43 protein-coding genes, 13 tRNA genes and 4 riboswitches (1 of these 60 cut by a window edge) are annotated in these 46,676 nt (G+C 42.5%); of the genes, 16 read left to right on the forward strand and 40 right to left on the reverse strand.

Annotation, left to right across the window (positions count from 1 at the left end):
- Positions 1 to 75 carry the 5' portion of a tetraprenyl-beta-curcumene synthase family protein gene (locus FGG79_RS12440; RefSeq protein WP_138778751.1) on the reverse strand. Its footprint begins 999 nt before the window's first position, so the window shows 75 of its 1,074 coding nt (coding positions 1-75); the start codon lies at positions 73 to 75; its stop codon lies beyond the left edge, outside the window.
- A 14-nt stretch (positions 76 to 89) separates the two neighbouring features.
- Positions 90 to 893 (reverse strand): alpha/beta hydrolase, encoded by an 804-nt coding sequence (locus tag FGG79_RS12445; RefSeq protein WP_138778753.1) that lies wholly within the window; start codon positions 891 to 893, stop codon positions 90 to 92.
- 84 nt (positions 894 to 977) lie between these two features.
- On the opposite strand from FGG79_RS12445, the gene FGG79_RS12450 reads away from it, so the two are divergent.
- Positions 978 to 1,493, forward strand: coding sequence for a gamma carbonic anhydrase (locus FGG79_RS12450; protein WP_138778755.1), 516 nt, complete (start codon positions 978 to 980; stop codon positions 1,491 to 1,493).
- A 292-nt stretch (positions 1,494 to 1,785) separates the two neighbouring features.
- On the opposite strand, the gene metK is transcribed toward FGG79_RS12450, so the two are convergent.
- Entirely contained in the window at positions 1,786 to 2,988 is a 1,203-nt protein-coding gene (gene metK / locus FGG79_RS12455; protein ID WP_138778757.1) for a methionine adenosyltransferase, read from the reverse strand.
- 214 nt (positions 2,989 to 3,202) lie between these two features.
- A riboswitch (SAM riboswitch) is annotated at positions 3,203 to 3,348 on the reverse strand.
- A gap of 324 nt (positions 3,349 to 3,672) precedes the next feature.
- Between metK and pckA the strand changes: the two genes are divergently transcribed.
- A complete protein-coding gene (gene pckA, locus FGG79_RS12460) occupies positions 3,673 to 5,262 on the forward strand; it encodes a phosphoenolpyruvate carboxykinase (ATP) (protein ID WP_138778759.1) in 1,590 nt (529 codons plus the stop codon).
- A gap of 89 nt (positions 5,263 to 5,351) precedes the next feature.
- Here pckA and FGG79_RS12465 read toward each other — a convergent pair whose 3' ends face one another.
- Complete coding sequence (locus FGG79_RS12465; protein WP_138778761.1) at positions 5,352 to 5,501, reverse strand: lmo0937 family membrane protein; 150 nt, start codon at positions 5,499 to 5,501, stop codon at positions 5,352 to 5,354.
- Between the two features lie 173 nt (positions 5,502 to 5,674).
- Between FGG79_RS12465 and FGG79_RS12470 the strand changes: the two genes are divergently transcribed.
- Positions 5,675 to 6,463, forward strand: a complete 789-nt coding sequence (locus FGG79_RS12470; protein WP_138778763.1) for a GNAT family N-acetyltransferase — start codon at positions 5,675 to 5,677, stop codon at positions 6,461 to 6,463.
- A gap of 361 nt (positions 6,464 to 6,824) precedes the next feature.
- On the opposite strand, the gene FGG79_RS12480 is transcribed toward FGG79_RS12470, so the two are convergent.
- The 4 genes from FGG79_RS12480 to thiC all read right to left on the reverse strand — a co-directional run bounded on the left by FGG79_RS12480 (position 6,825) and on the right by thiC (position 12,660).
- Positions 6,825 to 7,364, reverse strand: a complete 540-nt coding sequence (locus tag FGG79_RS12480) for a biotin transporter BioY (protein WP_138778891.1) — start codon at positions 7,362 to 7,364, stop codon at positions 6,825 to 6,827.
- A gap of 125 nt (positions 7,365 to 7,489) precedes the next feature.
- Entirely contained in the window at positions 7,490 to 7,675 is a 186-nt protein-coding gene (locus tag FGG79_RS12485) for a hypothetical protein (RefSeq protein WP_138778765.1), read from the reverse strand.
- A 111-nt stretch (positions 7,676 to 7,786) separates the two neighbouring features.
- Entirely contained in the window at positions 7,787 to 10,090 is a 2,304-nt protein-coding gene (metE, locus tag FGG79_RS12490; protein ID WP_138778767.1) for a 5-methyltetrahydropteroyltriglutamate--homocysteine S-methyltransferase, read from the reverse strand.
- Between the two features lie 180 nt (positions 10,091 to 10,270).
- Positions 10,271 to 10,455: riboswitch (cobalamin riboswitch) on the reverse strand.
- A gap of 71 nt (positions 10,456 to 10,526) precedes the next feature.
- Positions 10,527 to 10,637, reverse strand: a riboswitch (SAM riboswitch).
- Positions 10,638 to 10,902: 265 nt separating this feature from the next.
- Positions 10,903 to 12,660 carry a phosphomethylpyrimidine synthase ThiC gene (gene thiC, locus FGG79_RS12500; RefSeq protein WP_138778771.1) on the reverse strand — a complete coding sequence of 586 codons (1,758 nt, stop codon included), beginning with the start codon at positions 12,658 to 12,660 and terminating at the stop codon, positions 10,903 to 10,905.
- 147 nt (positions 12,661 to 12,807) lie between these two features.
- Positions 12,808 to 12,925: riboswitch (TPP riboswitch) on the reverse strand.
- A 170-nt stretch (positions 12,926 to 13,095) separates the two neighbouring features.
- Between thiC and FGG79_RS12505 the strand changes: the two genes are divergently transcribed.
- A complete protein-coding gene (locus FGG79_RS12505) occupies positions 13,096 to 13,428 on the forward strand; it encodes a hypothetical protein (protein WP_138778773.1) in 333 nt (110 codons plus the stop codon).
- 46 nt (positions 13,429 to 13,474) lie between these two features.
- Here FGG79_RS12505 and FGG79_RS12510 read toward each other — a convergent pair whose 3' ends face one another.
- Together FGG79_RS12510 and FGG79_RS12515 are read right to left on the reverse strand one after the other, a co-directional pair.
- A complete protein-coding gene (locus tag FGG79_RS12510) occupies positions 13,475 to 13,717 on the reverse strand; it encodes a DUF2584 domain-containing protein (protein WP_138778775.1) in 243 nt (80 codons plus the stop codon).
- Positions 13,718 to 13,757: 40 nt separating this feature from the next.
- A complete protein-coding gene (locus FGG79_RS12515; protein ID WP_138778777.1) occupies positions 13,758 to 14,540 on the reverse strand; it encodes an alpha/beta hydrolase family protein in 783 nt (260 codons plus the stop codon).
- A 209-nt stretch (positions 14,541 to 14,749) separates the two neighbouring features.
- Here FGG79_RS12515 and FGG79_RS12520 point away from each other — a divergent pair, with 209 nt between their 5' ends.
- From FGG79_RS12520 to FGG79_RS12530, 3 genes are all read left to right on the forward strand, one after another.
- A complete protein-coding gene (locus FGG79_RS12520) occupies positions 14,750 to 15,751 on the forward strand; it encodes an ABC transporter substrate-binding protein (protein WP_481747276.1) in 1,002 nt (333 codons plus the stop codon).
- 68 nt (positions 15,752 to 15,819) lie between these two features.
- The gene (locus tag FGG79_RS12525) at positions 15,820 to 16,596 is read left to right on the forward strand and encodes an ABC transporter ATP-binding protein (RefSeq protein ID WP_138778779.1); all 777 of its coding nucleotides are present in this window, start codon (positions 15,820 to 15,822) and stop codon (positions 16,594 to 16,596) included.
- Entirely contained in the window at positions 16,577 to 17,377 is an 801-nt protein-coding gene (locus tag FGG79_RS12530) for an ABC transporter permease (protein ID WP_138778781.1), read from the forward strand. Before FGG79_RS12525 ends, FGG79_RS12530 begins: the two co-directional genes overlap by 20 nt.
- On the opposite strand, the gene ytkD is transcribed toward FGG79_RS12530, so the two are convergent.
- The 3 genes from ytkD to FGG79_RS12545 form a co-directional block, all read right to left on the reverse strand.
- Positions 17,367 to 17,840, reverse strand: a complete 474-nt coding sequence (gene ytkD / locus FGG79_RS12535; protein WP_138778783.1) for an RNA deprotection pyrophosphohydrolase — start codon at positions 17,838 to 17,840, stop codon at positions 17,367 to 17,369. The genes FGG79_RS12530 and ytkD overlap by 11 nt on opposite strands.
- Positions 17,841 to 17,934: 94 nt before the next feature.
- Positions 17,935 to 18,276, reverse strand: coding sequence for a hydrolase (locus FGG79_RS12540; protein ID WP_138778785.1), 342 nt, complete (start codon positions 18,274 to 18,276; stop codon positions 17,935 to 17,937).
- Positions 18,277 to 18,329: 53 nt separating this feature from the next.
- Positions 18,330 to 18,722, reverse strand: coding sequence for a phage holin family protein (locus FGG79_RS12545; protein WP_138778787.1), 393 nt, complete (start codon positions 18,720 to 18,722; stop codon positions 18,330 to 18,332).
- 188 nt (positions 18,723 to 18,910) lie between these two features.
- Here FGG79_RS12545 and FGG79_RS12550 point away from each other — a divergent pair, with 188 nt between their 5' ends.
- On the forward strand, positions 18,911 to 19,156 hold the full coding sequence (locus tag FGG79_RS12550) for a DUF6154 family protein (protein ID WP_138778789.1): 246 nt from the start codon (positions 18,911 to 18,913) through the stop codon (positions 19,154 to 19,156).
- Positions 19,157 to 19,257: 101 nt separating this feature from the next.
- Here FGG79_RS12550 and FGG79_RS12555 read toward each other — a convergent pair whose 3' ends face one another.
- Positions 19,258 to 19,440: a polyribonucleotide nucleotidyltransferase gene (locus FGG79_RS12555; RefSeq protein ID WP_138778791.1), complete on the reverse strand. Its 183-nt coding sequence runs from the start codon at positions 19,438 to 19,440 to the stop codon at positions 19,258 to 19,260.
- A 191-nt stretch (positions 19,441 to 19,631) separates the two neighbouring features.
- On the opposite strand from FGG79_RS12555, the gene ytzI reads away from it, so the two are divergent.
- Positions 19,632 to 19,808: a YtzI protein gene (gene ytzI, locus FGG79_RS12560; protein WP_138778793.1), complete on the forward strand. Its 177-nt coding sequence runs from the start codon at positions 19,632 to 19,634 to the stop codon at positions 19,806 to 19,808.
- A 44-nt stretch (positions 19,809 to 19,852) separates the two neighbouring features.
- On the opposite strand, the gene FGG79_RS12565 is transcribed toward ytzI, so the two are convergent.
- A complete protein-coding gene (locus FGG79_RS12565) occupies positions 19,853 to 20,326 on the reverse strand; it encodes an S-ribosylhomocysteine lyase (protein WP_138778795.1) in 474 nt (157 codons plus the stop codon).
- Between the two features lie 230 nt (positions 20,327 to 20,556).
- On the opposite strand from FGG79_RS12565, the gene yidD reads away from it, so the two are divergent.
- The 5 genes from yidD (at position 20,557) to FGG79_RS12590 (ending at position 25,635) form a co-directional block, all read left to right on the forward strand.
- Complete coding sequence (yidD, locus tag FGG79_RS12570; RefSeq protein WP_138778797.1) at positions 20,557 to 20,787, forward strand: membrane protein insertion efficiency factor YidD; 231 nt, start codon at positions 20,557 to 20,559, stop codon at positions 20,785 to 20,787.
- Between the two features lie 227 nt (positions 20,788 to 21,014).
- Complete coding sequence (locus tag FGG79_RS12575; RefSeq protein ID WP_138778799.1) at positions 21,015 to 21,950, forward strand: metal ABC transporter solute-binding protein, Zn/Mn family; 936 nt, start codon at positions 21,015 to 21,017, stop codon at positions 21,948 to 21,950.
- Positions 21,951 to 22,373: 423 nt separating this feature from the next.
- The gene (locus tag FGG79_RS12580) at positions 22,374 to 23,732 is read left to right on the forward strand and encodes a cytochrome ubiquinol oxidase subunit I (RefSeq protein WP_138778801.1); all 1,359 of its coding nucleotides are present in this window, start codon (positions 22,374 to 22,376) and stop codon (positions 23,730 to 23,732) included.
- A gap of 24 nt (positions 23,733 to 23,756) precedes the next feature.
- A complete protein-coding gene (locus FGG79_RS12585) occupies positions 23,757 to 24,788 on the forward strand; it encodes a cytochrome d ubiquinol oxidase subunit II (RefSeq protein ID WP_138778803.1) in 1,032 nt (343 codons plus the stop codon).
- 124 nt (positions 24,789 to 24,912) lie between these two features.
- Positions 24,913 to 25,635: a 3-ketoacyl-ACP reductase gene (locus FGG79_RS12590; protein ID WP_138778805.1), complete on the forward strand. Its 723-nt coding sequence runs from the start codon at positions 24,913 to 24,915 to the stop codon at positions 25,633 to 25,635.
- A gap of 56 nt (positions 25,636 to 25,691) precedes the next feature.
- On the opposite strand, the gene FGG79_RS12595 is transcribed toward FGG79_RS12590, so the two are convergent.
- The 7 genes from FGG79_RS12595 to FGG79_RS12625 form a co-directional block, all read right to left on the reverse strand.
- The gene (locus tag FGG79_RS12595) at positions 25,692 to 26,063 is read right to left on the reverse strand and encodes a VOC family protein (protein ID WP_138778807.1); all 372 of its coding nucleotides are present in this window, start codon (positions 26,061 to 26,063) and stop codon (positions 25,692 to 25,694) included.
- 153 nt (positions 26,064 to 26,216) lie between these two features.
- Positions 26,217 to 27,323: an o-succinylbenzoate synthase gene (gene menC, locus FGG79_RS12600; protein ID WP_138778895.1), complete on the reverse strand. Its 1,107-nt coding sequence runs from the start codon at positions 27,321 to 27,323 to the stop codon at positions 26,217 to 26,219.
- The gene (locus tag FGG79_RS12605; protein WP_138778809.1) at positions 27,313 to 28,803 is read right to left on the reverse strand and encodes an o-succinylbenzoate--CoA ligase; all 1,491 of its coding nucleotides are present in this window, start codon (positions 28,801 to 28,803) and stop codon (positions 27,313 to 27,315) included. Before FGG79_RS12605 ends, menC begins: the two co-directional genes overlap by 11 nt.
- A 334-nt stretch (positions 28,804 to 29,137) precedes the next feature.
- Positions 29,138 to 29,956, reverse strand: coding sequence for a 1,4-dihydroxy-2-naphthoyl-CoA synthase (menB, locus tag FGG79_RS12610; RefSeq protein ID WP_138778811.1), 819 nt, complete (start codon positions 29,954 to 29,956; stop codon positions 29,138 to 29,140).
- Between the two features lie 14 nt (positions 29,957 to 29,970).
- On the reverse strand, positions 29,971 to 30,780 hold the full coding sequence (gene menH / locus FGG79_RS12615) for a 2-succinyl-6-hydroxy-2,4-cyclohexadiene-1-carboxylate synthase (RefSeq protein ID WP_138778813.1): 810 nt from the start codon (positions 30,778 to 30,780) through the stop codon (positions 29,971 to 29,973).
- The gene (gene menD / locus FGG79_RS12620) at positions 30,761 to 32,515 is read right to left on the reverse strand and encodes a 2-succinyl-5-enolpyruvyl-6-hydroxy-3-cyclohexene-1-carboxylic-acid synthase (RefSeq protein WP_138778815.1); all 1,755 of its coding nucleotides are present in this window, start codon (positions 32,513 to 32,515) and stop codon (positions 30,761 to 30,763) included. Before menD ends, menH begins: the two co-directional genes overlap by 20 nt.
- Positions 32,508 to 33,914 carry an isochorismate synthase gene (locus FGG79_RS12625; protein ID WP_240794264.1) on the reverse strand — a complete coding sequence of 469 codons (1,407 nt, stop codon included), beginning with the start codon at positions 33,912 to 33,914 and terminating at the stop codon, positions 32,508 to 32,510. The genes menD and FGG79_RS12625 overlap by 8 nt, the downstream gene beginning before the upstream one ends.
- Positions 33,915 to 34,217: 303 nt before the next feature.
- On the opposite strand from FGG79_RS12625, the gene FGG79_RS12630 reads away from it, so the two are divergent.
- Positions 34,218 to 35,141 (forward strand): 1,4-dihydroxy-2-naphthoate polyprenyltransferase, encoded by a 924-nt coding sequence (locus FGG79_RS12630; protein ID WP_138778817.1) that lies wholly within the window; start codon positions 34,218 to 34,220, stop codon positions 35,139 to 35,141.
- A 120-nt stretch (positions 35,142 to 35,261) separates the two neighbouring features.
- Positions 35,262 to 36,017, forward strand: coding sequence for a TraR/DksA C4-type zinc finger protein (locus tag FGG79_RS12635; protein ID WP_138778900.1), 756 nt, complete (start codon positions 35,262 to 35,264; stop codon positions 36,015 to 36,017).
- A 38-nt stretch (positions 36,018 to 36,055) separates the two neighbouring features.
- On the opposite strand, the gene FGG79_RS12640 is transcribed toward FGG79_RS12635, so the two are convergent.
- From FGG79_RS12640 to FGG79_RS12725, 18 genes are all read right to left on the reverse strand, one after another.
- Positions 36,056 to 38,461 carry a glycogen/starch/alpha-glucan phosphorylase gene (locus FGG79_RS12640; RefSeq protein ID WP_138778819.1) on the reverse strand — a complete coding sequence of 802 codons (2,406 nt, stop codon included), beginning with the start codon at positions 38,459 to 38,461 and terminating at the stop codon, positions 36,056 to 36,058.
- Entirely contained in the window at positions 38,451 to 39,896 is a 1,446-nt protein-coding gene (glgA, locus tag FGG79_RS12645) for a glycogen synthase GlgA (protein WP_138778821.1), read from the reverse strand. Before glgA ends, FGG79_RS12640 begins: the two co-directional genes overlap by 11 nt.
- Complete coding sequence (locus FGG79_RS12650) at positions 39,893 to 40,921, reverse strand: GlgC family sugar phosphate nucleotidyltransferase (protein WP_138778823.1); 1,029 nt, start codon at positions 40,919 to 40,921, stop codon at positions 39,893 to 39,895. The genes glgA and FGG79_RS12650 overlap by 4 nt, the downstream gene beginning before the upstream one ends.
- A gap of 38 nt (positions 40,922 to 40,959) precedes the next feature.
- Entirely contained in the window at positions 40,960 to 42,117 is a 1,158-nt protein-coding gene (locus tag FGG79_RS12655) for a glucose-1-phosphate adenylyltransferase (protein WP_138778825.1), read from the reverse strand.
- Positions 42,118 to 42,133: 16 nt separating this feature from the next.
- Positions 42,134 to 43,993 carry a 1,4-alpha-glucan branching enzyme gene (gene glgB, locus FGG79_RS12660; protein ID WP_346764060.1) on the reverse strand — a complete coding sequence of 620 codons (1,860 nt, stop codon included), beginning with the start codon at positions 43,991 to 43,993 and terminating at the stop codon, positions 42,134 to 42,136.
- A 936-nt stretch (positions 43,994 to 44,929) separates the two neighbouring features.
- Positions 44,930 to 45,001: transfer RNA gene (locus tag FGG79_RS12665), tRNA-Glu, on the reverse strand.
- 4 nt (positions 45,002 to 45,005) lie between these two features.
- Positions 45,006 to 45,096: transfer RNA gene (locus FGG79_RS12670), tRNA-Ser, on the reverse strand.
- Positions 45,097 to 45,101: 5 nt separating this feature from the next.
- A tRNA-Asn gene (locus FGG79_RS12675) sits at positions 45,102 to 45,176 on the reverse strand.
- A 10-nt stretch (positions 45,177 to 45,186) separates the two neighbouring features.
- Positions 45,187 to 45,263, reverse strand: a tRNA-Ile gene (locus FGG79_RS12680).
- Positions 45,264 to 45,277: 14 nt separating this feature from the next.
- Positions 45,278 to 45,351 (reverse strand) — tRNA-Gly (locus FGG79_RS12685).
- 17 nt (positions 45,352 to 45,368) lie between these two features.
- Positions 45,369 to 45,444 (reverse strand) — tRNA-His (locus FGG79_RS12690).
- A gap of 25 nt (positions 45,445 to 45,469) precedes the next feature.
- A tRNA-Phe gene (locus FGG79_RS12695) sits at positions 45,470 to 45,545 on the reverse strand.
- 164 nt (positions 45,546 to 45,709) lie between these two features.
- Positions 45,710 to 45,786, reverse strand: a tRNA-Asp gene (locus tag FGG79_RS12700).
- Positions 45,787 to 45,930: 144 nt separating this feature from the next.
- Positions 45,931 to 46,004, reverse strand: a tRNA-Met gene (locus FGG79_RS12705).
- Positions 46,005 to 46,183: 179 nt separating this feature from the next.
- A tRNA-Ser gene (locus FGG79_RS12710) sits at positions 46,184 to 46,276 on the reverse strand.
- Between the two features lie 17 nt (positions 46,277 to 46,293).
- Positions 46,294 to 46,370 (reverse strand) — tRNA-Ile (locus tag FGG79_RS12715).
- A 4-nt stretch (positions 46,371 to 46,374) separates the two neighbouring features.
- Positions 46,375 to 46,451, reverse strand: a tRNA-Met gene (locus FGG79_RS12720).
- A 100-nt stretch (positions 46,452 to 46,551) separates the two neighbouring features.
- Positions 46,552 to 46,627, reverse strand: a tRNA-Ala gene (locus FGG79_RS12725).
- Positions 46,628 to 46,676: the final 49 nt, after the last annotated feature.

A 46,676-nucleotide genomic window follows, 5' to 3' on the forward strand; every position in this document is an offset into this window, starting at 1 on the left:
TTCTTTGTGCACAACCGGAAAAACAGTGCGGTACACTTTGGTCATTAATGAAAAGGGATCATTTGGAATCGGCATCTCTATCACCTCTTTTACAAAATATATCCTAGCGCTTTCAATCGACTTTCTATGAATGTCTTGGAATACTCAAAGATTTCTTCTCTTTCCGGTTCATTATAAATTTCATGATAGCATTTTGGCCATTCTTTGTAATGCATTTCAGATAAGGACAGCTCATTAAACCATTTTTTTACAGCTTTTTTATCCACGATCTTATCGTCGCCAGCCTGCATGACAAGAAGTGGCACGTCAGGCATTTTTTCAAGATTTATAAACGCTAATTTAATCGCATGGGCAAGCTCTCTGTACCAGCGAACGGACACCTTGGTTATATAAAGGGAGTCATTACTATCAATTTCACGTACATCGGCATTCCTTGTTGCCATATCGATCGTTAATCCTGATGGAAACTTCACCATGGGAGCAATCTTATTTAATCCGTGGGACAGAAGCTCGATCGGTTTGGCCGGCGTTGTAACCAGACCTAAACATGGTGAGGATAATATCACACCCGCCAAGTTTATATGGGATTCCTGAAGCAAACGAACTGCAATAAGTCCACCCATACTGTGCCCGATCACAAACACAGGCAATTCGAACTGATAGGCTGCCTGTACCCAATCCTTCACTTCTACGATGTATTCGTCAAAGGAGTCAATATGTCCTCTTTGACTCCGGGAAGTCATCCCTTGGCCAGGTAAGTCTCCCATGATGACATGAAAGCCCGCCGCACGCCACATTTCAATGAGCCAGCCGTACCGGCCATGATGCTCCATTGCTCCATGAATGATGACGATGACTGCCCTTGCCTCTTGATCTGATTCCCATTTCCACATGGCAAATCCTCCTTTGTAGTTCTCTATATGAATGAAATCTGCTACCATTATTATAATAAATAATATTGAAAGGGGTAGTAAAAAATGCTTTATCCGTATTACGATAAAAAACCAGTCATCGCAGAGTCCGCTTTTATCGCCGATCATGTGACCATCTCAGGTGACGTGGAGATTGGTGAAGAGTCCAGTATTTGGTTTAACACTGTCATCAGAGGAGATGTCGCTCCGACTAAAATCGGCAATAAGGTTAATATACAGGATAATTCTGTTCTTCATCAGAGTCCAAATAACCCTCTTATCCTTGAAGATGAGGTGACTGTCGGTCACAGTGTAATTCTACATAGCTGCAAGATCAGGAAAAAGGCATTGATCGGTATGGGTTCAATCATCTTGGACAATGCTGAAATTGGCGAAGGAGCTTTTATCGGAGCTGGAAGCCTTGTTCCTCAAGGAAAGGTCATTCCTCCAAATACACTGGCCTTTGGTCGACCAGCAAAAGTGGTAAGAGAACTAAACGAACATGATATTAGTGAAATGAAGCGCATTTCCAGAGAATACGCAGAAAAAGGACAATATTATAAAAGCATCAAACCATTTTAACTTCCTATACTTGGGATACCCTATCCTTCATTAGATTACTCATGGAATATTTTTAGATATGCGTTGTGAAGAGGGAGAAGGGGTCCCGTTTTTTGATTCATCTGCCGTTTGGAATATTTTTCTGCCGCTTTCAGAATTTATCTGCCGAAAATAAATTTTATCTGCCAAAATGCCTATATATCTGCCATTCGACACAAATCAACAATTTCCGCGACACGCACACCCAACGCACACCCACCATCACCAAAAAAAGACCAACACTCCCAAAAGTGTCGGTCTCTCCTATCTTCTCTTATTCGCCTAGTGCTTCCGTTTTTAATGCTTCTGCTTTGTTTGTACGCTCCCAAGGAAGATCGATGTCGTTTCGGCCAAAGTGTCCGTAAGCAGCTGTTTGCTTGTAGATGGGACGACGAAGGTCTAACATTTTGATGATTCCTGCAGGGCGAAGGTCAAAGTTGTTGCTGACAACGTCGATTAGTACGTCCTCTGATACTTTACCTGTACCAAATGTATCAACAGAGATAGATACCGGCTTAGCAACTCCGATCGCATACGCTAATTGAACTTCACATTTATCAGCAAGTCCTGCTGCTACAATGTTCTTCGCTACATAGCGTGCTGCATAAGCTGCTGAACGGTCCACTTTCGTTGCATCTTTACCAGAGAATGCTCCACCACCGTGTCTGGCATAACCGCCGTATGTGTCGACGATAATCTTACGGCCAGTAAGGCCGGCATCCCCTTGTGGTCCACCGATAACGAAGCGGCCAGTCGGGTTAATGAAATATTTTGTTTGGTCATCAATCAGTTCATTCGGAACAACAGGATCGATGACATATTCCTTTAAGTTACGTTGGATTTGCTCAAGCGTCACTTCAGGGTGATGCTGAGTAGAGATAACGATCGTGTCGATACGGACAGGCTTATCGTTTTCATCATATTCAACGGTTACTTGCGTTTTCCCGTCCGGACGCAGGTAAGGAAGGATTTCTTCTTTACGTACTTCTGTTAAACGACGAGAAATTTTGTGTGCAAGAGAAATCGGAAGAGGCATAAGCTCTTTCGTTTCATTACAAGCAAAACCAAACATCAATCCTTGGTCACCTGCACCGATTGCATCGATTTCTTCATCTGTCATTTGACCTTCACGAGCTTCAAGCGCCTGGTCAACACCTTGCGCGATATCAGCAGACTGCTCATCAATGGACGTTAAGACAGCACATGTTTCAGCATCAAAGCCATATTTTGCACGAGTGTACCCGATTTCACGGATCGTTTCACGAACGATTTTCGGAATATCGACATACGTATTCGTTGTAATTTCACCAGCAACAAGAACAAGACCCGTTGTAACAGACGTTTCACACGCTACACGCGCATTCGGATCATTGGTAAGAATTGCATCAAGAATTGAATCAGAGATTTGGTCACAAATTTTATCTGGATGTCCTTCGGTTACGGACTCAGATGTAAACAGACGACGTTTAGTTGACATCAAGGTTCCTCCTTAAGCGTAGTTGTCAGATACTCATCTGACAAAACAATAAACAGATACGGTACTCATTTCCCTAAGTAGTATGAAGTAAACATGAATTTTTTATAAGAAACTCATGATTTATGTGCGTTTGGTCCACTATAAAACAGAAAAAACCCTTCCCCATTCGTAATGCATTAGAGGAAAGGTTTCAGATCATAGCCGCGCCTTTTCTCTCTTATCGTTCAAGGTTCAAAGACCTTGCCTCAGTTTAGCACCTTCGCCTAATCAGATCTGTTTCAAACAGAAAAGATCCATTCACTATTTAGCAGGTTGCTGGGTTTCATAGGGTCTGCTCCCTCCACCAGCTCAGGATAAGAGTATCCGTTCAAGGAACAATGATAACGTTTAGGACAATGGGTGTCAACTTTTTTTCCACTGACAGGTTTACCCATTCCAAAGCGCCTTCTTCTAGATTCCTACCCTTATTTTTGAGTACAATATCCTATTTAGCTCATGAGGCTAAACATTGGGACGGACTTTTCATATATATAAGAAGAAACAGGCTTTATTTTGAATAAAAATGTGACAAAATGAAGACACAATATAAAATTGAATAAATAGTATAGACTAATGATTCAATTGTGTTATACTATTTTTGTGAAGCAAACGAGATCATTAAATTTATATAAAGGAAGGGTTCGAATGAATTCAGTGAGCATGTCTAATGAATTAACGGAATTACTTAACGGTCAAAACATTCAGGAACAATTATCTGTTTCTCAACTAGTTGAAAAGGTCCTTCAACGAAATGAAGGCGTTTTAACATCATCAGGGGCAGTCAGAGCAGAAACTGGTAAATACACAGGACGCTCTCCTAAGGATAAATTTATTGTGGAAGAACCATCAACGAAGGATAAAATTGAGTGGGGTTCTGTCAATCAACCAATCTCTTCAGAATCATTCGATAAACTATATACGAAAGTACTTAATTACTTAAAAGAAAAAGAAGAAGTATTCTCATTTAAAGGGTTTGCTGGAGCAGATCCGAAACATAGACTACCGATTCAAGTAATCAATGAATTCGCTTGGCACAACCTTTTCGCTCATCAACTCTTCATCCGACCTACTGAAGGAGAGCTAAAGGATCATCTATCTGAATTCACTGTCGTTTCTGCCCCTAACTTCAAGGCAGATCCAGAAGTAGACGGAACTCACTCTGAGACATTTATCATTGTATCATTTGAAAGAAGAATTGTGTTAATCGGTGGTACTGAGTACGCAGGAGAAATGAAGAAGTCGATCTTCTCTGTTATGAACTACGTGCTTCCTGAATCCGATATCCTTTCTATGCACTGCTCTTCAAATGTTGGCCGTGAAGGTGATGTGGCATTATTCTTCGGATTATCAGGTACTGGTAAGACGACCTTGTCGGCAGATCCTAATCGCCGCTTAATCGGTGACGATGAGCATGGATGGTCTCCGAATGGTGTCTTCAATATCGAAGGCGGCTGCTATGCGAAATGTATCGGTCTAACCCGTGAAAAGGAACCACAGATCTTCGATGCAATCCGTTTCGGTTCTGTCCTTGAAAATGTTGTTCTGGAGGATCAGTCCCGCATCCCGGATTACGAGGATAACTCCTTAACTGAAAATACTCGTGCTGCTTATCCGCTTCAAGCGATGGAAAACATCGTTGAGCCAAGTATTGCAGGACATCCAAATACCATTGTTTTCTTAACGGCAGATGCGTTCGGAGTATTACCTCCAATCAGCAAGCTCTCTAAAGAACAAGCAATGTACCACTTCTTAAGTGGATATACGTCGAAGCTTGCAGGTACGGAGCGTGGAATCACTTCACCACAAGCTACATTCTCAACTTGTTTCGGCTCTCCTTTCCTGCCACTTCCAGCAACTCGCTATGCTGAGATGCTCGGCAAGAAAATCGATGAGCACAATGCACAAGTCTTCCTCGTAAACACTGGCTGGACTGGTGGCGAATACGGTGTAGGCAATCGCATGAAATTACCTTATACCCGTGCTATGATTCAAGCCGCACTTGAAGGCGAATTGACGAATGTTGAAACGGTGAAGGACGACATCTTTGGATTGAACATCCCTGTTCATGTCCCAGGTGTTCCTGACGAAGTCCTTCAGCCTAAGAAAACATGGTCAAATGAAACGGCATATGAAGCGAAAGCGAAGGAACTCGCTCACAAATTCAATGAGAACTTCAAGAAATTTTCAAACGTACCTTCTGACATTCAACATAAAGGCGGTCCATCCGTTAAATAATACAACTTAAACAAGGTCCGTCCCTCTACTTTCGAGGGACGGACCTTGTTGTATTACAATCTGGTCACGTTCGGCTTATTAGACTGAAGTTACAGCCCTTTTTTCCGACCAGTGATTCGGTTAAATAAAAATACGACAATGGCAATAATCAGTAAGATATGGATGACGGCTCCACCGATTTTAAAAATCAAGCCAAGCAACCATAGTACTAATAATATCCCTATAATGGTCCAAAGCATGTCTCTTCCTCCTTAATACTCTGCTTGCTCATAAGATTCCCTATAATGAAGATTTTAAAACCAAATGCATCATCTATTCCTCAAAAATTAAAAAAATTTATTTAAAAATACTCCCTTACTAAATATTGCTAATTTTGGTATGATTATGATTAAAATTTATTGGGGGAATCAAAATGATTAGACAGCTTACAGAACAGGACCATGAACGTTGTCAACGTCTTATCCATCAGGAACCTGCTGAGAACTTATTTATTATCGGTGATATTGAAGCTTTCGGGTATGAGCAAGAGTTCCAGAAAATCTGGGGCGATTTTAACGAGGAGGGGAACTTGAGAGGGATCCTCCTCAAGTACAGGGAAAACTTCATTCCATATTCACTTGGTGAATTTGATGCTGAAGGGTTTGCTTCCATTATTAATGAGACAAAAGACTATAGCATCGTTTCAGGTTTAAAACAGATCGTAGCTGAGGTTGAACCCTTTTTATCCAGGGACATTCAATCGAAGAGACATATGTATTATGCGAAATGTGACAATACCTCGTCAATGAATGATCAAGATCTGCCCCATGTGAAAGAAGCAGGTCTTACCGATATACCTAAACTTGTAAGCCTTCTAAATCGTATACCAGAATTTAGCGGTGGCGATTTCACTGTAGAAAAACGTAAGCATAGTATGGAAGCCGGAGTGGCCAGAACCTATTATGTAGAAGAAGACGGAACATTTGTTTCTTCTGCTTCCACAACCGCAGAGAACAGTATGTCTGCTATGGTTGTCGCCGTCTGCACCCATCCCCAATATAAGAAAAAAGGATATGCGACAGACTGCATGACGAAGCTTTGTCGGGACGTATTAAAAGAAGGCAAAGAACTTTGTCTTTTTTATGATAATCCAGAAGCAGGGACTATTTATAAGCGTATTGGATTTAAGGACATCGGCTATTGGTCTCTTTATAAATTCTAAAAAAAGAAAAGAGGCTGGGACATAACCAAATCAATATAATCGAAAGACGAACAATCAGGATATAAGACCATGTTAGGGTTTCTTGTGACACCGCTGTTGATTTCCGTGCAAGACTTCGCTTTCCTCGGGCGGAAGCTGAGCCTCCTCGTCGCTGACGCTCCTGCGGGGTCTCACCTATTCCGCTTTTCCCGCAGGAGTCTTCGTCTTGCACTCCAATCAACAGCTAGAACCAGTTAAATACACTGTATATGCTTTTAAAATAACAATAAAAATCCGAACGTTTTCGATTTTCATTAAAGAATATCGAATAATTGTTCGGATTTTCATTTGGCTAAAACCCTTTTGTCCCAGCCTCTTCTTATTATACGGCAATGTTGCGTTGTTGTATCAATTTAGCTTGTACCAAGCGCTTTCTTACCGTGATCCCAATCCAGCTTGCGAGAAATGCTTTGATTAGACCAACTACAATGAATGGATAAACCCCTGCGACCATCGCTTGATTCCAACCTAGATCTGCTACAAATTTCAGCTGGATGGTACCGAGTATCAATATAACGATCATTCCAACTGTATTAGCCATCATGGCCATAGGGATGGTAAACTTGGTTTTCTCAAGAATCAAGCCGGTTAAGAATGCCGCTACAATAAATCCAAAGATATATCCTCCCGTTGGACCGACAAGTACTTGCGCCCCTCCACTGAATCCTGCAAATACCGGAACACCGACCGCACCAAGTGCAGCATAGCATACCAGGGAAAATGCTCCATATCTGCTTCCAAGAATTGTTGCTGTGATTCCGACCGCCAATGTTTGTCCGCTGATGGGAACGAGAGGAAGCGGTATTTCAATTTGAGCGAATATCCCTGTAATCGCTGCAAAGATTCCACATTGTATGATCATCCTTAGTTTTTTACCGTTCACTTGTAAATCCTCCTTGTATATGTAAACTCTTCATAACTATAAGTTAACACAATAGAAAGGATTTAGGAACGCTTACTTTTTCATTCTTGATACTTCAGATTACTCTAGCTTGGAGCATATACGTTACAAATCCTTTCTTTAGCCCCCAGCTCTAAAGCCGTTTTTAATGATATTCTGCCTTGTGGTAGCTCATCGTCTCCACTTGCGCTCACTAAATATAAAACAGTTTGATTCGGGTATCGTTTATCACTTACCTGTATGATTCTTCCAATCGCTATGTATGGCAACATAGTATTCTCCTCATTTGTCGTTTTTGCATATCCGTTTCCACTATCACTACATGGACGCAATTCACAAATGGAATTACGTCTTAGCAGCGATTTGAATGTCTTGTCATTTCCTTACGAATGATTTTTACGTTCTCTACTTAGAGATAATTCTTCCCTGACATGTTCAGCAGCTTCTACCATCACGGTAAGTGATGCAATCGTTTCATCTATCCCGCGTGTTTTCAAACCACAATCCGGATTGATCCAGAACAAAATCGGATCTAGGACCTCCAATGCCCTATTAATATTCCCAATCAATTCCTCACGCTTCGGTATACGGGGACTATGGATATCATATACGCCTAAACCTATCCCTTTATCGTACGTATTGTCCTCAAAGACATTGATTAACTCCCCGTGACTCCTTGAGGTTTCGATTGAGAGGACATCTGCATCCAAGTCCCTGATTGCATCGATGATATCTTCAAAATCCGAATAACACATATGAGTATGAATTTGGGTTTGATTTTGCACTGATGATGTCGTCAGCTTGAATGCATAGACAGCCGCTCGCAGATAGTCCTCCCAATGTTCTTTTTTCAAGGGTAGACCTTCCCTTAGAGCTGGTTCATCCACCTGTATCATCCCTATCCCGTTTTCCTCCAGGATTTCTATCTCCTTACGAAGGGATAAGGCAATCTGACTGGCTACTGTATTGCGTGGTAAATCATTTCTGACGAATGACCAGTTTAGAATTGTTACTGGTCCGGTCAGCATCCCTTTTACCGGCTTATCCGTTAACGATTGAGCATATACGGTTTCTTTAAGGGTCATCGGTTCTTTGAAATCCACATCCCCATAAATAATAGGAGGTTTCACACATCTCGAGCCATATGATTGTACCCATCCAAGCTTCGTGAATTGAAAACCATCTAATTTCTCTCCAAAAAATTCGACCATATCCGTCCGTTCAAATTCACCATGTACAAACACATCCAGGCCGATTTGTTCTTGAATGTCGATCCATCGTTTTATTTCGGCACGGATAAACTGTTCATACTCAACACCGGTAAGTTCTCCCTTCCGCCATTTCAAACGTTGTTTTCTTACCTCCTGCGTTTGTGGGAAGCTTCCGATTGTTGTAGTAGGAAGGAAAGGCAACGCTGATTGTTCCACTCTGCGAATCGGGAATGGGTCTTTCCGTCCGACATGTGCTCTCTTCAATTCTTCCACAGCTTCCTGCACCCGTAAGTTGTTACGGAATGGAGATGCATGTAACTTCTCAATCGCAGCCACACTATCCTCAATCTCTTCCTGTATTTTGTCCGCTCCTAATCTTAGCCCTTTAGCCAGAATAGAAGCCTCCTTCAATTTCTCATCAGCAAATGAAATACCATCACACAGGGGGTTGCGAATGCCTTCTTCATTCCTAATCGTGACCGGTACATGCAATAAGCTGCATGAAGGTTGAACAATCAGGCGGTCCTTGGATACATATTGAGTCAATTCAGATAAATATGAACAAGCTTCAGCAAGGTTCCTCCTCCAGATATCCCGGCCATCCAGCACTCCAGCAGCTAAGATTTTATCTCTCGGAAAACCATTCTTCTTTAGTGAAGCTAAATTCTCTCCTCGATCATGTATAAAATCGATTCCTATTCCGTCTACCTGAAGGGCTACCAACTCGTCATAATATTCTAGACGGTCATAATACGTTTGAAGAATGATTTTAACATGGGGTGATGATTTCTTTAATAACCGGTACACTTCTTTCAATATGTTCATCTCTTCTTGTGTGATCGAAGTACATAATATCGGTTCATCGATTTGTACCCACTCTACACCTTCATCCTGTAATTCCCGTAAAATCTCAGCATAAAGAGGGACAAATTGATGTACGATTGCCTGATATTCGCTTTCCTTGTATCCTTTAGACAATTTAACGAATGTTAAGGGCCCTAAGATAACCGGTTTCCCCTTGATGCCAAGCTTTTCTTTGGCTTCTCTAAAAAATCCCAAGGGGCGATTTTCAACCAAGCTAGGTTCTCTATCCCCCAGCTCCGGAACGATATAATGATAATTTGTATTAAACCACTTGGTCATCTCTGATGCTGCCGCATCCTTCCCACCTCTCGCTATTTCAAAATACGTATCCAGTGGGACTTTTCCACCTTTATAGTCAAATCGCTTGGGAACTATTCCGAACATCACGGCTGTATCAAGGACATGGTCATATAAACTAAAATCTCCGGTAGGAATTAAATCAATTCCTTGGTCCAGTTGTTTCTTCAGATGCTTGAGGCGAATTTCTTCCATTTGTTCCAGAAATGACTCCTTTTCAATCTTGTTCGCCCAATAGCTTTCCAGCGTCTTTTTCCATTCCCGTTTTTCACCAATTCTTGGATACCCTAAATTCGAACTCAATACCTCATTCATTCTTTTCACACCCCTCATCTTTAATCGGACATTTCTAATCTGTTACTCAACTTGAAGCTGTCTCAACAAAAAAATCCCTCTTTCTAAAGAAAGAGAGATTCATACGCAGATCTAACCAGAGTCGAGACAACCCTGTTTTCTCAACACGCATTCCTCACCCCTCTCTATATCCACGTAGAGCATAAGCGCATACAACAGGCAGGTCTCCTGACTTAGGTTCATCGCTTCTTATCCCTTCCCATTTCAAAGGAAATAGTGGTTGAATGATAAGTTGCTCCCCATCACAGTGGCGGGACCATGCCGGAATTTCACCGGTCTTCCCTATTAGCTGAGTACGACTCAGCACCTATTGCATTTCCTATTCAATTTTACGGATTACTTCATAAAAAAACCTCTCTATCGACAATAGAGAGGTTTTCACGTTTATGAGAATCCTCTCTTATTTTCCAAAGCAAATCGCTTTGCAGGAATTAGCACCTTTTCAACAAATCTGTTGAATGGTTGCCGGGTTTCACAGGGCCAGTCCCTCCACCACTCTTAATAAGAGTTATTTGTTTTACTATTCCGAAATTAGGAATAATACTAGCACGGTAAAGATGCGCTGTCAAAAGAAATTTAGTAACAGATACCCGTTTCCTTAATAATAAGTACTTTCTGCATAATGACATTTGATACAAGACCTTGTTGCTACAGTCTCATAAAAGACGTGTTTGCAATTGTCCTGAATACACTTCACTTCTTTCTCAAGCTCCTGGATTCTCTCACGGAGTTTGGATCGTTCATCCATCATTTTACGTATCTGACAGCTGGGATTATCGGTAGAGGTTTGATCCATTTTCAACAAACTCCTTCGATTTTTCTTTTAACCCTTTTTGTATTTCCTTTGTTTCATTATCAAGATTGGAACCCTTCATTCCCCTAATATCATGTGAGATTCTCATGGAACAGAACTTTGGACCACACATCGAACAAAAATGGGCGGTTTTTGCTCCTTCGGCAGGAAGAGTCTCATCATGATATTCTTTCGCACGTTCTGGATCCAATGATAGGTGAAACTGATCATTCCACCTAAATTCAAATCTAGCTTTAGAAATAGCATCGTCCCTTCCTTGTGCTCCAGGGTGTCCTTTTGCTAAATCCGCTGCATGTGCTGCTATTTTATAAGCTATGACTCCTTCTCTTACATCGTTTTTATTCGGCAAACCTAGGTGCTCCTTTGGTGTGACATAGCAGAGTAGAGCTGTCCCAAACCAACCAATCATTGCTGCCCCTATGGCAGAAGTAATGTGATCATAACCTGGAGCTATATCGGTCGTTAACGGACCAAGTGTATAGAAAGGTGCTCCATGACAGATTTCCATTTGCTTATCCACATTTTCTTTAATCTTATGCAGTGGTACATGGCCAGGGCCTTCAATCATCACTTGTGCATCATGCTTCCAAGCAATCTGCGTCAGCTCGCCTAATGTTTCAAGCTCTGCAAATTGTGCTTCATCATTTGCATCCGCAATGGAACCGGGTCTTAACCCGTCACCTAATGAAATTGAAATATCGTAGGCTTTTACGATTTCACAAATGTCTTCAAAATGTGTAAACAGAAAGTTCTCCTTATGATGGGCAAGACACCATTGTGCCATGATTGATCCTCCACGTGACACGATACCCGTTGTCCGTTTGGCTGTTAAATGAATATAACGCAATAATACTCCTGCATGAATCGTGAAATAATCCACGCCCTGCTCCGCTTGCTCAATTAGCGTATCCCGGTACACTTCCCACGTAAGATCTTCAGCAATCCCATTCACCTTCTCAAGTGCTTGGTAGATCGGTACCGTTCCTACAGGGACAGGGGAATTTCGAATCACCCACTCTCTCGTTGTATGAATGTTTTTCCCCGTTGATAAATCCATTATGGTGTCTGCTCCCCACCTGGTGGCCCACGTCATTTTCTCAACTTCTTCTTCAACAGATGATGATACTGCTGAGTTTCCGATGTTTGCGTTTATTTTCACATGAAAGTGACGACCGATGATCATCGGCTCACATTCAGGATGGTTGATATTTGCTGGAATGATCGCCCTGCCCTTTGCTACTTCGTCTCTAACAAAAGCGGGATCTACGTTTTCCCTGATCGAGATGAACTCCATTTCCGGTGTAATGATTCCTTTCTTCGCATAGTGCATTTGTGTCACATTACGACCTGTTTTAGCCCTCATGGGAGTTCGGTTGACGTGTGGGAAACATTCCAGATTTGCACGTGGGTCTCCTCTTCTATATCCGTTATCTTCCGGTTCGACTTTACGACCGCTGTAGACCTCTGCATCCTGACGTTCCAGAATCCATTTTTCCCGGACAAAAGGCAGTCCTCTTTGAATATCTACTTGATAATCATCCTCTGTATATGGCCCACTTGTGTCATATACTCGAACAGGAGCATTGTCTTCATCCCCGAGAGTTGCCTCCGTCTTACTAAGCTCGATTTCTCTCATCGGTACGGTTATATCTGACCTTGACCCTTTGACATATACTTTCTTACTGTTTGTAAATTGTGATTTTAACTCGATCCCCACTTCACTTCTCCTCCTTTTGGTTGGATCCGGAAGCTACTGCGTCAGGCAGTTCACGTTGGCACCAGTGAAAATGAAGACACAAAAAAGGGTCCTGAAAGATCAGAACCCGGCATGTCAAAAAGTAGTAAGCGCATCAGATAAAATAAAAACGCTTCCTCACTACTTCCCTCCGCTGGTATCATCCAGATCAGGTTCAAAGGGTCAAAGAACTTATGCGTCCTTCTCTCAGTCCGAGCAAATGTATCGGACTCCCCTAGTAGAAATTCATTACTATTTTAATTGTTACATACTATTTTTACCATACTCCATCCTTTATTCAAATAGGTGGATAGTATCAAATCAAATGTGATGAGAGTCTTTTACAAAAAAGAAACATGTTGACGTACAAGCTTGAATATCCTTTGAATATGTGAGAAATGGATAAGGAGGAAGAACATGAAGCGATTGGTTGTCTTACTATTATGTATTTTTGTGTTAAGTGCATGTGGGGAGAAAAAACCTGCATCCTATGAATTATGCGGTTACGGGGATATGATGGTTGTGAACGACAAGGAGTATGTGAAAGTACCTGCCGAGAAGAAACTTACCCTCGATGAAAAGGTTGGGTCCATCAAAGAAAAGATTGAAACAAAGTATCATCCCGTCAATGATTTCACTGCTAATACGTTGGCAAAAGGGACTCCTATCTATAGTGTGAAAGATCACAAGAACTACCTGATTGCACAAACAAAGGATAACCGTTATCTATTATATGAGGTAATTAAGTAAAAAAAAACGAAGGCTGTATGCTGTTGCTTGCAGCCTTCGTTTTTTTTTAATTGGTGTAGTTTAAGGAAATCAATCGATACAGGATCGTCGTTTTCTCATCCTTCCATTCCATCTTTTCGACCTTGCCATATCCGCTCGGATCACTATGTTTCGTCTTTCTCACATCGATCGGCATATGCATAGGATAAAGCCGATATCCGTCCTTTTGCAGAAGGAACAGATTCTCTTCTTTTCTCACTTCTCTTCCTTTTGTCACGATCATCGTGTTTAACTCTAAACCCATACCCATTTCATTTAACCTCAATCCTTAATAATCTCACACTTATTGACTATTGATTCTTCATCCATGCACAGAGCATGGAGACAATTTGTTGATTCTTCCTCGGTGGAAAATAATGTGTGAATTCTTTGAAGTACTGGGTCGAAAATGGTTTTCCCAGCTCTTTCAATCTTTTTTCTAATCTATATGCATGCTCGACTGAAACGTTCCGATCTTTTTCACCATGAATGATCAAGACAGGCGCATCCAGGCTTTCTAATTCATTTAGTGGAGTGCGCCAAACATACCTTTCCGGAAATTTATTCGGACTCCCTCCAATCACTCTCTTCATCATTCTACGGAGATCATTCCGTTCCTCGTAGGTTAAGAACATATCCGATACGCCTCCCCATGAAACAATAGAGATGACACCCCTACATGCGATACCTGTCAAGAGAGCCATCACTCCTCCTCTTGAGAAACCGAATATATGGATCCGTTTCCGGGCTACTCTAGGATGATTTTCAAGCAATCGGACTCCGGAAATGGCATCTTCACGGTCCTCCCCCGCAAAATCCTCATTTCCTTCCCCTCCTAGATTCCCTCTATAGTACGGCGCGAACACAATAAATCCCTGAGAAGCGAATTGAGCAATCCGCGCGGGCCGGACCATTCCTACACCTTTTATGCCTCCCCTTAAGTAAAGGAAGCCATCATGCTCCCCTCCTGCAACAGGCTCCGCTAATAACCCTTTCACCCTGAGTCCTGCCGAGATGTATGTAATTTCATTTAGTTCTACTTGGGGATTCGGTGAAGGAAACAATATTTTCTTCACAATCGTGCCGTTCTTCATATTCTCTTCCTTTCAAAACGTACCTTGGGCATTCACACATTATTTTAAGCCTACATAGAATAATTTAGCAAATCTCATAGGCGATGCGCGATACTGCCTTTATAACCATCCTACCCTACTACATGATTGATTAACAAGGCAAAGAGCGCTGCACTTATCCCCAACTATTGCTTGAATAGACACCTTATGATTAAAGGAGGAAGATTGAATTGCAAAAATGGATTAAAAGTGGATTATCCCTATTCCTTATTCTCATGTTAACGATCGGATTGACCGCCTGCGGAGGCAAAAAGGATTCGTTACAAAAAGTGAAGGTGGCAGAGGTAACACGATCGATTTTCTACGCTCCTGAATATGTGGCGATTGAAAAAGGATTTTTCAAAGAGGAAGGACTAGACATTGAACTTACGACTACCTGGGGCGGAGATAAAACGATGACAGCGCTCCTCTCTAATGGTGCAGATGTCGCATTGGTCGGCTCTGAAACATCCATCTATGTCCATGCGCAGGGCTCAGATGATCCGGTGATCAACTTTGCTCAATTAACCCAAACGGACGGGACGTTTCTCGTCTCCAGGGAAAACGTAGAAAACTTTAAATGGGAGCAACTAAGGGATTCTACCTTCCTTGGGCAACGTAAAGGCGGCATGCCGCAAATGGTTGGAGAATTTGTATTAAAGAATCACGGCATCGATCCCGAAAAAGATCTAAACCTGATTCAAAACATCGATTTTGCGAATATTGCTGGCGCCTTTGCATCTGGTACAGGGGATTACGTCCAACTATTTGAACCAACAGCGTCAATTCTCGAGCAAGAAGGAAAGGGGCATATCATTGCTTCCTTTGGAACCGAATCAGGTCATGTTCCTTACACTACCTTTATGGCCAAAGATAGCTATATGAAAGATAACAAAGGAACCGTTGAGAATTTCACCAAAGCCCTTTATAAAGCCCAGCAATGGGTGGAGAAAAACTCTGCTCGGGACATCGCGAAAGTGATTGAGCCTTATTTCGAGGATACGGACTTGGAATTAATTGAAACGGTCGTGGAACGATATAAATCTCAAGGATCTTTTGCAACCGATCCAATACTGGATGAAGAAGAATGGAATAATCTTCAGGACATCATGGATGAAGCCGGAGAGCTTCCACAACAGGTTGACCACAAAACGCTGGTTAACACCTCCATCGCAGAAAGAGTAGCAAAGTAGCCATATCTTAAGGGCTGACCTCCCATGTCAGCCCTCCTTGTAAACTAACGAAATGGAGGCTTAAAACAGTGAACTTTCTATCAATTGATTCCATCCACCATACCTACTTTTCACCGAAAACGGCCACCCATGCCCTCGCAGACATTTCATTAGAAGTAAACGAAGGTGAATTCATCTCATTCATAGGTCCTAGCGGATGTGGCAAAACGACGCTACTTTCGATTATCGCCGGTCTCATCCATCCGACAGAAGGTACGATTTCATTAAACAATCAGCCCATTGGCAAAATGAAAAAGAAGCTTGGCTATATGCTTCAACAGGATTATTTGTTTCCTTGGAAAACAATTGAAGAGAATATTTTTCTGGGTTTGACCATAACGGGGAACCTGTCAGAGGAGAAAAGGACAGAGGCACGGGAATTATTAATTGAGATGGGATTAGACGACGTAGAAGCCTCCTATCCACGGGAATTATCAGGAGGAATGCGTCAAAGGGTGGCATTGATTCGAACCCTTATCACAGAACCTCAATTACTTCTGTTGGATGAACCTTTCTCCGCCCTCGATTATCAAACTAAGTTAAAGCTAGAGGACCTTGTGTTTTCCACCTTGAAATCCTTTGGGAAAACCGCTGTTCTCGTCACACATGATATTGGCGAAGCCATATCCATGAGTGATCGCATCATTCTATTCGGATCAAAACCTGGCCGGATCCACACCATATTCGAAGTACCGTCTGTGTTAAGAGAGTTAATGCCCTTTGAAGTCAGAAATCATGAAGCCTATCCAGAATTTTTCCAGATCATATGGAAGGAGCTTGAAAAACTTGAATCCCGAATCGATTAAACATAAACATCTCGAATACATTCAGTCACTCAAAAAAGAGCAGCGATTGGTATGGTTTTATCAAGCTCTCATTTTTATTGTGTTCTTTTCTCTTTGGGAAGTGGCGAGTCGAAAAAGCTGGGTGGATCCCCTCATTTTCAGCTCTCCATCAAAAATATGGAAGCTTTTTCTCGTAAAGCTTGGTGATGGCAGTCTAATCGCAAACTTATCCGTGACCCTCGGCGAAACCGTCATCGGCTTTATCCTTGGTACCTTGCTTGGAACCCTGTTAGCCGCTTTGTTATGGTGGTCACCATTTCTTTCTAAAGTGTTGGACCCTTATCTTGTCATCCTGAACGCCATGCCAAAGGTAGCACTCGGCCCGATTTTAATTGTCGGGCTTGGACCCGGCTTCACGTCCATCATTGCCATGGGGACCGTCATCTCTGTCATCATCACGACCATCGTGGTTTACACGGCCTTTAGAGAAGTCGATCCGAATTATTTGAAGGTAATGCAGACCTTCGGGGCGAAGAGAGGGCAAATGTTTAAAGAGGTCATCCTCCCTGCCTCCTTCCCCACGATTATTTCGACGTTGAAAGTAAATGTCGGATTATCATGGGTCGGGGTCATCGTGGGAGAATTTCTTGTTTCAGCCAAAGGACTCGGATATATGATTATTTATGGATTCCAGGTATTCAACTTTACTCTTGTCCTTCTCTCTCTGCTTGTGATTGCAGTATTTGCTACGATTATGTATAAGCTCGTGGAACAGCTTGAGAAGAAATGGATTAAGTCATAAGATCGAGATGGGCAACCCTTCTTAGAGCCAGTTCCACGACTTGATCCTTCATAATGAAACTAAAGGAAGGATCGTCCTGAATCCTTGAGAAATCACTGCTCCAGAGGACGGCTCCTTCTGTTTCCATATAATCATCCTTAGCGATCAGTTCTATCATTGTTGCAAAGAAAATGGTCTTAACAAATGGTGTGTGACCATACACCTTATATTCCCCGATAAAAAGAGGATCCTTGATCACTCCCCCTGTTTCTTCAAATGTTTCCCGAATCGCTGCTTCCTCGATGGTCTCTCCTTTTTCCCTCTTTCCTCCAGGGAATTCGAGACCTCTTTTTTTATGACGGGTCAACACCCATTTCCCGCTGTAACGACAGAGTACCAATACATGGTGTGATTCCTGATTGAAATACCCTTGATTAAAGGACAGCTCTACATTTTTTCCGTTTTCATCTGTAAATTGATGCATCCCGCTTCACCTCATCTTTACACGCTTTCCTTAATCTAACCATAACTAAAAAGCATTGGTCCACAGATTTCTCCTATGAACCAATGCTTTTTAGTTAAACTTCAGGATCCTCATGAGGTGGAGAGTTCAAGATACCAATACTTTCAATAAACGTTTTCGCCTCTTCATCACCCAGGCGATGGATCATTTCATATACTTGATGCAAGTTTTCGTCGTAAGCATCATTATCCCTATCAAAATGATATTGAATATATGGAACGTGAGACCGGTAGAAATTCTGCCAATCGACTGAGTGATTGGAATCGAACACTTCCCGGAGCTGAGTAATTTCTTCATCATTTGCTGATATTTTAAAGTTCCATGGTGAATCTGTAGAGCTTCTTGAAATTTCACCCGTGGCTACTTCAATATAGTAATCATGTCGTTCTTCGTTCATATTCCCACTCCTTCACTGGTCTTATCCTTAAATTTCCCTCAATTGCCGATATTCTATTCACTTCGATTCTTTCTCAAGACTTCAACCGCTTTCTTCAAAAATCCCGGCACTGGAACTCCCGCTCTCCCGACATTCTCGATAATTGAAATCATTTCATTGCATAAATAAAAAATAATCGTTGCATTACGAATAAAGTGCTGATTTGTTAGTATAGTATCAATAAGATGGGCGACCGTAACAAGAGAAAAAATCAGTACTTTACGCCCGATTCCTTTGACCCCGAATTTACTTGATAGCTTTCCTTCGATCCCACTTGCAATCAACCCTGTAAAGTAATCCAGAATCACTGCAATCAGAAGAAATGTAATTAACATGTCCCATTCGCCAAAAAGGTTAAGAATAATGGCACCTACACCTGCACCAAGAAATAATATACTTTTCTCCAAATAAACATCTCCTCTTCTCTAATGGTTCGTTTCACTTGAATTAACCCAATGGCATCCCAGCCAACAATCCTTTCCTGTGGTTAAAAAGTCTGATAAAGGGTAAAGACAAATAAGAGTTGTCCTAGCATAATATGTAGAGTAATTCAGAAACGTTCATGTTAAAATGGAATGAAAGGGAGGTGAAGAGCATGAAGTTGATCGAAGAAATTTATGAAATGTACCGTGGAAGAATCAAAGGTACCGACGAAGACTTAGACCTCATTGCCCTTACAATCTTAGAAGACACATCCAGGAAAGAGTTATTGGAACTGATTCAAGAAATGGAAACAGAAGAATTACAATACTTCTTCCGCTTATACATATTTGAAACACTGAAAGAAAAATGGTCCGACAGCGAAGAACGGGTAAGGCTTGAGAAGAAGAGTCTTCATTAATGCATAAAAACAAGTGAGAAATTTACGCTTGTCCCCTGTCATCCGAGCTAAACATATAATAGAAAAAAGCGTTGTTCCGATAATCGGAACAACGCTTTTTTCTATCCCTTTACATCCACCATAAGTCCTTTACTAGGATGAGGGACCGGTTGGCTAACCTGCATTTCCTTCATCATCACCGTGACTTGAGCTGTTTGAGTGGCCATTTGACTTTTCAACAAATTCATACTGAGCGTATGTTGAAGCTCTGCAACTTGCTTCCCCATTATAGAAGAGACATCCATGGTAACTTCCCCCTCGTTTCCTCTTTCAAGGTTGGTGCAAACTAATAGAATAATTACAGTATCTCAAGCATAGCAAACATGTATGGGTAATCATAGACAAACTTACGCCAATACGTCATAAAACTGTTGATTTAATTCCATGAATGTTCGATCCTTCTATGGTAAAATAGTGAAAAAAAGGGGGTTGCATAATGTCAGTAACTCTTGTTCTGATCATTGCCGTAGTTATATGCATTTTGATCATTTTCGTAAGTGCCCTAACGACTTCAAAGGCATATACAACCGTTAAACATACAGTCGATCCGCTTGAAAATAATCCTCATCTTGAAAACATGAAGGATGAAGAAGATAATAATAAAGCAGAGTAAAAAAATCCACCGTTCGTTTTGAACGGTGGATTTTTTTATGGTATTTAGGCAAATACTTGTTTCAGTTCTTCATTGCTTTGGCTGAGCCAGAATTTCATTAATTTCTTGGCTCCTTCTAAATCATGAAGCTTCGCTTGACCACATTGCTTTTCATTCGCTGCCGGTATCTCTTCAATTTCTACAGCTTCTTTCATCGTAGCATTTAAGAGATCGATGATTTCTTCCACTTTCGGTTCTCCGCTAACGACTAAATAATAGCCCGTTTGGCATCCCATTGGTGAAATATCAATAATATCAAAATGAGCATAAGGCTCAGCATATTTACGAATCGTAAAGGCAAGTAAATGCTCAAGAGTATGAATGGAATCCGGCTTCATCGCTTGTTTGTTAGGTTGACAGAAACGAATATCAAACTTGTTCACAAGTCCGTCTGTTCCTACTTTATGCACACCGCAATGTCTGACAAATGGTGCTTTTACTGCATTATGATCTAATTCAAAGCTTTCTACTGAAGGCATTAAAATCACTCCCATTTAGTTTCTCTTCTTAGTATAACGTAAATCCATAGTTATTTCATCAACTTAATCTGAATTAAGTCGAAAGCCTATATTTTTGTCATTCCGATTTCATTTTACTCCCCCTCAAAATGCCGCTTGTAATTTACGGATAACCAAGGCATAAAGCTCAAACATTTTAATCCACTGAAAAGTTTTGATATAGTTAAAGAAAATCAATGAGGAGAAGGATCATGAAACGGTTATTATTATTGTTATTTAAAATATATCAACGGGTTATCTCTCCTCTCAAACCTCCCACTTGCCGATTTTATCCCACCTGCTCCCATTACGGCGTACAGGCAGTCAGTCGATTCGGCGCATTACGGGGAGGCTTTCTAACGATCAAACGCATTTTAAAATGCCATCCTTTTCATCCAGGTGGAATCGACCATGTGCCTGAGGAATGGCCACGGAAGGACTAGCTCCATATCGGGAGGTAGCCTTTTTTTGTGTTCCAACATCATCTTTCATTGAATCTATTCATTTATCTTGCTTATTCCCCGTAACGATAGTAAAATAACCTTTGTGCTAAATCGTAATCATTACTGTTATTGTTTTTTTGTTAAACGAAATGTTGATGCAGCATCATCACGTTACTTTGTAGGGAAATCAACAATACTCATTATTAATCCTAAAAGGAGGATTCCTCTTGAACTATATTCGTATGTGCTTACTCTTATTAGTCATTTTCACATTGTCAGCTTGCGGGACCACATCCCAACAAGATGAGGATACCAATCAAGATACTTTAGAAATATACACCACTGTGTATCCATTAGAAGATTTCACGAAAAAAATCGGTGGAGACTATGTTGATGTTGAAAGCATCTATCCTCCAGGTGCAGATGAACACACGTTTGAACCTTCTCAAAAAGATATGATCAAGATGGCTAATGGAGATGTCTTCTTTTACGTTGGGATGGGGCTTGAAGGCTTCGTGGAAGGGTCTAAATCGATTTTAGAGAACGAAGATGTTACCGTCGTTCCTACCAGTAAAGGAATCGACCTGAAGCCAAGTGGGGAAAGTTCTAATGAGCATGACCACGATGATGGGCACAACCATGACGTAGATCCCCATATTTGGCTAGACCCAATATACTCCAAAGAAATGGCGAAAAACATTGCCAACACTCTTTCGAACGAAATGCCCGAGCACAAAAAAGAGTTCCAAGCGAACCTTGAAACCTTGATGAAAGAGTTAGATTCATTAGACAAGGAATTTAAAAACATGGCTGATCATGCACCCAAGAAAACATTCTTCGTATCCCACTCAGCATACAGCTATTGGGAAGAACGCTACGGACTTCATCAAGAAGCCATAGCAGGATTGAATACTGCCGATGAGCCTTCTCAACAAGAGTTAAAGAAAATCATCGAAAAAGGGAAAAAGGACAATGTACATTACATCCTCTTTGAACAAAACGTCTCCTCACGTCTGACAGAAGTCGTCCAAAATGAATTGGGAGCGAAATCACTCACCCTTCATAATCTATCTGTCCTGACAGCAGATGACCGAAACAAAGAAGAAGACTACTTTTCATTGATGAAGAGAAACATTGAAACGTTAAAAAAAGCATTACAATAGGATAGTTGAAAAGAGCAGCCTCCCGTGGCTGCTCTTTTTTTTCGAATAGGAGTTCGAATCCGGGAATGGTCTCGTTTATTTTTAAAACCAGACCACTTCTTTTCAAAAATCAGGATTTATTTTCAATTCTGACCTATTAGTTTTCAAAACCTAAAGATGTGCCTCCTGGAAGGACAGATTCACCGATCCTGACTCAGTATTGGTCCTCTCTGAATGGAGATATTATCGACTTCATCTTACATATTATCGACTTCCATTCATTTATTATCGACTTTTCAATTATATTATCGACTTTGACTACTATATTATCGACTCCACCATATCAGCCTACTGATCTCCTCCTATCATCAAAAAACATGAATATTATTTTCCATTAAGTGGACAATAAGGAAATGTTAAAGACCAGTAAGGGAGAAATGAAAAATGGATGATTTAGTCATTGCTCGTTCCATGTTTGGTATTACAATGGGGTTTCATATCATTTTTGCCACCCTTGGAGTGGGTATTCCGTTAATGATCCTTGTTGCAGAAATCATGTTTCAACGGACGAATGATCTCGATTATTCTGTGATGGCGAAGCGGTGGACAAAGGCGTTTGCTGTGCTGTTAGGGGTAGGGATTCCAACAGGAACGATTGCAGGTGTTCAATTGTCGCTCTTATGGCCAGGATTTATGGAGGTCATCGGGCGGGTAATGGCATTACCGTTTCAAATTGAAATCTATGCCTTCTTTGTGGAAGCATTATTTATGTCCATTTATGTCTATGCCGCGAATCGCATCGCACCATGGATGAGAATTATAAGTCTTATACTAGTTGCTATTGGCGGTCTCGCTTCTGCGGTATTGATCACCAATGTACATGCATTCGAAGGGACTCCTGCGGGGTTTGAAATCGTGAACGGGGAGATTACGAATGTCGATCCGTGGAAGGCATTCTTTAATCCAAGCTTTTTCGTCACCGCCGGACACGTTGCATTATCTGCTTATGTAGTGGGATCGTTTACGATTGCCACCGTTTCTGCTTTTAAAATGCTGAGGTCTTCCTATGGTTCACGAATCTATGCCTTCCACCGGAAATCACTCATGATTTGCTTACTAGTCGGAGGTGTCTTCGCATTCTTCACAGCGATCAATGGGCATGAATCTGCTCAGAAGCTTCATGAGTATCAACCTGAGAAGTTAGCGGCAGCTGAAGGATTATTTGAAACCCAGACTCATGCGCCGCTCTCTATAGGAGGATTCACCGACCCCGTTGAACAAGAAGTGAAGTGGGGTCTTGAAGTCCCTTGGGCACTCAGTTTTCTGGCCGGAAACAGCTTCGATACAGAAGTGATCGGTTTAAATGACTTCCCAGAAGAGTATTGGCCACCACTATTCGTCCATACATTATTCAACGCGATGGTCGGGATCGGGTCACTTCTCATTTTACTTGCACTCGTCGCCTATGTATGGAACAAGTTACTGAAGAAGGACCGGTTCCCAAAATGGTTAATGTGGGCTTTCGTTGCAGGAGGTCCCCTATCGATCATGGCCATTGAATTTGGTTGGATTTTCGCTTGTACCGGACGTCAGCCCTGGACAATTTACCGGATTCTCAGTACGGAAGACTCGGTAACCACTTCAGGTAACTTAGCTACTCTTTTCGTCCTATTCGTCTCTGTATATGCGATATTAGCTGTTTCCGTTGTTCTGGTTCTCTTGTATTATTTCAAGCGGAATCCCCCTGAAAAGGATATCAACAAAGCTGAGCAAAAGGACAAAGACATTCCTCTATCCACGTAACCTGAAAGAATTGGAAGTGAAGATATGACACAAGCATTGATTGCCATAACGATATTGTGGGGATTCGTCTTTATTTATGCCGTCATGGCAACGATGGATTTCGGTGCCGGCTTCTGGTCGATGATCTATATCAATCATGACAAAACGAAAGCGACCAATATTGCCAACCGCTATCTTTCTCCTACTTGGGAGGTAACGAATACATTCATCGTAGCCCTCGTTGTTGCCGTGTACAGTATGTTCCCAGGTGCCGCGTACTCCTTGGGAACCGTATTGCTCGTTCCCGGAAGCCTGATTTTACTGCTGTTGGCTCTTCGGAGTGCCTTTCTTGTCTTCTCTCACGTAGCAGATGACTACAGGAAACCGCTGACTTACGTAACAGGAATCACCGGATTATTGATTCCTGGCTTACTCATCAGTGTGCTGCCGATTTCCCATGGACCTTATATTGATTTCGAAAATGGTCAAACCCTTCTCCTTGGGAAATTGTTTTCAAGTCCGCATGAGTTTGCATTCTTTGGATTTGCCGTTGCTAGCACCTTGTTCCTATCATCCTTACTTCTAGCTGATTACTCCAAAACTTCAAAGGAATTTGAAGCCTTTAAAGTGTATCGGAGGGATGCATTGATCATCGGTCCGATTTCAGTTGTGATGGCGTTCCTCATTATGTTAACCATGAAAAATGAGGCTTCATGGATATATGACCGAATGATGGAAGACCGAACGATACTCTTGGTTTCCCTCCTCGGATTCTTGGTCGCCGGGGGGGCATTATTTCTCCCGACTAATAAAGAGGGGATGAAAGGTATGCCCCGTGTGGCGGTCATCGCTGTCACGTTTCAATATGTACTAGCAAGCTATGTATACGGGAAAGCCCACTTACCCTATATCATCTATCCGGAGGTGACGATCCAGTCAGGTTTTACGGATCCCAACTCGTTTAAGGCCGTATTTATAACCTATATTGTCGGATTCATCATACTGTTTCCCGGGTTTGTGTACTTTTGGAGTTTGTTTATGAATGATAAACGATATTTGAGGCAGAAAAGTGAATGACTGCACCGTAGCTCCGATACTCTCGGAGCTTTTTTTCTACGTTCCGTATAGATCAATCATTTGCTTATCTATTCCCCCACCCTTACACTAACGTTAGAATTTAGATAGGAAAGGATGATTCAAAATGGCACAATCGATTAAAGGTAAAATCGCATATATCACGGGGGCTGCCCGGGGAATCGGAAAGGCAACGGCATTGGAGCTCGCACGTGAAGGAGTTCATGTCGGGTTGATCGCACGTACTGGGAGCACCCTGGAACAAGTGGCAGAGGAAGCCAGATCTCTCGGGGTGAAAGCCAGTGTGGCTGTTGCTGATATCTCAGATATGGAGCAGGTGGAAAAAGCCATTTCGAAACTGCAAAATGAACTTGGTCCAACCGATATCCTGATCAATAATGCAGGTATTGGAACGTACGGCTCTTTTCTGGAAATAGATCCTGCAGATTGGAAGAGAACCTTTGAAGTCAACGTATTTGGTACGTATCATGTGACGCGTGCCGTTCTGCCTCAACTTATCGAGAAAAACCGCGGAGACATCATCACTATTTCATCCAGCAGCGGATTGAAAGGTACGGCAAAAAGCACAGCTTACAGTGGATCAAAATTTGCCGTTCAAGGGATGACAGAGGCGTTGATGCAGGAAGTTCGTCCACACAATATCCGTGTCATGACTCTGAATCCGAGCCTCGTAGCAACGGATCTTACCTTTGGGGATAAGCTCGATGAAGCGGACAAAGAAAAATACATGCAACCGGAGGATTTAGCGGAACATATGGTTTCTCAGCTGAAATTACACCCTCGCATCTTTATCAAGCAGTCTCTTCAGTGGGCGACGAATCCATTTTAATAAACAAAAGGAAAAGCTCAGATTCAGCTCTGAGCTTTTTCTTTTCAACCTTATTTTCATCTGTGTTGATCTACAAGAATCGGATTGCCATCAGGATCTTCAATCGTGAAACTTGCAGGACCTTCGCTTGATTCATCTGCTTCAGACACTATTTTTACTCCTTGTTCTTTTAGCTGTTTTTGAAGGTCCCGAATGTCCGTAAATGAATCAAGATTTTCGGCATTTTGATTCCAACCTGGATTAAAGGTCAGGATATTCTTTTCAAACATTCCCTCAAACAGACCAATTACAGTACTTTCATTCTTCATGATCAGCCACTTTTGGGAAATGTCCCCTCCCAACGTGTGAAATCCGAGTCTTTCGTAAAATGCTTTTGATTTATTAATGTCTTTAACACTTAAGCTTACAGAGAATGCACCTAGTTTCATATTTCCTCCTTATAAAAATAGACTAATGAAGCTTTATTTATTGTTAAGTATAGTGCCGGATTTGGAAAAATACAACATTCCTCATTCTTCTTCATTCATGGACGGAACCTGCTTATTTGTTCGTTCGATTAATATTTTTTTGATTGTGGGTAATTACTGGTTAAACACTTCTTTACCAATTGTCACTTCACTCAACCGTTTTCTATTCAACTCAACACCTATGCCCGGATCATCCAAACGATCAGCAACCCCATTTTTCACAACGATAGGGGAAGTAATGATATCTTCATCCCAGTATTTCGAAGATGAAGAAATATCCCCGGGAATCGTGAATCCATCGAGAGTGGCCAGGGCTAGATTATGAGCCCTGGAAACCCCAAATTCAATCATGCCCCCACACCATACTTTGATTTGATTCTCCCGGCACAACCGGTAGATTTCCAATGCACTTGTGTAACCTCCGACTCTGCCAAGCTTGATATTGACAACTCCGCAGCTATTTAAATAGATGGCACTCCTCATATCATGAGAGGTTATGATACTTTCATCCAAACAAATAGGAGTCGACAACTCTTTTTGCAAAAGGGAGTGTTCTACTAAATCGTCAACTCCCAAAGGCTGTTCGATCATCTCCAGACCAAACTCATCCAGTGCTTTAAGCCGGCTTTTATCATCAAGTGAATAAGCTGAGTTCGCATCTGCCAGAAGAGAAAGTTTTGGAAAACAACTCCGCAATTCCTTTACAATCTCTACATCCGCTCCTGGAGAGATTTTCACCTTTATTCGCTGGTACCCTTCTTCCACCAGATATTCAGCTTGTCGGACCATTTCTTGTAACGAATTCGCCCCAACAACTGCTCCAGCAAGAATTTTTGTCCGGGTACCCCCTATCATCTTCCATAATGGTGCGTTCTGCTGTCTCGCGTATAGATCCCATAAAGCCATTTCAAGTGCAGCCTTAGCCATAGCATTTCCACGTACGCCTTCGAATCGCTTCCCAATGTCTTCAGGATGCTGAAATGGTTCCTTGTTCATCAGAGGAATCAATACGTCCTTCAGAATATGATAGGATGTCTTCACTGTTTCTTCTGTATACCAGGGGCTGGAAAACGCAACCCCTTCTCCCAATCCAATCAATCCGTCGGTATCTTGAACCTCAACAATGATCCCTTCCCGTTTTTCAACGGTTTGCAGATGGGTAACAAAGGGCTTTTTCAATGGCATCGATATGATATGAAGCGTAATGGATTTAATCTTCATCGGCATACAGTCCTTTTTCCCACTGATCCCTGAGCACTCTTCTCAGCAGCTTATTAGAAGCATTTCGAGGTAACTCACCTACAAATATTATTTTTTTCGGCTGTTTATATGATGCTAGATGATCGGAGCAGTAATGTACTATCTCTTTTTTTGTAAGACACTCTTTCCTAATGATAAACGCACAGGGAATTTGCCCCCATGTGCTATCTGGAATTCCCACCACGCCGGCATCCTCTATCCCGTCACAGCCTAATAGCACACTTTCGATTTCCGCGGGATATACGTTTTCCCCACCTGAAATGATGAGATCTGAACGACGGTCTAATACAAATAGAAACCCTTCTTCATCTACGTAACCAATATCCCCTGTATGGAACCAACCTTCTTCAAAGCTCTTCTCGTTGGCTTCCTCTCTTCTGTGATAACCGGCTGTCACATTCGGGCCTTTTACAAGTATTTCCCCTTCTTGATTTGGACTTTCTACCCCGTCTTCAGTTTGAATCTTTAATTCAGAAGGAAAGAGCGGTTTCCCTGCCGAACCCAGCTTCGACATACTGTATTCAGGAGATAACGTCACAATTTGAGAAGCCGTTTCCGTCATGCCATATGTTTGAAATACCGGTACTCCGTGTTCCTTGCACGCCTGAAGTAGTGGGAGAGGGGCGGGCCCTCCTCCCAACAACATACATCGGAAGTCCGGGTGATAGGATTTGTCCCCCACGCCCTTCATCAATCGTTGAAGCATATTGCTCACAACAGACATGATGGTGACCTTTCCCCTCATAAGCTCCTGATTGATTTCTTCTACGTCAAAGGTTTCAAACAGTCTGACGTTCATTCCGTAAATGACGCTTCTCATCAGGATCGAATAGCCACTTATATGAAAGAGGGGAACCGAACAAAGCCATGTATCATTTTCACTTATCCCGAGATTCAAAGAAGATCCAATCGCACTCCACCAATGATTCCCGTACGATTGAAGAACTCCTTTCGGGGCTCCGGTTGTACCTGATGTGTACATGACCGAGCATGCTTGGTCTAACTGAAAATGATCCTTCACCGAAAATTGTGTTGGGATTGATTGAAACAATCGAGAGAAGGAGACTCCTTCCACCTCTTCCCCTAAAAAAGATAGCTTGTCCTCAAACTCATCATCATAGATGACGGCCCTCAACTCCATATCCTGTATTTGAAACGATAGTTCCTTTGAACTGAGTTTGTTATTTAATAATACTGTTGTGATTCCTAGTTGTTGAATGGCATGAACAACCAGCACAGACTCTATTTTATTTTTGATCATGAGTCCTATGAAGGGTTGTGCCGTTGATTTCATGACTGTATGAAGCTGTTCCGCTATATGGATCGCTTTCTCCCACAGGTCTTTGAAGGTATATTCCACATCACCCGAACTTACAGCCATCCTGTCCGGAGTTAAAAATGCTCGTTGTTTTAGCCAATTCGGCAGTTGCTGTGTAGTCATCCTGTCATTCTTCATTCCTTTCTTGTTTGTACTCTTCTTTCAAGGGACTATGCGTGCTTTTTCCACCGGTTAGCATGAAAATTTCCTTAAATACTGTAAAATCCTTTTTGAGATCGAAACAAAATCCCTACTAATACATCGGTATTGGGCCACTTTTGCACTTTATCGGGCCACTTTCATGCTTTATCGGGCCACTTTTGCACTTTATTGGGCCACTTTCATGCTTTATCGGGCCCACCTGGTGAATAACGATCCTGTCTACCCTTCAACTCATACCCTTTCGTTATTTAAAAAAGCCTGATGAATCCACAAAGATTCATCAGGCCACCTTAAATCAAGGGAAACGAGGGAATTGTCCAAAGTCCGGTTTACGCTTTTCTTTAAATGCGTCACGGCCTTCCTTGGCTTCATCCGTTGTGTAGTAAAGAAGTGTAGCGTCACCTGCAAGTTGTTGCAGACCCGCTAATCCATCTGTATCCGCATTGAATGATGCTTTTAAGAAACGGAGGGCAGTTGGACTGTTCTGAAGCATTTCTGAAGCCCACTGAACTGTTTCTGCCTCAAGCTGCTCATAAGGAACCACTGTATTGACAAGCCCCATTTCAAGCGCTTCTTGAGCATTATACTGACGGCACAGGTACCAGATTTCTTTCGCTTTCTTATGACCGATGATTCGGGCAAGGTATCCTGCACCGTATCCAGCGTCAAAGCTTCCTACTTTAGGACCTGTTTGTCCGAAGATCGCATTATCAGCCGCGATTGTCAGGTCACATACGACGTGAAGAACATGTCCTCCACCGATGGCATATCCTGCAACCATCGCGATAACAGGTTTAGGGATCACACGGATTAAACGTTGTAAGTCCAATACATTCAGGCGAGGAATTTCATCTTCCCCTACATAGCCACCATGTCCACGAACTCGTTGGTCCCCACCGGAACAGAATGCTTTCTCTCCTGCACCTGTTAAAACGATGACACCCACCTTGGAATCATCGCGTGCATAAGCAAATGCGTCGATTAATTCCATTACGGTTTTCGGACGAAACGCATTTCGGACTTCTGGTCGATTGATCGTGATCTTTGCAATTCCATTGTATGTTTCATACAAAATATCTTCGTAGTTTCTTTCTGAAATCCATTCAAAAGCCATTGTATCTTCCTCCTTTATGTAATTAACAGTAGATCCTCTATTATTGTACCAAACTTTCGCGGTTCTTCCACATGAATTGCATGACCTGTGTTAGAAAATGTCTCGATTTGAAATGTAGGATTGCGCTTCTTCATTTCCTCCGCTATAAAAACAAACTTTTTGTCCAGTTCCCCAACGAGCAAATGGACAGGTAAGCTAAGCTCTTCAAGCTTGCTCCATAAAGACTCCTGTGCGCCTGTACCCATCCCCTTTAGGCTGTTGGATAAGCCCAGGGGAGATTGACTCAAGCGTTGTTCCCGTATCTCTGCACGCTCATCTTCTGAAAGTCTTGTCTGAGAGGCAAACAGCGGAACACCTTCCCAATAGTCGACGAAAGCTTCAATTCCTTCTCTCTCAATTCTTTCGGCTAGAGCCTTATCTTTAGAAGAGCGCTCCACCCTTTCATCATCTGTTTTCAACCCTGGAGAAGCACTCTCAAGAATCAGTGCCCCGACCTTTTGAGGATGCATCAAGGTGAAATGCAAAGCTGTACGGCCCCCCATGGAATATCCGATCAACTGCGCCTGTATTACTTCAAGGCGGTTTAAAATGGTGTTTATGTCATGAGATACCTGTTCCATCGTATACCTTGCACAATCTACAGGGGAGTCAGTACGGCCGTGACCAATCAGATCAATGGAGATGCAACGATAATTGGAAGATAATCGATCGGTGACCCTTGTCCAAGTCGTCGTATCCCCTGTGAAGCCGTGAAGAAAAACCAAGGGCTTTCCTTGTCCTTTCACTTCTACGAAATAATGGATATCATTCACTAAAAGAATCAAGATAATCACCCTTCACTTTATTCACCATTTCCCGGGAAACAAAATTCCACAAATTACGATGATTTGCTACATTATTTTCTCGATTCGTCATCACTTCTATGATGTTGATCCCTTGGCGCTGATCAGCCTCTTGAAGAGCCGGAATAAATTCTTCCTGTGAAGTAATATGGAAATAACCAGCACCATAGAGCTTGGCAGCGTGGGCAAACTCTAAATCCATAGGAGTCCCAAATAGATCTTCAAAATGATTCGGATCGTTTGCCTGTGGCAGGTAAGAAAAGATTCCTCCACCATTATTATTCATCACCACGATCGTCATATCCAGTTGATACTTCCTGGCGGTTAATAGACCATTTAAATCGTGGAAAAAGGCCAAATCTCCTATCAGAAGGTACATAGACTCGGCTTTCGTACTCATCCCAAGTGCGGTAGATACCACTCCGTCTATCCCATTTGTGCCCCGATTGGCATAAATCTGTAGTGAACGTTCATTAGTGAAGAAATAAGTATCAATGTCCCGAATCGGCATGCTGTTACTTGAAAACAGCGTCGACCCTTCAGGCAAATGATGAAGCAGCTGATGGACAGCCATTCCTTCATCCCATTCCTGATGTCCCTTTAGGAGTAAGTCCTTCGTTTCATTATTCACTCCGACCCAGCGGTGTAACCAGCTATGTTCGTTTGAAAACGAGTGGCTTGTAAAGCTTTTGCAAAACAGGCTTTCTCTGCAATGAATATAATCGGTTCCTTTCGCCGTAGGGTCTTGCCAGTCTTCCCCTTCACTTACGACCCACGTCGGAATATCCGGTGAATTCTTCAAAAACAGCATAAGAGCTTTCGATACCGGCATGGCTCCGAAACGAATAATTAGATCTGGACGCAATACTTCTTTGAGTTCATCAATTCGTAAAAATGTATCATAGCAATCCATTATATTTTCTTTAGAATGATTTCCACTCCTGATAAATGACAATGGGTCCGCTACTATCGGAAGCCCGTGGCACTCTCCAAATTCCACTATTGATTGAACAGCATCCTGACTGACTCCAGGACCACAGACTATAAGTCCACGCTCTGACTCCATTAATTCTGTCTGCAGCTCATTCTTTAAAGTGGAAGGTAGTTGCAAGTCTCCATGAATGACTCTTTTCCCTCGTTTCACATCAGAATATTCAACCTGTTTCAAATCGGGTATAAGGGGTTCCCTAAATGGAAAATTGTAGTGAACAGGCCCTTGTGGATGTGCTCGGGACACACCCACGCCTCTGACAGCAGATGACCGTGCATACTCCAACATGGATGGGCTGCTTTCCGGCAACGCCATATCGGTGGACCATTTTACATGTTTTCCGTATAAATCGATTTGTTGAATAGCTTGTGGAGCACCCACTTCCCTCAGTTCATGTGGGCGATCTGCCGTCAGGACAATGAGCGGGATTCTAGCATATCGTGCTTCTATGATTGCCGGGTAATAATTGGCTCCGGCAGTTCCCGAACTGCATAGGAGGACAACCGGTTTATTCTCTGCCTTGGCAATTCCTAGCGCGAAGAATGCTGCGGAACGCTCGTCTACGTTAACATACGTTTTCACTTTGGGATGATGCGCGAATAATAACGCCAAAGGAGTAGAGCGAGAGCCAGGGCTGATGACTACTTCGTCTACTCCATTTCCAACCAATTCTTCAATGAATGCTGCTGTATAGTGCGTTAGCTTATGCTGATGTTCATCATTCATATATGTTTCCCCCTAATGCCCGTAGCATTGGCCGAAATTTCATTTGTGTTTCCTTAAACTCACTTTCAGGTTGTGAATCTGCTACGATTCCACACCCTGCGTATAAATAGGCTTTATCGTTTTGCAGAAGGCCCGACCGGAGGGCAACGGCATATTCACCATTCCCATATGCGTCGATCCAGCCTACAGGACCAGCATATAAACCACGGTCCATTTCTTCTTCCTGTCTAATCACATGCAATGCTTTATCTCTTGGTACTCCACCCAATGCAGGTGTTGGATGTAAATGTTCGACCAGTTTCAATAGGGACGCATGCTCTGAAGCCTGTCCGACGACCGGAGTATATAAATGCTGAATATCTTTCAGCTTCATCAGTTGAGGAAATGATGGAATCACCAACTCATCACAAAAAGGTGCAAGGGCAGCTTCAATGCTATCCACCACAAGATGATGCTCATAACGGTTCTTTTCATCATGAAGGAGCTCTTCTCCCAACGCCTCATCGCTTTCTAACGTCTGCCCTCGGGCAATTGATCCAGCTAAACAAGTTGAGAGGATTTCTTCTCCCGTTTTCTTCACGAGCCGTTCTGGCGTCGCCCCAATAAAGCAGCTGTCTCCTCTTTCGAAGCTGAAAACAAAGCTATCTGGCTGCTGCTTCCACAGATTATCTAATACAAAATCCGACGGAACGTCCCTATCGAAAGAAACCTCACATTTGCGGGCAAGTACGACTTTATCCATCTCGCCCTCCTTTAACCGATTCACCACATTCTGAACTGAATCTTTCCATTCCTGTGGTAATACATCCCGGTTATGCAACCATTGGGGACGTTCTGGAATGACTGGGACTCTTACTTTGGCAAGAAGTTCATCTTTCATTCTGAGCCGTTCATGGAAAATGCTTTCATCCTCTTCAGGGTGACAAACAAAATTCATCGTCAAATAATTCGTTTTCCCTGGCTTTGTCAGCATAAACAATGGTAATTGAAAGGTACCGTTCGAGAATTGCTTCCACTCTTCCCCGCTGTCCTTAAGAGGATCAAAACTAAAGCCGCCAAATAACAGGGGGCCTGTACCTGGCCATTCTTCCCCTGTGACAATGACAGACTCTTGAATAAAGCGCTTCCACTCATTCTCAACCGTTGAGAATCGTTCCCCTCTCCCATTCGTGGACACGATATGAGCCGTTCCAAGCCCAACTAATGAGATCGTGTGATCACGGTCCTTCCATAAAAAGCGCTCTCCATTAAAAGAGCTTCCTCCATAATAAAAGGAAAGAGGATCAAGTGCATCGACTTCCTCCACTATGCTGAGAAGAACGGGGTGATGTATTTGTTTAGCCTTCATTCTGGCTGTATCATATGCTTTTTCAATATTGGTTTTATGAATGGTAACCAATTGAATTCCCCCAAACAAAATCACGTGCAATATACAAACTTATTTTAAGATACACCTGTCTTTATGGTGTGTCAACGACGTTAAAGAACCTAATACAATATTTATCCTTATTATATATAATAAACCCTTTTTATCCTTTTGAGAAACCAAAAGCGTTGTAAAAGTCCTCAATTACTGGAAAATAGCACCTTCATTGATTTGTAAAAAATGATTGACAGTCCTCTTCCCTTTACCTACACTTTAATCTGTAAAGGAATTGTAATGTTATTTGAAAATTCCTTATTGCGTAAGGGAGAGAGATTGATGGAACAACAAGCATCCAACCTGTTGGGCTCAGATAAAGGGTGGAAGATCTGGTGGCAGCTGACCCGGCCCCACACACTGACAGCAGCATTTGTACCTGTACTACTCGGGACGGTACTTGCGCTGCAATTTACGAACGTGAACGTATTGCTATTTGCAGCCATGCTGGTTGCCTGCCTGCTTATCCAAGCGGCTACCAATATGTTCAATGAATATTATGACTATAAACGAGGATTGGATACAGAACATTCGGTCGGTATAGGAGGAGCGATCGTCCGTAACGGTGTAAAACCCTCTACGGTGATCAACCTTGCCTTTTCACTATACGGAATCGCACTGCTATTGGGAATTTACATTTGTCTCATCAGCACATGGTGGCTCGCACTCATAGGTATAGTGTGCATGGCTGCGGGGTATTTTTATACTGGGGGACCAATGCCAATTGCGTACACGCCTTTTGGTGAAATCGTAGCCGGATTTTTTATGGGAGTAGTGATCATTCTTATCTCCTTTTACATCCAGACCGGCTATATCAATAGCGATAGTGTCCTGATATCGATTCCGGTATCCATTTTAGTTGGCTCAATCCTGTTGGCTAACAACATCCGCGACCTTGATGGAGACAAGGCGAACGGCCGCAAGACCATTGCGATTCTTTTAGGAAAAAGAGGAGCGATCATCCTATTAGGTGGTATGTTTATCGTATCGTACGGGTGGATTATCGGATTGGTCATCTCAGGGGTATCCTCTCCATGGGTATTCGTTACTTTCCTAAGTATACCGAAAGCAATCAAGGCAACAACAGGTTTCATTGGGAAATACCAGCCAATTGAAATGATGCCTGCAATGAAAGCCACTGCACAAACAAATACCATTTTTGGATTTCTATTATCGATTGGATTATTACTTGCATACTTGTTCTAACATTCAAGAGTCGACCTTCCATTTGCGGTCGACTCTATTTTTATGTTTTAACAAGCACACTTTCGGATAAAGTATGGGTAGTACATTATTTAAGCGAACATAATGAAGGATGTGAAGGAATTGCTAACAGATAGCCAAAAACAGACGTTAAAACAAGAATTGGTTCAAGAGGAAAAGCAGTTACAAGAACATTTACATCAGGATTTAGATAATCTTCACCATACAAATGAACGTGATAACTCAGGCGAACTCTCCCTTTATGATAACCACCCTGCTGATATGGGAACAGAATTGTATGAACGGGAGAAGGATTACGCCATTGACGACCATGCCAAGCTTGAATTAACTAAGATTCAACAAGCCTTGCAGGCAATCAGTGAAGGAACATACGGTGAGTGTAAAGAATGCGGCGAGGAAATTCCTTACGAGCGACTGGAAGTCATACCGACGACCCTCTATTGCAAGGACCATACACCTGAACAATCAACGCCTCAGGATCGACCGGTTGAAGAGGAAGTGCTGCAGCCACCTGTTGATAATGAATTCAGACACGAGACAAACGGCAACGTCAGGGATGACCAAGACAGCTTCCAGGAAGTTGGCCGATTTGGTACTTCCGAGACTCCGTCTGACTTTGAAGGAGATTATGAAGATTATTCAGATATGTATCAGGATAAAGACACATCGGAAGGATTCACCGAGGATTTCGAATCATTCGTAGGAACGGATATGGAAGGGTCCAACCGGAAGGCATATCCATCAAAGACGCATGAGGAATACGAAGACATGCTGGATGAAAATGGTATGGAATCCACTTTAGGTGACATTCCTTATAAAGATGGAGACAGCTATGTTTCCGATAAGAAGAAGAAATAGAAAAAGAACGCTGGGATGCCATTCCCCAGCGTTTTTTTCTATTTGATTAAGCTGCCTTCAGCAATGCCCCATATGCCCTTCGCATACTGTTCAATCGTCCGGTCACTGGAAAAATAACCTGAATTGGCAATGTTCTGCAGGCACATGCGGGACCAATGCTCTTGGTTCTCATAGGCTTTTCCTGCTTGTTCATGAACCCTGACATAAGAATCAAAATCCCTTAGTACAAAAAATTGATCATTTTCTGTCAACAAGGAATCATAGATGGTTTCAAAATGGTCACCTGCATCTGGAAGCGTATCGTCAATCAGTTGACTCAACACCTTTTTAATACGGGTATCATAATGGAAATACTCCATCGCATAGTAGCCACCATGGTGCTGATACTTCATCACTTCATCGGCCGTTAACCCGAATATGAATATGTTCTCTTTTCCAACTTGTTCAAGAATTTCTATATTGGCTCCATCTAATGTGCCCAGTGTCAAGGCTCCGTTCATCATGAACTTCATATTCCCTGTACCTGATGCTTCCTTACTCGCAGTTGAAATCTGCTCTGACAAATCTGCTGCCGGGATGATTTCTTCCGCTAACGACACCCTGTAATTTTCTAGGAACACGACTTTAATGCGTCCCTTCACTAAGGGATGATCATTCACAAGATCCGCTACGGAATGGATCAGCTTAATGATTTTCTTTGCGTAAAAATAACCAGGGGATGCTTTCGCTCCAAAAATGAAGGTCCGTGGATGGAAATCAAAGCCTGGATCCTCCACACACCTGTTAAAAAGGTGAAGAATGTGCAACACATTCATCAGCTGGCGTTTATATGCATGGAGCCGCTTCACTTGAATATCAAATATGGAGGTTGGATCCACCATAACTCCATTACTTTCAAATATTCGATTTGCAAGTTTCCGTTTATTCTCCTGCTTCACATCATACAGATCTTTGAGGAACGCAGTATCGTGGTGATACTCTTTCAAATTTGCCAGTTTACTAGGATCCTTGATCCATCCATCCCCTATGGAAGACGTAATCAGATTCGACAAGGACGGATTGCTGTTTAGCAGCCATCTTCTATGAGTGATCCCATTCGTCTTACTATTAAATTTACCAGGATAATATTGATAGAATAAGTTCATTTCCCTTTGCTTTAGAATCTCCGTATGAATCTTTGCTACACCATTCACACTGAAGCTTCCGACAATCGCAAGATGAGCCATTTTAACCTCATCATGAGAGATGATCGCCATATCTTCTATCCGCCTCCAATCACCGGGGTACTCTTTCCATAACTCCTTGCAAAATCGCTCGTTGATTTCATTTACAATCATATGGATGCGTGGCAGAAGGGGTTGGAAAATTCGGACCGGCCATTTCTCAAGTGCTTCCGAAAGGGTGGTATGATTCGTATAAGCAAATGTATGCGTCGTGATTTCCCATGCATCTTCCCATTCGAAAGAATATTCATCAAGAAGGACTCTCATCAATTCAGGTATGGCAAGAACAGGATGAGTATCATTGATATGGATGGAAATATTCTCATGCAATTCCTTCAGATCCCCGTTTCTGTACAGGTAAGAATCCAGTATCGAACGGATGCTTGCCGACACGAGGAAATATTGTTGCTTTAACCGTAAGATCTTCCCTTCCTCATGGGTGTCATCAGGATATAGGAATTCTGTGATTGCTTCTGTGTCACGCTTATATTTCATCATATCCTTACCTGCTTTATAAGCAGCAGGCTCCGCACTCCATAAACGGAGAGTGTTGACCGTCGAGGTTTCATATCCCACCACAGGCATATCATAAGGTACAGCCGCTACCACTTCAGCATCAACATGGCGAAATTTCAAGACCTCATTTTCTGTAAAGGACTCAATCTTCCCCCAGAACGGAACTTCAACGGTAAGATCCGACTTACGGACTTCCCATACATGTCCATGACGAAGCCACTGTTCAGGGAGCTCCATCTGAAATCCATTCACAATCTTTTGCTCAAATAATCCATGCTTGTAACGGATTCCATAGCCATGTCCTGGAAGATTAAGGGAGGCCAATGAATCGAGAAAACAGGCTGCTAATCGGCCTAAGCCACCGTTTCCTAATCCTGCATCATGCTCAACCTCTTCCATATCGGCTAGGTCGATCCCAAGATCCTTTAATCCCTTATCCACGATATCGTAGATCCCGAGATTCATCAGATTTTGGCGAAGGAGGCGTCCCAATAGAAATTCAATCGATAAGTAATACACCTGCTTTTGCTTATTGAACCGGTACTGCTCATTCGTATGAATCCAGTTCATGGAGATGTATTCCCGTATAAGGTGACCTAATGTAAAAAACTGATCCTGACTGCTGGATTCAGGAAACGTCTTTCCATACATCATCTCAAGTTTTTTCAGAAACATTTCTTTAAATTCAATCGGATCAGAAAACATGACTTTCACTCCTTGATACCAGGTCAGCGTATAATTGATTATATTTAAAGGCCGATTGAGCCCAACTATAATCCTTATTCATGGCTGTTCGAACAATATGATTCCATGTTTCCGGATCTTCGTTAAAATACGAAAGTGCTCTCCGGTAAGTGTAGAGCATATCGTGAGCATTGAAATTCTTAAACGAGAAACCGTTCCCGGTCTTCGTCACTTCATTATAAGATTGCACCGTATCGTTTAGTCCACCGGTCTCCCTGACCAGAGGAAGTGCTCCATAACGCATGGCAATGAGCTGCCCCAAACCGCATGGCTCGAATTTAGAAGGCATCAGGAATAGATCACTTGCCGAATAAATCTCCTTTGCCAGACCTTCATTAAAGCCAATTTGGACCCTCACCTTATCAGGATACGTCCACTCCATCTCCCTGAAAAATTGTTCAAATTCCCAATCCCCTGTCCCCAGGAGGACGAACTGAACATTCTCTTGAAGCATCTCATGGAATACCCCTCTTACTAGTTCAAGTCCCTTTTGGTTTGTCAATCTTGAAATTATAGACACAATTGGAATTGCATCATTCTCCTCAAGCCTCAATTTCTTTTGGAGATGAGTTTTCGCCTGTTTCTTTCCATTGAGATTGCCGCTGAAGTATGGAAACTCTCCTTCATCAGGATTATACACCTCGTCATCTATTCCATTGAGGATGCCTAATAGCTGATTATATCGCTGACCTAGAATCGTATGAAGTTTTTCCCCATAATAAGGAGTCAGGATTTCCTCTTTGTATGTAGGACTAACAGTCGTTACGAAATCCGAGGAAATCAGCGCACCTTTCATAAAGTTCATATTCCCATAAAACTCAAGGTACTCGTGATGAAAGTACTTATCATGAATGCCTAATAAATCTGTCATTACCTGTTTAGGGTAGATCCCTTGAAATTGAAGATTATGGATAGTAAACACACTTCGGATAAACGAATATCCCGGTCTCTCTTGATATTCCGTCCGTAGTAAAAAAGGAACCATCCCGGTGTGCCAATCATGACAATGAATCACGTCAGGATAAAAATCCAGGATGGCGATACTTTCCAATACAGCTCTCGAAAAGTAAGCGAATCGCTCTCCATCATCAAAATATCCGTATAAACGATCGCGCTTGAAGTAATATTCATTATCGACAAAATAATACGTTACACCATTTTCACTATATTCTTCAATGCCGCAATACTGATTACGCCAGCCAACAGTAACGAAAAACTCTTTCTTTCGTTTCATCTTTGAGCGGAACTCCAGGGAAATCCCACCGTATTTAGGCAGAATCACCCTGACATCCGTCCCTAAACTCCTTAACTCCTTAGGCAATGCTCCGGCTACATCCGCCAAGCCACCGGATTTAATGAAAGGGACACACTCAGATACTACAAATAATACTTTCACGAATTCATCAGCGCTCCTTGAATCATCCCTTTTCGAATGACAATTGGATTGTTTGGATCTCCGATAAGTTTCACACCATCTTCTACTCTCACATCTTTATCCAAGATCACATTCTCTAGTACACAGTTATCTCCAATTTGGCTCTTCTGCATAATGATGCTGTTAGAGATTGCTGTATTCTTTCCAACCTTGACTGCTCGGAACATGGTTGAATTCCGCACCTGTCCTTCAATATAGCATCCATTGGCAATGATGCTATTTTTGACACTGGCAGCAGATGTATAGCGTGTTGGCGGCTCATCCTTCACTTTCGTGTAGATAGGGGTATCCTTCTTGAATAACTCTTTCCAATAAGAGAGATTTAAGAGCTTCATGCTGGCATCATAGTATTCTTCAATGCAGTCGATCGTCTGAACGAATCCATCATGCTCATAGCCGCATACCTTGAATCCACTATCCATATCATCCACAACGTCCTGCATGCACGTATAACCCGTTTCTCTTCGTCCTTTAATCAACTCGATAAGCGTGGATGTTTTCACCATATACATTTCCATGGAGTTTCCGTTATGACGCATTTCGGTGATATCGCAGCCAATACGTATATGGCGTTCGAGTACTGGTTGATATGCAATATTGGATAAGGTATAGCAGTTGCTGATTAACGCGTATTCCTGAGTGCTCCGACTAAAGTAGTCCAGGTGATGAGCAAAATGGTTGAATGATCCCACACCCTCTTCATTTGCTTCTAATCCTGGTGCCGGGAAGAAAAACAACCCATCACGCTTCCGGTTCAGGTCCCAGTTCTTACCGGAGCCCAAGTGATCCATCAGGGAACGGTATTGGAATTTAGGGAAGATTGCCACCGAACCGATATCTGAATTCACCATATTCGAGAGTACAAAGTCGATCAAGCGGTACCTCCCGGCAATAGGTAGAGCCGCCAATGAGCGATGTAACAATAAATCCTCCAGCGATTCATAGTAACTAGTAGCATCAATAACACCAAGCATTGTATTTTTCAAAACAGTTCCTCCTTATGTTGTGTTGATGAACCTGCACCTTACACTTTTTGTTGCTCCACCAGTGTTTCAATGAATGCTTCCGTCACTAGGATGATTTCATCAGACCCTTCTTCCGGCATGATGCATAATCCCCTTGGAACCTTCACCTCAGATGGTACAATGGCTTGCTCGATATACGCGTTCTCACCGATGACCGCATCAGGCATAATAACAGAGCGATTGACATGGGCTCCCTTTTTCACCGTCGTTCCTTGGAACAGGACAGATTTACGAATCGTTCCTTCGATGGTACAGCCCTCATTTACAAGAGATCCCTCAACGAGTGCTTCTTCAGAAATATATTGAGGTGGTTCATTCGGATTAACTGAATATACCCGCCAGTCATGATCAAATAAATTAAGCTCATTTTCTTCATCAATTAAATCCATATTTGCTTCCCATAAGCTCTTAACCGTCCCTACATCCTTCCAATATCCTTGGAATGGATAGGCCATCAGCTTCTTCTTCTCATCAAGCAGCAAGGGAATGACATCCTTCCCAAAGTCATGGCTCGAATCTGGATTACGTTCATCCATCTCCAAATAATCCTTTAGTACAGAATAATTGAAAATGTAGATGCCCATCGATGCAAGATTACTCTTGGGGAATGCTGGTTTTTCTTCAAACTCCGTGACCCTCATTTCTTCATTCGTGTTCATCAGACCGAACCTGCTTGCTTCATCCCAGCCCACTTCAATGACAGAAATCGAGACGTCCGCCTTTTTCTCGATGTGATAATCCAACATTTTGCTATAATCCATTTTATAAATGTGGTCACCCGATAGAATCAATACGAATTCTGGATCATACTGCTCAAGGTAATTCATATTTTGATAAATAGCACTTGCCGTCCCCGTATACCAGCGCATCTCGGATGATTCAGCATACGGGGGAAGTACGGTCACTCCACCGTTTTTCCGGTCAAGATCCCAGGCACTTCCAATTCCGATATAAGAATTCAATACCAGCGGTTGATACTGAGTTAGGACCCCTACCGTATCGATACCAGAATTCGTGCAGTTGCTTAGTGTGAAATCAATGATCCGGTATTTTCCTCCAAATGGTACGGCTGGTTTTGCCAGGCTCTTTGTCAACGAACTCAATCGACTCCCTTTTCCACCTGCTAATAACATGGCCACACATCTACCTTTTGCCATCTTTCCCTCTCCCCTTTCAATCGATTGGTTTTAAATAAACAGCTGCGTACGGTGGAATTGTCATTTCCACATACCCTTCTCTTCCTTGGTATCCCTCATTGTGCACAGTAAGCGGTAGTGGATTCACCTGGTGGGAACCACCAAATCGTTCATCGTCACTGTTCCAGATCTCTTTGTAAGACGTTACCTTATTCACTCCCACTTTATATTGGTGATACACATTCGGACTGAAATTGCAGATGACCATCAAGTGATCCCCTTTCTCAATCCCGTATCGAATAAAAGAGAAAATCTGTTGTTCTGTATTATTCACATCCACCCATTCAAATCCCTCTGAGCGGTGATCCATTTGGAATAATGGATCAGCACCATTATATAGATGCATAAGCTCTTTAAAATATGAGTTGAATTTGTGATGAAAATCGTAATCCAGTAAATGCCAATCCAACTCCTCAAGATCTTTCCATTCTGAAAATGGGGCCAATTCACTACCCATAAACAAAAGTTTCTTTCCAGGGTGGGCGATCATATAGCTCAGCAAAAGACGATACTGGGCGAATTTCTGCCAATAATCACCCGGCATTTTATTTAATAATGATTTCTTCCCATGGACCACTTCATCATGTGAAAAAGGTAGAACATAATTCTCAGAGTAAGCATATAACAATGAAAAAGTAATGAGAGAATGTACATCCCTTCGTTCAGACGTATCGGTTTCCATATATTTAAGGACATCATTCATCCATCCCATATTCCACTTATAATTAAATCCAAGCCCTCCATAATGCACAGGGGATGTCACTTGAGGCCAGTCTGTTGAATCCTCAGCTATCATCAAAATGGAAGCATCATATTCAAACACAGCCTTGTTCAAGTTCTTCAAAAACTGAATGGCCCCATCATTAGGAGCAGTCTGTCCTTGATTGGCCCAGTAGATAATGTTGGCCACTGCATCAATCCGAAACCCATCAATATGATACATATCCATCCAAAAACGGGCATTCGAGATCAGGAAACTTCTCACTTCTCCCTTGCCTAAGTCAAAATTCGCCGTTCCCCATGTATAATTCTCCCGGTCACGCTCTTCCACGTACTCATATGCAAACGAACCGTCAAATTCATACAATCCATGGGCATCCTTGCAAAAATGACCTGGAACCCAATCCAAGATCACACCTATATGATGTCTATGACATTCATTCACAAATGCCATCAAATCTTGAGGAGAACCGTACCGGCTGGTAGGTGAATAATAACCTGTTCCTTGATACCCCCAGGAACGATCAAATGGGTGCTCCGTGACAGGCAGTAGCTCAATATGTGTAAAACCATGTTCCTTCACATGTGGGATTAAATACTGCGCTAACTCCTTGTATGAAAGAAACTCCCCTGCTTTCTTCTTCCAAGTGCCTAAATGGACTTCATAAATCGACATAGGCTGGTCATAGACCGTTGAACTGGCCCGATCCTCTAGCCAATTCTCATCCTCCCATGAAAAACCCTTGAGCTCATACACAACGCTTGCAGTATGAGGACGCATTTCAGAAGCAAATCCATAGGGGTCCGCCTTCAGCTTCTTAGAGCCCGAGGAAGTAATAATTTCATACTTATACGTCTCACCAGTTAAATCCCCATCCATTCGAATCGACCATAGACCTTCTTCATTCCGTCTTTTAAGGTCGTACCCATACCCATTCCAATCATTAAAGGAACCGACTAATGAAACATGTCTTGCTTTCGGTGCCCATACGCAAAATTCCGTATAGGTACCAGTAGAATCCCTTCTCACATGTGAACCCATAAACTGATAGGCCTGCTGCATATTTCCTTCATGAAACAAAAAAACATCATAATCTGTTATGTTCATTGTGTTCATCATCTCACCTACATTTTTTCAATCTACTTAACTACTTTCTTTCAACTTCATTAAAATCCTCTTTATTATCGTCGCTCAATTACGACAATTTCCTACACACCTATAGTAATCCACTCTTTAATTGGATTATTATTCCAAATGACAAGGTTTACATTGTCAAATCATAGAAGAATCATGTTGAACCTATAGCGGAATTTGTCGAAAATTTTCTGTTAAATGAAGGGTGAATTCTAAGATTTTCAAGAGGACTCGTATGTTTGGCATCTGCTTGGATTAGTTAAATGGAGAAAAGGAACTGTCGAATGGTGGAAGTGTTAAATGGTAGATTAGACTACATCCTGGACGAATAGGGAGCGTGTAGGAAGAGGAAAAGTGTAGAGAGCAGTAAGAAACGGAGTAGAGGATGTCATGGAGATCTCAAACAGTCATTTTAGTTCGTGGGCGTATCGAAACATCCTTTTATATAAAGGCTCTTTTCGTAAACTTTGTTGCTATTGAAGGAAGCCAGTGCTAGTGGATTTCCGCTGCAGGTGCTCGCTTTCTGCGGGGCGTGAGTTGAGCACCTTCCAATACAATCAACTTTCTAAGTATGAGGACGAATCTACTACCATACACTGCTAGAAAACATCATTTTCAACGTGTGCAGTGGTCGATGTTAGCTTGAGTAGTAAGATACACCATTTCATTCGTTTTTTTCACTAGTAAGCTCTGTCACGATATCTCATATAGACGTTGAGGGGAACAGGCGGAGTATCCTGCGGAAAAGCGGGCTTAGCCGTTCGTCCGCCTGGAAGCGAAGCCGTTCCCCTCACCATCTATCGCACTCACTTACAGACAGAGCCTTGGCAGCTCCTATGTTAGAAAACAACATTCTTTGCGAAAAGAACCTATATAAAAAAAACAAAAAAAGACTACCAAAATGGTAGTCTTTAAGTATGACCCATACGGGATTCGAACCCGTGTTACCGCCGTGAAAGGGCGGTGTCTTAACCGCTTGACCAATGGGCCTTAATGGCGGAGAAGGAGGGATTTGAACCCTCGCGCCAGTTGCCCGACCTACACCCTTAGCAGGGGCGCCTCTTCAGCCACTTGAGTACTTCTCCAAACTTGGCTCCGCAGGCAAGACTCGAACTTGCGACCGATCGGTTAACAGCCGATAGCTCTACCACTGAGCTACTGCGGAATAATGAAAATGGTGGGCCTAAGTGGACTCGAACCACCGACCTCACGCTTATCAGGCGTGCGCTCTAACCAGCTGAGCTATAGGCCCATTAAGAGTAAAATTGGAGCGGGTGAAGGGAATCGAACCCTCATCATCAGCTTGGAAGGCTGAGGTTTTACCACTAAACTACACCCGCACCGTTTTAAAAAAATATGGGGCGACTGATGGGAATCGAACCCACGAATGCCTGAACCACAATCAGGTGCGTTAACCACTTCGCCACAACCGCCATAATGTCTTTAAACAGAAAAAAATGGTGGCTCAGGACGGAATCGAACCGCCGACACATGGATTTTCAGTCCATTGCTCTACCAACTGAGCTACTGAGCCATATAGTTTTCGGCTTCCGCTAAGCTTCGAATCTCTTCGTCAGGTCACTCAGTCACATCCTCACGTATGTTAAATACGCTCCGGTGTTCCTTCGATCGCTTCCTCGACCTTCTCGCTTATCGAAACCCTTTTCCTTTTCAAGAAACAATATTGAAACAAAAGAATGGCGGTCCGGACGGGACTCGAACCCGCGACCTCCTGCGTGACAGGCAGGCATTCTAACCAACTGAACTACCGGACCAGAGTTTTTTGACGATAGTCAAAATAACTTTCATTATTTGCGCCAGCAAAAAGGTTTCAATTCTGCGTTAGCGAAAATAACTATCCATGCGTGACTCATAACGAATTTGTAATAACCCATTATATAGCAGAATCAAAAATGGTATTGCGGGGACAGGATTTGAACCTGCGACCTTCGGGTTATGAGCCCGACGAGCTACCGAACTGCTCCACCCCGCGACGATATAAAATGAATATGTTTCAACTATCCTACCGTGAATTCAATAGAACCACCCCGACTTCAGTAAGCTTTTTCAAGCTGCTGTTCAGTCGGTGCGCTGATGTATACGCTCCGAAGATTATTCGGTCGTGCTCCACCCCGCGACGATAAAATATGTATGTTTCCACTGAATAAAAAATGGAGGAGGAAGGGGGATTCGAACCCCCGCGGGCTGTTACACCCCTGTCGGTTTTCAAGACCGATCCCTTCAGCCGAACTTGGGTATTCCTCCGTAATAAAAATGGTACTTGGTGGACCTTGTAGGACTCGAACCTACGACCGGACGGTTATGAGCCGTCTGCTCTAACCAACTGAGCTAAAGGTCCCTATTGGTAGCGGCGGAGGGGATCGAACCCCCGACCTCACGGGTATGAACCGTACGCTCTAGCCAGCTGAGCTACACCGCCAAGAAACATTTACTCTAGTGTTGAATTTCACTTTCGCAAAACTAATGAAGTTTATTTTACTTCCGTAAAATGATAGATATTTTGCTCAAGCAAAAATCTTTGGTGGAGCCTAGCGGGATCGAACCGCTGACCTCCTGCGTGCAAAGCAGGCGCTCTCCCAGCTGAGCTAAGGCCCCAAAGAAGTGGTCGGGAAGACAGGATTCGAACCTGCGACCCCTTGGTCCC

Source organism: Bacillus sp. BHET2 (genome assembly GCF_005938125.1).
GTDB lineage: Bacteria > Bacillota > Bacilli > Bacillales > Bacillaceae_B > Rossellomorea.

Coding starts and splice junctions, on each gene's coding strand:
- FGG79_RS12505 (WP_138778773.1), top strand. CDS start 13,096: ATGAAGCGATTGGTTGTCTTACTATTATGTATTTTTGTGTTAAGTGCA.
- pckA (WP_138778759.1), top strand. CDS start 3,673: ATGAATTCAGTGAGCATGTCTAATGAATTAACGGAATTACTTAACGGT.
- FGG79_RS12445 (WP_138778753.1), bottom strand. CDS start 893: ATGTGGAAATGGGAATCAGATCAAGAGGCAAGGGCAGTCATCGTCATC.
- FGG79_RS12580 (WP_138778801.1), top strand. CDS start 22,374: ATGGATGATTTAGTCATTGCTCGTTCCATGTTTGGTATTACAATGGGG.
- metE (WP_138778767.1), bottom strand. CDS start 10,090: ATGAATGAGGTATTGAGTTCGAATTTAGGGTATCCAAGAATTGGTGAA.
- FGG79_RS12630 (WP_138778817.1), top strand. CDS start 34,218: ATGGAACAACAAGCATCCAACCTGTTGGGCTCAGATAAAGGGTGGAAG.
- FGG79_RS12510 (WP_138778775.1), bottom strand. CDS start 13,717: ATGGGTATGGGTTTAGAGTTAAACACGATGATCGTGACAAAAGGAAGA.
- menB (WP_138778811.1), bottom strand. CDS start 29,956: ATGGCTTTTGAATGGATTTCAGAAAGAAACTACGAAGATATTTTGTAT.
- FGG79_RS12555 (WP_138778791.1), bottom strand. CDS start 19,440: ATGGATGTCTCTTCTATAATGGGGAAGCAAGTTGCAGAGCTTCAACAT.
- ytzI (WP_138778793.1), top strand. CDS start 19,632: ATGTCAGTAACTCTTGTTCTGATCATTGCCGTAGTTATATGCATTTTG.
- FGG79_RS12540 (WP_138778785.1), bottom strand. CDS start 18,276: ATGAACGAAGAACGACATGATTACTATATTGAAGTAGCCACGGGTGAA.
- glgB (WP_346764060.1), bottom strand. CDS start 43,993: ATGAACACAATGAACATAACAGATTATGATGTTTTTTTGTTTCATGAA.
- FGG79_RS12590 (WP_138778805.1), top strand. CDS start 24,913: ATGGCACAATCGATTAAAGGTAAAATCGCATATATCACGGGGGCTGCC.
- FGG79_RS12595 (WP_138778807.1), bottom strand. CDS start 26,063: ATGAAACTAGGTGCATTCTCTGTAAGCTTAAGTGTTAAAGACATTAAT.
- FGG79_RS12565 (WP_138778795.1), bottom strand. CDS start 20,326: ATGCCTTCAGTAGAAAGCTTTGAATTAGATCATAATGCAGTAAAAGCA.
- FGG79_RS12470 (WP_138778763.1), top strand. CDS start 5,675: ATGATTAGACAGCTTACAGAACAGGACCATGAACGTTGTCAACGTCTT.
- FGG79_RS12605 (WP_138778809.1), bottom strand. CDS start 28,803: ATGACTACACAGCAACTGCCGAATTGGCTAAAACAACGAGCATTTTTA.
- FGG79_RS12550 (WP_138778789.1), top strand. CDS start 18,911: ATGAAGTTGATCGAAGAAATTTATGAAATGTACCGTGGAAGAATCAAA.
- menD (WP_138778815.1), bottom strand. CDS start 32,515: ATGAATGATGAACATCAGCATAAGCTAACGCACTATACAGCAGCATTC.
- FGG79_RS12585 (WP_138778803.1), top strand. CDS start 23,757: ATGACACAAGCATTGATTGCCATAACGATATTGTGGGGATTCGTCTTT.
- menC (WP_138778895.1), bottom strand. CDS start 27,323: ATGAAGATTAAATCCATTACGCTTCATATCATATCGATGCCATTGAAA.
- ytkD (WP_138778783.1), bottom strand. CDS start 17,840: ATGCATCAATTTACAGATGAAAACGGAAAAAATGTAGAGCTGTCCTTT.
- metK (WP_138778757.1), bottom strand. CDS start 2,988: ATGTCAACTAAACGTCGTCTGTTTACATCTGAGTCCGTAACCGAAGGA.
- FGG79_RS12655 (WP_138778825.1), bottom strand. CDS start 42,117: ATGGCAAAAGGTAGATGTGTGGCCATGTTATTAGCAGGTGGAAAAGGG.
- FGG79_RS12465 (WP_138778761.1), bottom strand. CDS start 5,501: ATGCTTTGGACCATTATAGGGATATTATTAGTACTATGGTTGCTTGGC.
- FGG79_RS12485 (WP_138778765.1), bottom strand. CDS start 7,675: ATGTTGCCATACATAGCGATTGGAAGAATCATACAGGTAAGTGATAAA.
- FGG79_RS12450 (WP_138778755.1), top strand. CDS start 978: ATGCTTTATCCGTATTACGATAAAAAACCAGTCATCGCAGAGTCCGCT.
- FGG79_RS12480 (WP_138778891.1), bottom strand. CDS start 7,364: ATGATCATACAATGTGGAATCTTTGCAGCGATTACAGGGATATTCGCT.
- FGG79_RS12640 (WP_138778819.1), bottom strand. CDS start 38,461: ATGTTTTCTGATCCGATTGAATTTAAAGAAATGTTTCTGAAAAAACTT.
- FGG79_RS12515 (WP_138778777.1), bottom strand. CDS start 14,540: ATGAAGAACGGCACGATTGTGAAGAAAATATTGTTTCCTTCACCGAAT.
- yidD (WP_138778797.1), top strand. CDS start 20,557: ATGAAACGGTTATTATTATTGTTATTTAAAATATATCAACGGGTTATC.